Source organism: Bifidobacterium callitrichidarum, from assembly GCF_003129905.1.
Taxonomy (GTDB): Bacteria; Actinomycetota; Actinomycetes; order Actinomycetales; family Bifidobacteriaceae; genus Bifidobacterium; species Bifidobacterium callitrichidarum.
In genome coordinates this window covers 1-57,671 of the sequence record NZ_QFFM01000001.1, presented here as the reverse complement: position 1 = coordinate 57,671, position 57,671 = coordinate 1, and the positions used below count along the sequence as shown (strand labels likewise).

Annotated in this window: 36 protein-coding genes, 1 tRNA gene and 2 pseudogenes (1 of these 39 running past the window's edge); 16 read left to right on the top strand and 23 right to left on the bottom strand. The window is 63.1% G+C overall.

Translation table 11 applies throughout. The features are described from left to right. Both DF196_RS00200 and DF196_RS14140 read right to left on the bottom strand, forming a co-directional pair. On the bottom strand, window positions 1-546 hold the 5' portion of the coding sequence (locus tag DF196_RS00200; RefSeq protein ID WP_241519516.1) for a hypothetical protein. It extends 552 nt beyond the left edge of the window; only the first 546 of its 1,098 coding nucleotides appear in the window; its start codon is at window positions 544-546; the stop codon falls past the left edge of the window. A gap of 351 nt (window positions 547-897) precedes the next feature. After that, window positions 898-963, bottom strand: a pseudogene (locus DF196_RS14140) (zinc-ribbon domain-containing protein); the annotation flags it as partial. Window positions 964-1,138: 175 nt separating this feature from the next. Between DF196_RS14140 and gdhA the strand changes: the two are divergent. Then, window positions 1,139-2,485 (top strand): NADP-specific glutamate dehydrogenase, encoded by a 1,347-nt coding sequence (gene gdhA, locus DF196_RS00195; RefSeq protein WP_109055930.1) that lies wholly within the window; start codon window positions 1,139-1,141, stop codon window positions 2,483-2,485. Window positions 2,486-2,868: 383 nt separating this feature from the next. On the opposite strand, the gene DF196_RS00190 is transcribed toward gdhA, so the two are convergent. Beyond that, window positions 2,869-3,954: a VanZ family protein gene (locus DF196_RS00190; RefSeq protein WP_109055929.1), complete on the bottom strand. Its 1,086-nt coding sequence runs from the start codon at window positions 3,952-3,954 to the stop codon at window positions 2,869-2,871. 517 nt (window positions 3,955-4,471) lie between these two features. Beyond that, a complete protein-coding gene (gene lacZ, locus DF196_RS00185; RefSeq protein ID WP_241519515.1) occupies window positions 4,472-7,873 on the bottom strand; it encodes a beta-galactosidase, LacZ type in 3,402 nt (1,133 codons plus the stop codon). A gap of 212 nt (window positions 7,874-8,085) precedes the next feature. Between lacZ and DF196_RS00180 the strand changes: the two genes are divergently transcribed. Together DF196_RS00180 and DF196_RS00175 are read left to right on the top strand one after the other, a co-directional pair. Beyond that, complete coding sequence (locus tag DF196_RS00180; protein WP_236029357.1) at window positions 8,086-9,105, top strand: LacI family DNA-binding transcriptional regulator; 1,020 nt, start codon at window positions 8,086-8,088, stop codon at window positions 9,103-9,105. 115 nt (window positions 9,106-9,220) lie between these two features. Beyond that, window positions 9,221-10,267 (top strand): LacI family DNA-binding transcriptional regulator, encoded by a 1,047-nt coding sequence (locus tag DF196_RS00175; RefSeq protein ID WP_109055927.1) that lies wholly within the window; start codon window positions 9,221-9,223, stop codon window positions 10,265-10,267. Window positions 10,268-10,576: 309 nt separating this feature from the next. Here DF196_RS00175 and DF196_RS00170 read toward each other — a convergent pair whose 3' ends face one another. The 7 genes and pseudogenes from DF196_RS00170 to dnaA all read right to left on the bottom strand — a co-directional run bounded on the left by DF196_RS00170 (window position 10,577) and on the right by dnaA (window position 21,714). After that, window positions 10,577-11,101, bottom strand: a complete 525-nt coding sequence (locus tag DF196_RS00170; RefSeq protein ID WP_109055926.1) for a DUF3566 domain-containing protein — start codon at window positions 11,099-11,101, stop codon at window positions 10,577-10,579. 136 nt (window positions 11,102-11,237) lie between these two features. Continuing rightward, complete coding sequence (gene gyrA, locus DF196_RS00165) at window positions 11,238-13,925, bottom strand: DNA gyrase subunit A (RefSeq protein WP_421728433.1); 2,688 nt, start codon at window positions 13,923-13,925, stop codon at window positions 11,238-11,240. A gap of 55 nt (window positions 13,926-13,980) precedes the next feature. After that, complete coding sequence (gyrB, locus tag DF196_RS00160) at window positions 13,981-16,071, bottom strand: DNA topoisomerase (ATP-hydrolyzing) subunit B (protein ID WP_109055925.1); 2,091 nt, start codon at window positions 16,069-16,071, stop codon at window positions 13,981-13,983. A 283-nt stretch (window positions 16,072-16,354) separates the two neighbouring features. Beyond that, window positions 16,355-16,825, bottom strand: a complete 471-nt coding sequence (locus tag DF196_RS00155) for a DciA family protein (protein WP_109055924.1) — start codon at window positions 16,823-16,825, stop codon at window positions 16,355-16,357. A 290-nt stretch (window positions 16,826-17,115) separates the two neighbouring features. Beyond that, window positions 17,116-18,237: pseudogene (gene recF / locus DF196_RS00150) on the bottom strand (DNA replication/repair protein RecF); the annotation flags it as partial. Next, on the bottom strand, window positions 18,237-19,361 hold the full coding sequence (dnaN, locus tag DF196_RS00145; protein WP_109055923.1) for a DNA polymerase III subunit beta: 1,125 nt from the start codon (window positions 19,359-19,361) through the stop codon (window positions 18,237-18,239). The pseudogene recF and the gene dnaN, both read right to left, overlap by 1 nt. Window positions 19,362-20,211: 850 nt before the next feature. Continuing rightward, entirely contained in the window at window positions 20,212-21,714 is a 1,503-nt protein-coding gene (dnaA, locus tag DF196_RS00135; RefSeq protein ID WP_109055922.1) for a chromosomal replication initiator protein DnaA, read from the bottom strand. A 314-nt stretch (window positions 21,715-22,028) separates the two neighbouring features. Between dnaA and rpmH the strand changes: the two genes are divergently transcribed. The 8 genes from rpmH (at window position 22,029) to DF196_RS00095 (ending at window position 28,160) form a co-directional block, all read left to right on the top strand. Next, window positions 22,029-22,163: a 50S ribosomal protein L34 gene (rpmH, locus tag DF196_RS00130; protein ID WP_007054596.1), complete on the top strand. Its 135-nt coding sequence runs from the start codon at window positions 22,029-22,031 to the stop codon at window positions 22,161-22,163. Between the two features lie 35 nt (window positions 22,164-22,198). After that, window positions 22,199-22,552, top strand: a complete 354-nt coding sequence (gene rnpA / locus DF196_RS00125; RefSeq protein WP_109055921.1) for a ribonuclease P protein component — start codon at window positions 22,199-22,201, stop codon at window positions 22,550-22,552. A gap of 3 nt (window positions 22,553-22,555) precedes the next feature. After that, window positions 22,556-22,873, top strand: a complete 318-nt coding sequence (gene yidD, locus DF196_RS00120) for a membrane protein insertion efficiency factor YidD (protein WP_109055920.1) — start codon at window positions 22,556-22,558, stop codon at window positions 22,871-22,873. Continuing rightward, entirely contained in the window at window positions 22,870-23,883 is a 1,014-nt protein-coding gene (gene yidC / locus DF196_RS00115) for a membrane protein insertase YidC (RefSeq protein WP_109055919.1), read from the top strand. Before yidD ends, yidC begins: the two co-directional genes overlap by 4 nt. Window positions 23,884-24,020: 137 nt before the next feature. Next, complete coding sequence (locus DF196_RS00110; protein ID WP_109055918.1) at window positions 24,021-24,545, top strand: Jag family protein; 525 nt, start codon at window positions 24,021-24,023, stop codon at window positions 24,543-24,545. Window positions 24,546-24,813: 268 nt separating this feature from the next. After that, window positions 24,814-25,479, top strand: a complete 666-nt coding sequence (gene rsmG / locus DF196_RS00105; RefSeq protein ID WP_109055917.1) for a 16S rRNA (guanine(527)-N(7))-methyltransferase RsmG — start codon at window positions 24,814-24,816, stop codon at window positions 25,477-25,479. 258 nt (window positions 25,480-25,737) lie between these two features. Continuing rightward, window positions 25,738-26,715 carry a ParA family protein gene (locus DF196_RS00100; RefSeq protein ID WP_193852550.1) on the top strand — a complete coding sequence of 326 codons (978 nt, stop codon included), beginning with the start codon at window positions 25,738-25,740 and terminating at the stop codon, window positions 26,713-26,715. Continuing rightward, complete coding sequence (locus tag DF196_RS00095; protein WP_109055915.1) at window positions 26,712-28,160, top strand: ParB/RepB/Spo0J family partition protein; 1,449 nt, start codon at window positions 26,712-26,714, stop codon at window positions 28,158-28,160. Before DF196_RS00100 ends, DF196_RS00095 begins: the two co-directional genes overlap by 4 nt. Window positions 28,161-28,298: 138 nt before the next feature. On the opposite strand, the gene DF196_RS00090 is transcribed toward DF196_RS00095, so the two are convergent. From DF196_RS00090 to DF196_RS14010, 5 genes are all read right to left on the bottom strand, one after another. Further along, a complete protein-coding gene (locus tag DF196_RS00090) occupies window positions 28,299-29,468 on the bottom strand; it encodes an NAD(P)/FAD-dependent oxidoreductase (RefSeq protein ID WP_109055914.1) in 1,170 nt (389 codons plus the stop codon). 314 nt (window positions 29,469-29,782) lie between these two features. Beyond that, window positions 29,783-30,139, bottom strand: a complete 357-nt coding sequence (locus DF196_RS00085; RefSeq protein ID WP_206603757.1) for an endonuclease domain-containing protein — start codon at window positions 30,137-30,139, stop codon at window positions 29,783-29,785. Window positions 30,140-30,390: 251 nt separating this feature from the next. Further along, entirely contained in the window at window positions 30,391-34,428 is a 4,038-nt protein-coding gene (gene murJ, locus DF196_RS13725; protein WP_241519514.1) for a murein biosynthesis integral membrane protein MurJ, read from the bottom strand. Continuing rightward, window positions 34,425-36,701: a DUF6049 family protein gene (locus DF196_RS00070; protein ID WP_170114950.1), complete on the bottom strand. Its 2,277-nt coding sequence runs from the start codon at window positions 36,699-36,701 to the stop codon at window positions 34,425-34,427. The genes murJ and DF196_RS00070 overlap by 4 nt, the downstream gene beginning before the upstream one ends. A 65-nt stretch (window positions 36,702-36,766) precedes the next feature. Beyond that, window positions 36,767-37,747 carry an NUDIX hydrolase gene (locus DF196_RS14010; RefSeq protein WP_277745205.1) on the bottom strand — a complete coding sequence of 327 codons (981 nt, stop codon included), beginning with the start codon at window positions 37,745-37,747 and terminating at the stop codon, window positions 36,767-36,769. A gap of 441 nt (window positions 37,748-38,188) precedes the next feature. On the opposite strand from DF196_RS14010, the gene DF196_RS00060 reads away from it, so the two are divergent. Beyond that, window positions 38,189-39,607 carry a CCA tRNA nucleotidyltransferase gene (locus DF196_RS00060; RefSeq protein ID WP_109055912.1) on the top strand — a complete coding sequence of 473 codons (1,419 nt, stop codon included), beginning with the start codon at window positions 38,189-38,191 and terminating at the stop codon, window positions 39,605-39,607. Window positions 39,608-39,836: 229 nt separating this feature from the next. Here the strand turns inward: DF196_RS00060 and DF196_RS00055 are convergent, their stop codons facing one another. The 7 genes from DF196_RS00055 to DF196_RS00025 form a co-directional block, all read right to left on the bottom strand. Continuing rightward, window positions 39,837-40,508, bottom strand: coding sequence for a LytR C-terminal domain-containing protein (locus DF196_RS00055; RefSeq protein ID WP_109055911.1), 672 nt, complete (start codon window positions 40,506-40,508; stop codon window positions 39,837-39,839). 44 nt (window positions 40,509-40,552) lie between these two features. Beyond that, window positions 40,553-41,530 (bottom strand): 4-(cytidine 5'-diphospho)-2-C-methyl-D-erythritol kinase, encoded by a 978-nt coding sequence (locus DF196_RS00050; RefSeq protein ID WP_109055910.1) that lies wholly within the window; start codon window positions 41,528-41,530, stop codon window positions 40,553-40,555. Further along, the gene (gene rsmA / locus DF196_RS00045; protein WP_109055909.1) at window positions 41,530-42,495 is read right to left on the bottom strand and encodes a 16S rRNA (adenine(1518)-N(6)/adenine(1519)-N(6))-dimethyltransferase RsmA; all 966 of its coding nucleotides are present in this window, start codon (window positions 42,493-42,495) and stop codon (window positions 41,530-41,532) included. Before rsmA ends, DF196_RS00050 begins: the two co-directional genes overlap by 1 nt. 106 nt (window positions 42,496-42,601) lie before the next feature. Further along, window positions 42,602-44,164 (bottom strand): aggregation-promoting factor C-terminal-like domain-containing protein, encoded by a 1,563-nt coding sequence (locus DF196_RS00040; protein WP_109055908.1) that lies wholly within the window; start codon window positions 44,162-44,164, stop codon window positions 42,602-42,604. A 308-nt stretch (window positions 44,165-44,472) separates the two neighbouring features. After that, window positions 44,473-44,546 (bottom strand) — tRNA-Thr (locus DF196_RS00035). Window positions 44,547-44,806: 260 nt separating this feature from the next. Beyond that, window positions 44,807-45,772, bottom strand: a complete 966-nt coding sequence (locus DF196_RS00030) for a thioredoxin domain-containing protein (RefSeq protein ID WP_109055907.1) — start codon at window positions 45,770-45,772, stop codon at window positions 44,807-44,809. Between the two features lie 138 nt (window positions 45,773-45,910). After that, a complete protein-coding gene (locus DF196_RS00025) occupies window positions 45,911-48,418 on the bottom strand; it encodes a serine/threonine-protein kinase (RefSeq protein ID WP_109055906.1) in 2,508 nt (835 codons plus the stop codon). Between the two features lie 280 nt (window positions 48,419-48,698). On the opposite strand from DF196_RS00025, the gene DF196_RS00020 reads away from it, so the two are divergent. From DF196_RS00020 to DF196_RS00005, 4 genes are all read left to right on the top strand, one after another. Beyond that, window positions 48,699-51,614, top strand: a complete 2,916-nt coding sequence (locus tag DF196_RS00020) for a glycoside hydrolase family 3 N-terminal domain-containing protein (protein ID WP_109055905.1) — start codon at window positions 48,699-48,701, stop codon at window positions 51,612-51,614. Between the two features lie 123 nt (window positions 51,615-51,737). Then, window positions 51,738-52,454 carry a LytR/AlgR family response regulator transcription factor gene (locus tag DF196_RS00015; RefSeq protein WP_158276215.1) on the top strand — a complete coding sequence of 239 codons (717 nt, stop codon included), beginning with the start codon at window positions 51,738-51,740 and terminating at the stop codon, window positions 52,452-52,454. A 6-nt stretch (window positions 52,455-52,460) separates the two neighbouring features. After that, window positions 52,461-53,762, top strand: coding sequence for an ATP-binding protein (locus DF196_RS00010; protein WP_158276214.1), 1,302 nt, complete (start codon window positions 52,461-52,463; stop codon window positions 53,760-53,762). 181 nt (window positions 53,763-53,943) lie between these two features. Beyond that, complete coding sequence (locus tag DF196_RS00005) at window positions 53,944-56,847, top strand: glycoside hydrolase family 3 N-terminal domain-containing protein (protein ID WP_109055902.1); 2,904 nt, start codon at window positions 53,944-53,946, stop codon at window positions 56,845-56,847. Window positions 56,848-57,671: the final 824 nt, after the last annotated feature.

The window sequence follows — 57,671 nt, the reverse complement described above, 5'->3', positions numbered from 1 at the left end:
GTCGACGTTGTATTCGTCAGACAGCGAGTCGAGTTTGTCGTAGACGGTCTGCTCGGTACCTTCCACATCAATCCGGCCGTTCTTGATCAGCGCGTCCTTGACATCCATGACGAAGTTCGCGGCATCGCCGCCCATACCGTCTCGCAGGGTGCTTTCCAGCTGGTCGGCATCGTAGTAGTAATACGAATAATCCTCGTCCTGGTAGCCTCCGCCGGCAGCCACCGCACCCTTGTACCAGGCGATGGAGCCTTTGGAGTCATCAGCGTCGAAGGTGAGCATGGCAGAGGAATCGTCCGTGGTCGAACCGAGCGAGTACAGGCCGGAGAACGTGGCGCTGCTGCCGTTGGCCGAGAATTTCGCCTCGTATTTGGCGGACCGCAGCGTGGTCAGCGAATTCAGCGCGTCCATGGTGACCACCAGCGGATTGTTCGGCCGGAAGCCCAACGCGGCCTTGACCGCGGTGAAATTCGGGATGATGAAGGCCAGTGCGACGGCAATCACCGCCGCGACCACGGTCGAAATGACGGCAATCGTTTTCCGGCTCACGCGGCGGACCGCAGCCGACGCACCCCCAGAAACACCGGGACCGCCGGGGACCGCGCCCGGAGCCGTCGGCGGGGCAAAGGACGGAGGAGCAGGCACGACTCCGGCAGGGACCGGCTGGGCTGGTGCGACGGCAGGTGCAGGAACCGCCGGCGATGGTGCGGAGACAGGCGGTGCGACAGGGGCAGTCGGCGCGACCGGCAACGGCATCGTGGATGCGCCGCGGACATCGGGCCGCACGACGGCCGGCTTCGGAATGGAGACCTGCGGGACGGCAGACGACGGAGCCCCGGAGCCGACCCCGGACGGACCGGCCATCGCCGGCTGGCCGGCCGCATGCGCGGCAACATGATTGCCGCAGGACGGGCAGAATTTCGCGGTATCGTTCAATTGCCTACCGCAATGGACGCAGTATCTCATCTCGACTCCCTACCTCTTCGTTCCGGCCGAACCTCACCGATGCATCACCATGGTACCCGCCCGTCCGGCACGCGCAGGAGTCCCGTAATCCGAGCGGAACCCTTGGCAGGCACACCCTTCGGGCCTACAATGAAAGCGCCTTATTTGATAGTCCAACCCAAGGGGGAGTTTCACTATGCTTACCAATGAGTACGTCAAGCGCGTCTACGATCAGGTCCAGAAGCGCGACGGCGACCAGCCGGAATTCCTGCAGGCCGTGTACGAGGTGCTCGACACCCTGCAGCCGGTCATCGCCAAGCACCCTGAATACGAGGCGAACGGCGTGCTCGAACGTCTGGTGGAGCCGGAGCGCGTGATCAAGTTCCGCGTGGCCTGGGTGGACGATGCCGGCAAGGTGCAGGTCAACCGCGGCTACCGCATCCAGTTCAACTCCGCCATCGGCCCGTACAAGGGCGGCCTGCGCTTCCACCCGACCGTCAACGAGGGCGTCATCAAGTTCCTCGGCTTCGAGCAGATTCTCAAGAACTCCCTTACCACGCTGCCGATGGGCGGCGGCAAGGGCGGCTCCGACTTCAACCCGAAGGGCAAGTCCGACGCCGAAGTCATGCGCTTCTGCCAGGCCTTCATGACCGAACTGTGCCGTCACATCGGCCAGTTCACCGACGTTCCGGCCGGCGACATCAACGTGGGTGGCCGTGAGATCGGCTACCTGTTCGGCCAGTACAAGCGCATCCGCGACGAGTACTCCGGCGTGCTCACCGGCAAGGGCCTGGAGTTCGGCGGTTCGCTCGCCCGCACCGAGGCCACCGGTTACGGCCTGTGCTACTACACCCAGGAGGCCCTGCGCGTCCTGAAGAACGACTCCTTCGCCGGCAAGACCGTGGTGATCTCCGGCTCCGGCAACGTGGCCATCTACGCCACCGAAAAGGCCCAGCAGCTGGGCGCCAAGGTGGTCACCGCCTCTGATTCCAACGGTTACGTCTACGATCCGGACGGCATCAAGCTGGACGTGGTCAAGCAGATCAAGGAAGTCGAGCGCGGCCGCATCAAGGAGTACGCCGAGCGCGTGCCGGGTGCCGAGTACCACGAGGGTTGCGCCGGCGTGTGGACCGTGCCGTGCGACATCGCCCTGCCGTGCGCCACCCAGAACGAGATCAACGAGGAGTCCGCCAAGGCCCTGGTCGCCGGCGGCTGCAAGGTGGTGTGCGAGGGTGCCAACATGCCGTCCACCCCGGAGGCCATCGAGGTCTACAAGTCCAACGGCCTGCTGTACGGCCCGGCCAAGGCCGCGAACGCCGGTGGCGTGGCCGTCTCCGGTCTGGAGATGAGCCAGAACAGCTACCGTCTGTCCTGGACCTTCGAGGAGACCGACGCCAAGCTCAAGTCCATCATGGAATCCATCGTCGCCGCCTCCCTGGCCGCCGCCAAGGAATACGGCGAGGAGGGCGATCTGATGGCCGGCGCGAACATCGCAGGCTTCGTCAAGGTGGCCAACGCGATGGTCGCCCAGGGCGTGCTGTGATCCTCTTTTCTGGATTCCCTGAGGGGAGCACATTTAACTCGGTGTAACTCCCCTCAGTCGGCTATTGCCGACAGCTCCCCTCAAAGAGGGGAGCCAGAAACTATGACACCCTGACAACTACAAAAGACTTGCCCGCTGGCGCGAGGGGCCCACAAGGCCCGCCGCGGGCGCTTACACGTCCGGCGTGTGGGGCGAATCCTCTCTGCTCCATGCGTCGGACTTTTTTGTTTGGCTCCGTTGGACCCAGGTTGGCATACCCTTTTTCTTGGCTCCCCTTGTCAGGGGAGCTGGCGGCGAAGCCGACTGAGGGGTAGTCAGGCATAGATTCATGTCAATTTTGTTTTAACAGAGCCTTTTTGTTTCGGACCACTCGCCGCCGGCAATCACGGCAGCAGATCCCACGGAGCACGGCGGATCACCAGTTCGAAGAGAAACAGCGCCGCGAAGCCGTACAGCGCATATCGAAGCGTCAGCCCGCCGACAGCGATGCCCGCGATCAGCGCGAACGTCATCGCGCCCAACAGCGCCGTGCGCAGCACGTAGAACACCGCCCGCCGCCAACCACGTCGTTCCTTGGTCTCCACGGTCATATGCGTGTACATGCCGCCGAGCGTCTGGCCGCGGTGGAACACCGGAATCAGCAGCTGGAATATCAGGAACGCCAGCAGGCCCACCGCAGGCGCCACGAAGTTCAGCCAATCCACACCAACCGTCATCCGTCCGCCGAACAGCGTGAAATCGCCGTTCTGCAGCGGTTCAGCCACCTTGTAGAACAGCAGCACCACACCGAATGTAATCGGGAAATACACCAGCACCACGAAGATCATGTCGATCGCGAACGCCACGGCCCTGTGCAGCGCGCCCGGCTTCCGGTTCACGTCGCCGCGGCCCGGCGTCGATGCGGTCGGCACCCATCGGCCGAACACCATGGCCAGCCAGCAACCGACCAACGCACCCATCGCGTTCGTGATCAGATCATCAACATCGAACTGACGGTAGGCGCACGGGTACAAGCCCCAAAAACCGGTGAGCTGCGAGGTTTCGATGAGCAGGGAGACCACGAAGCCCGAGGCCAGCACCGCCCACCATCGCCATCGCAGCCATCGTGCGATGACGAAGCCGAGCGGTATGAACAGCACCACGTTCATCACCAGTTGCAGCACACCGGTCATGCCGGAGTACCGCACGTCCTCGATGAAACGCAGCGGGTCGAGCTGCGGAGCGTACTGGCCGGCCGTGTCCTTGCAGAAGGCCTCCGGTTCGTCCGGCATGGGGTAGAGGGTGAACGCCACGAGACCCAGCACATACAGTACGGTCAGGTAGTCGGCCGCGGCCGAGAGCAGACGCAGGCGATGATGCCGGTGGTAATGCACCGCCAGGATCGGCAGGGTCAGCACCGCCGAAACGATGGGCCACAGCACGCCAGCGATGATGAACGACGTGGAGAAGTAACTCAGATACCGCAGCATGACTCCACCCTATCGCGCTGCCATGTTGCGAGGGAACGGCAGGTCAATCCGGAACGGTGAGCAGCACGATGCTCAGGCCGATTCCGCCGGGGGACAGGATTCATAGGCTTGGAGGGGCCCGCCGAGGGCCGCAACCGGCATATACGTTGCCCCGATTTTATATTTTCGTTGGTTTCAAGGAATGAGGACAACACGGTCCGCACCGAAATCCGGTGGCCCATAGAGGCCATCGGTCAATAATGGCGGAATTCCGGGGATATGCGGCAGTGCACGTTTTGCCCCGATTGTGGTTTGCATCGATTGACGTGCGAATGGGGACAAACCAGTTGCCCCCATTCGCTCAATGCCGCCGAAAGACGATACAGGGGCAAGGATTCTTGTACCCCATTTACCCGTCAATCGATGCACATGCCAACCGTGCACAAATCCGACGCGACATCAGCCAATCGGGTTCCTAATCCGCCTCCGATTCGGATAACAGACAGGAACCCACGGCCTCGGATAAGCTCTATCAGCGTCAGATGAGCTCCAACGTCACGTCGAGCTTGAGCGGACGGTCGGCGGGCAGCTGGAACTCGGGATGCACGGGCGCGCCCCAGGTGTCGTCGCCGCCGATGCCCATCTGGGCGGCCAGCAGGCGCAGGAAGGTGTGACGTACGGGCGGCAGTTCGTCGGCGTGCGTGGCCTCCTCGATCATCAGGGAGCTGTAGGGCAGCAGGCTCATCGCGAATGGTTCGCCAGAACCCGAACCCAGATCCGAACCCGCACCAACGCCGCTCACCGCGCCGGCCGTCACGCGCATGCCGTGGCCGGTGGCGTCGGTGATCTCCGCCCAGCGCACGCCCTCGTGGTTGCCGGTCTCCTGCGGCACCAGATACGGCGCGAAGTCCTGCTTTGCGGTGCGCGAGAAAACGCCCAGCTTGGCGCCGTGCAGGCGGTCGGCGTACGTTTCCTCGGGGCCGAGGCCGTAGAAGCGCAGGCGGTCGTACTGAGCCGGCAGCATCCATTCGATGCCGAACGCGGGCAGCGTGGCCGCATCCGCCTCGCCGGGGTATTCGGCGGTCAGGTGCACGCGCAGGGCGGTATCGACCTCGTAGGTCACCGTGACGGGCGTGTGCGCGGCATCCGCCAGTTCGTAGCGGTAGACCGCGCGCAGGCCGGCGTCGCTGCGTTCGATGGACGTGCCGGCCACGCGGGCGTAACGGCCGGCGGCGAACCACTGGGCGCGCTCGAATCCGGAACCGTAGCCGCGGTCGTTGTCCACCAGCGCGCGGAACGTCGTGAGGCTCGGGCGGCGGATGACCATCTCACGGCCGTCACGCACGAACGAGACCATGCCGCCGGCGGTCTTGGAGAGCAGCACCTCGCCGTAATCGGTGTGGATGCCGGCGTTGAAGCCGTCCTCGGCGGTGATCGCCAACGGCCAGAAACCGCCGTCGGCATTGGCGGAGTCACCGTTGCCGGCCGCAAGGCCATCGTCGAACGACACGGTGGCCACGTACTGGCCGAATGCCAGCTCGTAGCCGGCGGGCGCCCAGTCGGTGGCAGCGTCGAGCCGCTGGTCGACCTCGTAGGTCACCTCGAACCGGCCGGCGAGCGGCACCAGGTCGGTCACGCGCGGGAAGGCGATGGGCAGGCGCTGCGTCTCGCCGGCGGGCACGTCGAAGCGGTAGTCGGCATGCCAGCGCTCCACACCGTTCACCAGCACGCGCGCGGTGAAGCGGAAGCCAGCAGTGGAGATGAACAGGTTGTCATTGGTGATGGTCACGCCGCTTTCGTCCGGCACGAGGCGAACGTTGGCATACAGCTGCTTGACTTCCTGCGCCTTGGGGGTGACGCTGCGGTCCGCGAAGACGATGCCGTTGCCGCTGAATTCGTAGTCGGTGGGGCGGTCGCCGAAGTCGCCGCCGTACGCGAGCCGTTCGGTGCCGTCCGGGAGACGCTGGAAGAGGGCCTGGTCCACGTAATCCCAGATGAAGCCGCCTTGGTACTTGGGGTACTGCTCCAGCGCGGTGTACAGATGCAGGCCGCCGGTGGAGTTGCCCATCGAGTGCGAATATTCGCAGGAGATGTACGGCTTCTGGTCCTCGCCAAACAGGTACAGCTGCTTGATCTCGTCCGGCTTGGCATACATGCGGCTCATGATGTCGGTGACATCACTGTACTCGGGGTCGTTGAATACGCTCTCATAATGCACCGGGCGTGCGGGGTCCGTGGCGTGCACGAAGTCGCGCATGGTGCGGAACACGTCGCCACCGAACGACTCGTTGCCCAGCGACCAGATGATCACGCTCGGATGGTTCCAGTCGCGGCGCATCATGCTGTTGAGGCGGTCCACGCAGGCGGCGCGCCATTCGTCGCGGCTGCCGGGGACGGCGGTCTCCGGGTGGAACGAGCCGTCGCCGTAGGTCCAGGTGCCGTGGGTCTCGAGGTTGGTCTCGTCGATCATGTAGATGCCGTATTCGTCGCACAGCTCGTACCAGCGGGACTGGTTGGGGTAGTGGCAGGTGCGCACGGCGTTGATGTTGAGCCGTTTGAACTCGCGGATGTCCTGCAGCATCACGTCCTCGGTGAGGGTGCGGCCAACGCGGGCGTCGAATTCATGGCGGTTGACGCCCTTGAACACGATGCGCTTGCCGTTGAGCTTCATGAGCCCGTCCTCGATGGCGAAGTGGCGGAAGCCCACGCGCTGCGGCACGGCTTCGATAATGCGGCCGTCCGCGTCCAGCGCGGTGACGGTGAGCGTGTAAAGGGTCGGCTCCTCGGCGCTCCACGGGTCGACATGGCCAACGTTCGCATGCCAGGTCAGGTCAGTGGAGGAGAGGACGTCTACGCCAACGTTGGCAGCCGGTTCGCCGGTTTCAGGGGCGATGGTTCCGTCCGTTTCGGCATCGCCCGCCGGAACGTCGCCGGACAGGGCATCACCGGCCGTATGCGACTCACGCCAGACCTCGGCACCGGACGCATCCGTCAGCACCGCCTCGAACGACGCCGCACCGGCGGCATTGCGCACGAAGGCGTCCACGGACAGCTCGCCCTCACCGCTGGTGTAATCGTAATCGGCGGTGACGCGCAGGTCCTCGACGTGCACGGCGGGCTGGGCCGTGAGTTCCACCGAGCGGAACAGGCCGTGCATGCGCCAGAAGTCCTGGTCCTCCAGCCAGCTTGCGGAGGCGAACTCGAAGACGGCCACCGCGAGCAGGTTCTCGCCGGTCGTGAGCAACGGGGTCACGTCGAATTCGCTGGGCGTGTAGGAATCCTCGGAGTAGCCCACGAACGTGCCGTTGAGCCACACGGCGATGGCCGTGGAGGCGCCGTGGAAGGTGAGCGTGACCGTCCGGCCGGCCTCGATCGCCTCGGCCACCTTCGGGCTCGGCGTGAAGGCGCGGCGGTAGAGCGCCACATGGTTGTGTTCGGGCACGTCCGGGGCTTCCGGCGACTCATGGCCGGACCACGGGTACTGCTGGTTCACGTACTGATGTTTGAGCAGCCCCTTGACCTCCAGGCAGGAGGGCACGTCGATCTGGTCGAAGTCGTCGTCCGGGAAGCCGGGGCGCGCGAAATCGGCGTCCGCGACCTCCTCGACGCCATCCTCCACGTCGGCCAGATCGGCCCAGTCGGCCAGGTCCGTGACGGTCACGCGCCAGGTGCCGTCGAGGCTTTGCTTGAGATCCATCGATTCGCCCGCGGCCGGCACGTGGTCGTAGAACCGGTGGCTGGAGTGCGCGGCGAGCCGGTTGACGGCGAACACGCGCGGGTCGGCGATCCAGGCCGGATCGAAGCGTTCGGCGGTCGGCACCGCGGGGGCCGCGGCGGCACGGGTCTCGCCACCCGCGGCACCACCGGCGTCGCCCGCGCCGGCCGAACCGGCGGCATCGGGCATCTCAGGAACGTTGCCCAGGCCAGTCACATCAGTCATCAAAACCTCACCTTTCCTTGTCCGCCCGCGGCACGGCACCGTGCCGGAGCATACGATTCGCCTGCCCTACGATAACCGATGACCAGGGCGGGCGGCATCCACGTCATCTCCCAGTGTATCCGCTGTGTAACCGGTCACACAAACGAAGGTGAGCGTGTGTCGCAAACGCCAGTTCCCCGCAAAACGCCAGAATCGCGAATACGATGAGGAGCATGACCAAGGCAGGTAAGAAAGCGACCATCCGCGACGTTGCGCGACTGGCGGGCGTGTCCTACGGCACCGTCTCCCGATACCTCAACGGCAGCGCGCACGTATCCCCGGCGGCCGCCGAGCGCATCGCCCAGGCCATCCAGGACGCCCGGTACACGCCGAACCAGGCGGCCCGTTCACTGGCCCAGCAGCGCACGCAAACCATCGCCCTGGTGATTCAGGTCGAATCGAACGAGACGCTCATCCAGTCCAGTGTGGCCCGCGCGATGATCGGCGCGAACCAGACCATCGGCGACGCGGGCTATCAGATGGTCACGCTCATCGCCAACACGGACGCCTCCACCAGCCGCATCGCGCAACTGGTCAACAGCGACTTCGCGGACGGCTACATGCTGTTCTCCCTGAGCGAGGACGACGTGCTGGCCGACGCTTTCCTCACCACGGACCGTCCGGTGGTGATTTCGGAGGTCAGCAACCGCAGCGATCTGCCGTTCCCCGCCGTCGACTTCGCCAACGAGGACGGGCAGCGCGACATCACGCGACATCTCATCGAGGCCGGACGCACGCGGCTCGCGTACGTGTGCGGCCCCGGCTATTCACCGACCGCCACGAACCGTTTCAAGGGCTTCCGCGAGGCGATGGGGGAGCGGTTCGACGAGCGTCTCGTGTACTTCTCAGACGATTGGGAGATGACCAACGGCGAGATGGCCACGGCCGATTTCCAGCCGATGCTGGACGATTTGGATGGCATCGTGTGCGCCAACGACGACATCGCCTTCGGTGTCATCAACCAGCTGAACCGGTTCGGCTACCGGGTGCCGGAGGACATCGCCGTGACCGGTTTCGACGATTCGCCGATCGCCGTGCTCTCGCGGCCGAAGATCACCACGGTGAGGCAGGATTCGCAGCTGCACGGCCGCGCGATGGCCGAACTGGTCCTTTCGATGATGCACGGCGCGCAGGTCGAGCCCGATTACGTGCGACTGCTGCCCACGACCATCGTGGACCGTCAGTCGGCGTGATGGGGCGTAAGAAACCAAGCCGCACGCATACGAAAAACTCCCCTCGCTGAGAGGAGCCGGGACATCCGCAATCGAAGCTTGTTTTGTATAGTTGGTGCTCAGTAAAGGGGTTTCTATGGTCACCATGAAGGATGTCGGGCGCGAGGCCGGAGTCTCGGCCATGACCGTCTCGAACGTGCTGCGCGGCAACGACAACGTCGCCCCGGAGACGGCGAAGCGCGTGCGCGAGGCCGCCGACCGGCTGCACTACCGTCTCAACACCACCAGCCTGTCCGCACGCAGCCTGCGCGTCTCCACCAGCCGCCGGGGCCGCACGTTCGGCACCATCGGACTGGCCATCTTCGAGCTCGACCGGCCGTACCCCTCCCAGCTCGCCTCGCTGATCTCGCAGGCGGCGGAGAAGCGCGGCTACCAGACCGTGGTGCAGGAGACCCGCATCAACGCGGAGAACGAACGCTCCATCATCGAGCGGGTGTCCAACCAGTTCTGCGACGGGCTGATCTTCAGCTCCAGCCGACTGTCCGCCGCGGAGATCGAGCAGCTGTCCAACCACCGGCCGACCGTGCTGCTGGACGACGACCGCCCGCAGCATGACATCGATACGATCCTGACGCCAAGCGAGATCGGCGCGCAGCAGGCCATCGAATACCTGTGGGCCAGCGGCAAGCGACATATCGGCATCGTGGGCGGTCTCGGCGAGGGTTCGGACGAGCATGAGACCGCCGATTCGTACGACACCCGTCACCGCCGTCTGATGGGCTGCAGGAAGGCCTTCGAGGAGCTGGGCGTGGACTGGTGGGAGGTGCCGATCATCCCCACGCTCTGGAACGACGTGGAGGCCCGCGAGGCCGTCAACCGGTATGCCGATGTGGTCCGTTCCTGCGATGCGCTGTTCTGCATGACCGATACCACCGCGTTCGGCGTGATCCGCGGACTGAAGGACCTGGGGCTGAGCGTGCCCGAGGATATTGCGGTCATGGGCTTCGACGGCATCGAGATGAGCGCCACGATGGTGCCTTCGCTGACCACGGTGGCGGTGGATATCCCGATGGTCGCGCAGAAGGCGGTGGACATGCTCATCGAGCGCATCGACGACGAATCGGACCGCGAACGTCAGCGCATCGTGGCCGACTTCCACATCGAGCGGCGCGAATCCGCGTGAGGTGGAATCGGCCTGATGGGCCGATGCTGTGTTTTCCGCAGGCTTCGCGCCTGCTCGGCTTCTCTCCTTCCGTCATCGGCTTCGCCGATGCCACCTCCCTCGTCAGAGGGAGGCAAGGCCTTATACGTGTAAGTCTTGGCTCCCTCTGACGAGGGGGCTCCCGCGAAGCGGGTGGGGGAGAGAAGAGGAGCAGGCGAAAGCCTGCGGGAAAACAGCATCGGCCGCAGGCCGATTCCGCTACAACCCGCTTAAACAACGAAAAAGCGGCCCATATCGGGCCGCTTGCTTGTGCTTGACGGAAAGTCCGTATCAGTCGTCGCCGAGCGTGAGGTGCACGCCGCCGACCAGGGTGCTGACCACGTTGTAGATCAGCGCCACGATGGTGGTGAGCAGCGTGATGATCACCACTTCAACGATCGAGAAAATGGTCACGGCGGACACCACGGTGGGCAGGGACAACACGTTGCCCAGGTTGAAGGAATCGGCATCCAGGCCGGTGGAGGAGACGATCTGCGTGATCTGGCCGAACACACCGACGGCGTCCAGCAGCAGCCAGACGATGGTGGCGGCGACCACCTGGATGATGGCGCCGGCGATCGACAGCAGGAACGAGACCTTGGCCACGGACCAGGCGTCCACGCGGGTCAGGGACAGGCTCATGCGGCGTGCGCGCGGCGCGGCGCGGCGCACGGCCGGACGGACCGGGGTGGTGCCGGACGGCGGCAGCGTGGATTCCTCCGGGTCGCTGGAAACGGAGCGGGCCACACGCGGTGCAGCATGCTCGTTGGTGGGCTGGATCGCTGCGGGCTCGTCGTTTTCGAGATTCTCGCTCATCGTTTCTCCTTCAAGGGCTTAATCGGTAGCCTCGTTGTTAGCGAGGCTACCAGTGTTTCAGGACTCCGCTCGCGCCTCGTCCGCGTTGTTTTTTCGTCTTATCTCGGCTCCCCTCTGTGAGGGGAACCGAAAACGGTCACTCCTCGGTAGGAGCCTCGGTGGCAGCGGACTCCGTGGCGTCGGCAGCGGCGGGCTCAGCAGCCTCCGCAGTCTCCTCGGCGTCCTCCTCGTCCTTCTCCTCGTTGCGGGCGATGGACAGGATCTCGTCGCCCTTGTCCGGCTTGGCGAAGGTCACGCCCTGCGTGGCGCGTCCGGTGCGCTTGACCTCGTCCACGTTAGAGCGGATCACCTTGCCGGACTTCATGATGGCCATGACCTGGTCGTCCTCGGAGACCACGAGCGCGCCCACCAGCGAGCCGCGGCCCTCGACCAGCTGCACGGCCTTGACGCCGTAGCCGTTACGGCCCTGCAGGCGGTATTCCGAGATCGCGGTGCGCTTGGCGAAGCCCTCGTTGGTCACGACGAACAGGTCCTTGTCGGAGTCGGCCGGGACCACGTCCATGGCCAGCAGCTCGTCGCCGTCGCGGAACTTCATGCCCTGCACGCCGGCGGTCTGGCGGCCCATCGGGCGCAGCTGATCGTCGTCCGCCTCGAACTTCAGGCTCATGCCGAGCTTGGAGACCAGGATGATGTCGTCCTCGGCGTTGCACAGCGCGGCGCCGATGAGCTCGTCGGCGTTCTCGCCGTTCTCGTCCGCCATGAGTCGCACGGCGATCAGGCCGCCCTGACGCGGCGAATCGTATTCGGCCAGCGGCGTCTTCTTGACCTTGCCGGAGCGGGTGGCGAGCACCAGGTACTTGGCCACCTCGTAGTTCGGGATGGACAGCACGGTCTGGATGGCCTCGTCCGGCGCGAACTGCAGCAGGTTGGCCACATGCTGGCCCTTGGAGTCGCGCGAGCCCTCGGGCAGCTCGTACGCCTTGATGCGGTACACGCGGCCCTTGTTGGTGAAGAACAGCAGCCAGTTGTGCGTGGAGGTCAGGAAGAAGTGGTCCACCACGTCGTCCTCGCGCAGCTTGGTGCCCTTGATGCCCTTGCCTCCGCGGTGCTGGGCGCGGTATTCGTCCGCCTTGGTGCGCTTGATGAAGCCGGAGTGCGTGACGGTGACCACCACGTTCTCCTCGGCGATCAGGTCCTCGACGTTCATCTCGCCGGAGAACGGCAGGATCTTGGTGCGACGGTCGTCGCCGTACTTGGCCACGATCTCGTCAAGCTCGTCGCCGATGATCTTGCGCTGGCGTTCCGGCTTGGCGAGGATGTCGATGTAGTCGGCGATCTTGCGCTGCAGTTCCTCGTGCTCGGCCACGATCTTGTCACGGTTCATGCGGGTCAGCGTGCGCAGCTGCATGGCCAGGATGGCGTCCGCCTGCACCTGGTCGATGTCGAGCAGCTGCATCAGGCCCGTGCGGGCCGCGTCCGTGTCCTCGGAGGCGCGGATGAGGGCGATGACCTCGTCCAGCATGTCGAGGGCCTTGAGGTAGCCCTGCAGGATGTGGTCGCGCTCCTCCGCCTCGCGCTTCAGGTAGGCGGTGCGGCGGGCGATCACGTCGAGCTGGTGGCCCACCCAGTGGCGGATGAAGGCGTCCAGCGAGAGCGTGCGCGGCACGCCGTCCACGAGGGCCAGCATGTTGGCGCCGAACGTCTGCTGCAACTGGGAGTGCTTGTACAGGTTGTTGAGGACCACCTTCGGCACGGCGTCGCGCTTGAGCACGAGCACGAGGCGCTGGCCGGTGCGGCCGGAGGTCTCGTCGCGCATGTCCGCGATGCCCTGGATCTTGCCGTCGCGCACGGCCTCGCGGATGGAGACGACCAGTCGGTCCGGGTTGACCTGGTAGGGCAGTTCGGTGACGACCAGGCACATGCGGCCGTTGATCTCCTCGGTGTTCACCACGGCACGCATGGTGATCAGGCCTCGGCCGGTGCGGTAGGCCTGCTCGATGCCCTTGTGGCCCAGGATGGTGGCGCCGGTGGGAAAGTCGGGGCCCTTGATGCGCTGGATCAGGGCCTCCAGCAGCTCCTCGCGGCTCGCGTCCGGGTGGTCGAGCGCCCAGTGGACGCCGTCCGCCACCTCGCGCATGTTGTGCGGCGGGATGTTGGTGGCCATGCCCACGGCGATGCCGGACGAGCCGTTGACCAGCAGGTTCGGGAAGCGCGCGGGCAGCACGGTGGGCTCCTGGGTCTTGCCGTCGTAGTTCGGCAGGAAGTCGACCGTCTCCTTGTCGATGTCGCGCACCATCTCCATCGACAGCGGCGCCATACGGCATTCGGTGTAACGCATGGCGGCGGCCGGGTCGTCGCCAGGGGAGCCGAAGTTGCCCTGGCCGTCCACGAGCATGTATCGCATCGACCACGACTGGGCCATGCGCACGAGGGTGTCGTAGATGGCGGAGTCGCCGTGCGGGTGGTACTTACCCATGACGTCGCCCACCACGCGCGAGCACTTGTTGTAGCCGCGGTCGGGACGGTAGCCGCCGTCGTACATCGCGTAGATCACGCGGCGGTGCACGGGCTTCAGGCCGTCACGCACGTCCGGCAGGGCGCGGTCCACGATCACGCTCATCGCGTAGGCCAGGTAGGACTCGCGCATCTCCTGCTGCAGGTCCTTGCGCTGGATGCGTTCGCCGGCCAGCAGGCCGTAGTCGGTGGTGTCCGCCTCCTGCGGGCTCAACGGCTCCATCGAACCGTCCGGCGTGAACTGCTCATCGCCGTTGTCGCCACCGGCGGGATTGGCGCCGCCCGGCATGGTGTTGTTTTCGTCTGCCACTTAAGTTCCTTTTTCCGTCCTGCGGCTCCCCTCTCTGAGGGGAGCCAATCATCAATCACGCATCGATCCAGCTGACGTTCTTGGCGTTGCGCTGGATGAAGAGTCGGCGGGGCTCCACCTCGTCGCCCATGAGCATCGAGAAGGTCTCGTCCGCGGCCGCGGCGTCCTCGATGTGCACCTGCTTCAGGATGCGGTGCTCGGGGTCCATGGTGGTCTCCCACAGCTCCTGGTAGCTCATCTCGCCCAGACCCTTGTAGCGCTGGATGCCTTCGCCCTTGGGCAGCTGGCGGCCCTTGGCCTTGCCCTCGGCGAGCACGCGGTCGCGCTCGGCGTCGGTGTACACGAAGTCGTGCGGGCCCTTGGTCCACTTGAGGCGGTACAGCGGCGGCATGGCCACGTACACGTAGCCCGCGGTGATCATCGGTCGCATGTAGCGGAAGAACAGCGTGAGGTTCAGCGTGGCGATGTGCGCGCCGTCCACATCGGCATCGGCCATGATGATGACCTTGTGGTAGCGCACCTTGGAGATGTCGAAGTCCTCGCCGTAGCCGCCGCCCACGGCGGTGATCAGCGATTCGATGGTGTCCGACTTCATCATGCGGTCCAAGCTGGCGCGCTCGGTGTTGAGGATCTTGCCTCGAAGCGGCAGGATGGCCTGCGTGATCGGGTTGCGGCCCTGGATGGCGGAGCCGCCTGCGGAGTCGCCCTCCACGATGAACAGCTCGCACTCCTCCGGATTCGAGGACTGGCAGTCCTTGAGCTTGTCCGGCATGCCGGCGGACTCGAAGATGGACTTGCGGCGCGTGTTCTCGCGGGCCTTCTTGGCGGCCAGACGGGCGCGGGAGGCCTCGATGGCCTTCTGGATGATGTTCTTGGCCTCGGCCGGGTGGGCGTCGAACCAGTCGCCGAGCTTGTCGGTCATCACGCGCTGCACGAAGGTCTTGGCCTCGGAGTTGCCGAGCTTGGTCTTGGTCTGGCCCTCGAACTGCGGGTTGGTGAGCTTCACGGAGATGACGGCGGTCAGGCCCTCGCGCACGTCGTCGCCGGAGAGGTTCTCGTCCTTGTCCTTGAGGATGCCCTTCTCGCGTGCGTAACGGTTGACCAGGCTGGTCAGCGCGGCGCGGAAGCCCTCCTCGTGGGTGCCGCCCTCGGTGGTGGAGATGGTGTTGGCGAAGGTGTGCACGGACTCGGAGTAGGCGGTGGTCCACTGCATGGCCAGTTCGGCGGAGATGCCGAGCTTGAGGTCCTCGGCCTCGAAGCTGATGACCTCGTCCTCCACCGGGGTGGTCTTGCGCACCTTGACCAGGTAGTCCACGTAGTCCTTGATGCCGTTGGCGTACTGGTAGGTGACGGTCTGGTTGGTCTCGCCGGCGTCCGGAACGCCGTCGCCGGTGACCTCGTCGCCGGCCTGGTCGGGCTCGCGCAGGTCGGTCAGGCTGATCTTGAGGCCCTTGTTGAGGAAGGCCATCTGCTGGAAGCGGGAGCGCAGCGTCTCGAAGTCGTAGACGGTGGTCTCGAAGATCTTCGGGTCCGGCCAGAACGTCACGGACGTGCCGGTGGACTCGCCCTCGGCCATCGGTTCGCCCTGCTTGAGGCGGGCGGTGGGGTGCTGGTCGATGTACGTCTGGGTCCAGTGGAAGCCTTGGCGGCGCACCTCGATGTCCACGCGGGTGGACAGGGCGTTGACCACGGAGATGCCCACGCCGTGCAGGCCGCCGGAGACGGCGTATCCGCCGCCGCCGAACTTGCCGCCGGCGTGCAGCTTGGTCATCACGGTCTCCACGCCGGAGACGCCTTCGCCGGGCACCTCGTCCACGGGGATGCCGCGGCCGTCGTCCACCACGCGGATGCCGTTGTCCGGCAGGATGGTGACTTCGATGTGGCTGGCGTATCCGGCCAGGGCCTCGTCCACGGAGTTGTCCACGATCTCGTAGACCAGGTGGTGCAGGCCGCGCGGGCCGGTGGAGCCGATGTACATGCCCGGACGGATGCGCACCGCCTCAAGGCCTTCCAGCACGCGCAGATCGGATGCTTCGTAGTGCTCGGGAGCCATGGATTCGTCGAGCTCGCCTTCGGTCAGCTCCGCATTGTTGATATGCTCGTCAGCCGCCTTCAGCTGTTCCTCTTTGCTGGTTTCGTCTGCCAACAGGCTTCCTTCCGTAACTTCAAGGTCAGCTCGCAAACGAAGGTCATTTGCAAGGGTGATATGGCTTAGGAGGCTCGTAAAGGGCTCTTCCAGCCGTTTGACCATACTGCATGTGATTTTACTCGTCTAACACGACGAGCGCCATAGCGAGGCCTTTGAAGCATTTTTCAAGGATTCACGGCTCCATCGGGCCGGGAAGCCGCCCTCCCATCGCCGAATGGTCGCCGTTCAACCCCGCCCCACGATCCGCTCCCGTTGACGGGGAAGTCAAAGGAAGGATCGGCTATTTGCGACGGGCCCATTTGCGGGTGTATCCGGCGGCGGGGCCGGTCACGCGGATCTCGTTGATGGTCAGTCCCTTGAGGTTGCGGCGGATGGTTTCGGTCAGCTGGGGGATGAGGTAGGTCAGCTGCGTGGCCCAGACGGTGGATTCGGCGCGGATGGTCAGGATGCCGTCGCGGAAGTCGGCCACGGCGGAATGCTGGGCGATCGCCGGGCCCACCACCTGGTCCCAATGGTTGCGCAGCTGGGCGAGCTTCAGGTTCGAGGCCCAGACGCCGCTGCCGGCGATGGTGGTCATGACCGACCCCAGTTCGGCCGGGTCGCGGCCGGGCTTGCCGAAGTTCTCCAGCGACTCCTCCTCGCGCCGGCGTCGGTCCTTGAGCAGCGCCCCACGCCGGGAGAGCCGCTCGAACACCTCTGCGGGCAGTTTTGCGGCATCCAGATGCAGCGCCTCGGCGATCGGCGGTCTCATGCCGCATCCTTCCCGACGGGCTTCTCATCGGCCGCCGATGAGTCCGCCGATGAGTTCACAACGTCACCGGCTCGCCCCGGTTCCGCATCGACATCCCGACCGGCCTTCGGAGAGTCATCCACCGCGGGCTCGGCCACCGCGGGAATTAGCGCCGGGGATGCATCGGCTTCGGAGGCAGACCTGTCGCTCTCACCCACGACGCGCCCCTCTTCTCCCCACTCGGAGCTCGCATTTCGCTTTTCTCGCAAACCGGACAATAATTCCGAAACCAACCGTTCGTTGGGATCCGGTGCGACCAGGGCCGCAACGTCGATGAGATGCGCGTCCCGGTGTGCGGGAACATCGCCTTCGGCGGCCACGGTGACGAGCACCTGGTCCTGCTTGCCGGCGAAATCGAGGATCTGTCGACGACGGTTGTCGTCCAACTGGGCGAACACATCATCGAGGATCACGATGGGCTTGACGCCCAACCGTTCGCGCACCACCTGGAACAACGCCATCTTGAGCGCCAACGCCATGGTCCACATCTCGCCGTTCGACGCGAACTCGCGCGCGGCCATGCCGTCGAGCTCCAATTCCATGTCATCGCGCTGGGGCCCGATGAGGTTCACGCCGCGCGCCACCTCGCCGGGGTAGATGCGTTGGAAATGCTCGCTGATCGCCGGATGCGGATCGTCATACAGCAGCACCTCCTCGAACGAGGGCGCATAGGTGAGCCGTACCGCGCCGGCCTGCGAGGCCAATTGCTCGTAAATCGCGGCGAACGGTTCGGCGAGCAGGTCGATCACCCGCCGCCTCATGCGGGTCAGGGCCATGCCGGCCTCGATGAACTGGCCGGTCCAGATCTCCAATCCGCTCAACGCCGCATCGACCGGAACCCCGGTGTTCGCATTGGCGCCGATCTGCTTCAGCAGCGTCGCCCGCTGCTTGCCGATGCGGGTGAATTGCTGCAAAGCCGCGGAATATCCGGGTTCCAGCAACGCCCCGGCCTGGTTCAGCATGGCCCGGCGAGCCCCGGGATCGCCGGCGACCAACCGCTGGTCCTCGGGAGTGAACGAAACGCTGGGAATCTGGCCGATGATGTCGCGCAGATACAGCGATTTTCCTGAATTGATGCGGGCCCGGTTCGCGCCGCGCGCGTGAATCGCCGCCTCATACGTGGTCTCGTCGGACGGATCGTCGTCGAACACGACGTTCGCGCGGATCGTGGCGGTCGGCTGCCCGCGTTCGATGAGCGGCAACGTGCCGGAAGTGCGATGGCTCGCCCCGGTCGACAGCACTTCGACGGCCTCGACCAGATTGGTTTTGCCCAATCCGTTGCGGCCCACCAGAATGTTGACGCCCGGAACGAAATCGACCACTACCTGACTCCAGGAGCGGTAGTGGTCTAGTGCGAGACGGGAGATGTACATCAGTTGTTGAAGCGCATGGGCACCAGCAGGTAGCGGTAGTCCATGGATTCGTCGGAGTCGGCCTCCTGCTGACCGTTGAATTCGACCGGCTTGACCGGGGTGGTCATCTTGATGCGCACGAACGGTTCGGCGATGGCGGACAGGCCTTCCTTCAGGTAGCTCGGGTTGAACGCCACGGTGATGTCGTCGCCGTCCATATCCACTTCGAGCGTTTCGTTGGCCTGGGCCTCATCGGCGGAACCGGCGGAAAGCTGCACTTCCTGGCCGGAGAAGACCATGCGGATCGGGGCGTTGCGCTCGGCCACCAGGGCCACGCGGCTGATCGCGTCGAGCAGATCCTGCTTGCTGACCACGGCCTGGATCGGGTATTCGTCGGCGAACAGGCGATCCACCGCGGGGAACTCGCCGTCGATGAGCTGCGACGTGGAGACGCGGCCGGCGTTCTCGAAGCCCAGCAGCGTGGGGGAGTCGGCGTCGAAATCGAGGCGAATGTTCTGGTGTTCGTCGAGGGAACGGGCCACATCCTTGAGCAGCGAACCGCGCACGAGGGTGGTGGTCTCCACGTTCGGATCCTGCGGGGTCCAGGTGAAGGTGGCGCGGGCCAGACGGAAACGATCGGTAGAGGTCATGACCACCTTGTTGCCCTGGAACTGCATGCGAACGCCGGTCAGTACCGGACGGTTCTCCTCGCGGGAGACCGCGACGCATGCCTGGCCCACCGCCTGCACGAACGTGGGGGTGTCGACCTGGCCGAGCGCCGGCGGCACGGTGGGCAGATCCGGGTATTCGGCATCGGGCATGAGCTGCAGGGTGAAGGTCGACTTGCCGGAGGTGATGGTCAGAGTCGATTCGTTGGTGACGAGGTAGGTCTTCTCGCTGCGCAGCGATTTGGTGATGTCGGCGAGCAGTTTGCCAAGCACCAGGGCTGAACCGGATTCGTCGACGCCGGCCTCGATGTGGTGACGGGCGGAGATTTCGTAGTTGAAGGCCGAGAACTGCAGCGTTCCATCGATGGCTTCAAGGCGGACGCCCGCCAGAATCGGGTTGGAGGGGCGTGCATCGATGACGCGAGAGGTCCAGGCGACGGCATCGGCCAGTGCGGCGGTATCGATTTCGACTTTCATGTGTGATTGTTCCCTTCGTCGGATGATCTGAGCAACATTCTAGCGGCTGGCGACTTGGTCCAGTACGTTCGGTTGGTCCGGCGTTATTGTGGCGATGGTGAATTCGTAAGCAATGTAGGTAATAGCCATAATAAGCGCTGTGGATAGTGTGGATAAGTGGGGTCGAGACCTACTGCCATAACGGTTGATAACTTTTGCAGAACTGTGGATAACTTCTGCATAGATGGTGGATAACTAGCCGACTTATCCACAGGCGCTTCGGCCGGTTTCGGTTTTCCACTTTCGAAGCCGATTTATGCACGAGTTTTCCACTGAAAAACAGTGGGTAATCCACGACTTATCCGCAGAGTTTACCCACATTTGTGAATAAGTATGTGGATAACTTTTCCCCACTTTCGTCTCCCGCACGGCGTGTTGCGGACCCGATCCGGCTGGGAGAATCGTTTTCAGCGACCGTTTTCGAGGGTTTTTCGGAGCCGGGCGCGCAAAGTGCCGAAATCGGTCTCCAGGATCGATTCTGCTGGTTTGGGGTCGTTGGATTGGTGGGGTCGAGAGAATTTGGCGCCCCTCTCTGAGGGGAGCTGGCACGCGGAGCGTGACTGAGGGGAGTCCCGCGTGAGCATCTTCTCCGCTCCCCTCAGTCGTCTTCGACGACAGCTCCCCTCGAAGAGGGGCGCCGGAAACAATGAGCGAGTCCTCAATCAGGTGCTGAAAATCATCCGACCGGTGAGAATCGGCGTCCGGGAGAATCGTTTCTGACGAACGAAAAAGGCCCTTTTCCATCGCGCGGGCGGAAAAGGGCCGAAAACGGTCTGTCAGACGGATTGTACGAGACGGGCGAACGGGTGGCTCAGTCGTTGCTGTTCTGCTTGAGACGCACGGTGAGTTCCATGACGTAGTTGTAGATTTCCTGCTTCTGCTGCATTTCGTCGCTCACGCGCGTGTAGGCGTGCATCACCGTGGTGTGGTCGCGGCCGCCGAAGACCTCGCCGATGTCGAGCAGGCTCATGCTGGTCATCTCGCGGGCGAGGTACATGGCGATCTGGCGCGCGAGGGCCACGTTCTTGGTGCGCGAACGGCCCACGAGATCGTCGAAGGTCAGGTGGAAGTACTTGGCGACCTGTCCGATGATGTCGGTGGGCTTGATCTCCACGTCGGTGGTGAAGAAGTCCTGGAGGGTCTGTTCGGCCAGGGCCCGGGTGACGGGCTGGTTGCTCAGGGAGGCGACGGCGGTCACGCGGGTCAGGGCGCCTTCGAGTTCGCGGATGTTCTCCGTGAAGCGTTCGGCGATCAGGTCGAGCACGTCGTTGGGGATCTTGGATCCGTTCATCGACGCGATCATGCGCAAAATGGCGATGCGGGTCTCGAGGTCCGGCGGCTTGACGTCCACGGTGAGTCCCGATTCGAAGCGGGAGATGAGCCTGGCTTCGAAGCCCTTGAGGTTCTTGGGGGCGACGTCGGAGGCGATGACGATGCGCTTGTTGGCCTGGTGCAGGGAGTTGAACGTGTGGAAGAACTGGTCGAGGGTCGCTTCCTTGCCGCCGAGGAACTGGATGTCGTCGATGAGCAGCACGTCGACCTGGCGGTAGCGTCGGTTGAATTCGGCGATCTGGCCCTGGCTTTGGTTGGGGTTCTGCAGGGCGTCGATGAATTCGTTGGTGAATTCCTCGCTGGTGACGTACCGGACCTTCAGGCTGGGGTCCTTGACGAGCGCGTAGTTGCCGATGGCGTTGAGCAGGTGGGTCTTGCCCAGACCGGAGCCGCCGTAGATACACAACGGATTGAAGTCCTGGCCCGAGCCCTCGGCCACGGCCAAGGCCACGGTGCGGGCGAACCGGTTGGAATCGCCCGGCACGAACGAATCGAACGTGAAGTTCTTATTGAGATGGGTCTCCGGATCCCGGTTCATCTTCTGCTGGCCCACCGGGAAGCGCGGCTCCGACTGGGGCACCATCGGCTTCGGCTCGGGGGCGGAGGATGCGGACGGACCGCCGAACGGCTCCTTGCCGAAATCGGCGACGGTCGGATTGGCCTCCATCGTGAACGGCGCGTTCGGCTTCCTGCGTTCGGGCTCGGTATGCGGCACCACCTTGAACGCAGGGAACATGTCCTGGCCGGTGGCCGTATGGAGTGCCTGGACCAGCGGGCCGTTGAGGTCGCCCTGGACCGCACGCAGCGTGACGTTGTTGTCGACGCACAGCACGATGGTCGAACCGTAGACGCCTTCGGGCACCACGCCCTCCAGCCAACCCTTCTCGCGGGCGCTCAGCGATGAGTTATGCTTGAGCACCGTCAGGGTGTTGGCCCAGATGTGAGCGGCCTCGACGGCAGGGTCGCCGGAAGTATGCACCATGGTCGGCCCTTTCTTCGCTCTGGCGTGGATAATACAACTAACTATGTTTACTCCGATATGGGGAAGTTATCCACCGCGTTGCGTGTTGAAAACACTGGAATGTGAATAACATACATGTAATTTGTGGATAACTTTCGGCCCTGAATGCCTGATTTTCCGCCGTTTCGCGGGTTGCTCCGGCGTGTCGCGGGCCGTGTCGAAATGTGAAAACTCCCCTCTCGTTTTGACTTCGGACTAGGGGTGAGGGTAGCTTGGTATAGCTTGACTCACGTGAGGGCAGCGCGAAGCGTTGCCGAATAGACCTAGGAGCAATTATGAAGAGGACGTTCCAGCCGAACAACCGCCGTCGTCACATGAAGCACGGCTTCCGTCTGCGCATGCGCACCCGTTCCGGCCGCGCGGTGATCAACCGCCGTCGCGCCAAGGGCCGCAAGTCCCTGTCCGCCTGATTCGGTCGGACCATTACCACAGCGGCATAGTCGAGGTGGAGCGGCTACAAAGCCATCGTGATTTTGTCACCGTGCTCAAGCGCCGGCGCAAGGTGGGTGGCAAGGATATCGTCGTGCACTATCTGGTGCCCGGCGCGGTTCGCGATGAGGAACAGACGTCGAATCACCGACGTCTGGGATTGGCCGTATCCAAATCGGTCGGCAAAGCGGTCACGCGCAATACGGTGAAGCGTAGGTTCCGGGTATCGGCCCGGGCCCACGAGCATCTGCTTCCGGAGCAATGCGATATCGTGCTGCGCGCCAAGCCGAGCGCCGCGACCGCGGATTTCTCGTCATTGGACGAGCAGATCGCCAAGGCTTTCGCTGCGGTGGCACGGAAGACGGCTTGAATCATGGCTTTTTCCTTCAGGGCGGTGTTGATTGCGGGAGTGCGCTGGTACCAGCGCAACATTTCCGCAAACACACCGCCCTGTTGCAAGTATTACCCAAGTTGCTCGAACTATGCCATTCAGGCGCTTGAACGATATGGCGCATTCAAGGGCGGGTTGCTTGCCGTGTTGCGTCTGCTGCGTTGCAGGCCGTGGAGCCGCGGGGGCATCGACGATGTTCCCCAGCGCTATTCCGTGTTCTATCGATTTTCGTGGTCGAAGGCCCATGAGGAGCCTCGACTGACCCCATTGGCCACAACTCAAGGAGAGGCCCATCGATGACTAACCCAAACCAATTCCTTCTGGACAGCGGTTTCTGGGGATTCTTCTATAAGATTCTGACCCCGGTCGAATGGCTGCAGACCTGGATCCTGAAGCTGGTTCATGATTTCTTCGTGCTGCTCGGCATGAACGAGATCGGCGTTTCGTGGGTCCTTGCCATCATCTTCCTGGTGCTGGTGGTGCAGGCGTGCATCTTCCCGCTGTTCTACAAGCAGATCAAGTCGATGCGCAAGATGCAGGCCCTCGCGCCGAAGATGCAGCGCATCCAGAACAAGTACAAGGGCAAGACGGATCAGGCTTCGAAGGAAGCCCTGAGCCGTGAGATGATGAAGCTCTACCAGGACAACGACGCCAACCCCGCCGGATCCTGCCTGCCGATGCTCATCCAAGGCCCGGTGTTCATGGCGATGTTCTACACGCTGTCCGCCATCCCGTACATCGCGAATGGCGTACGCGAGGAACCGCTCGGTGCCTTCGACGTGGCCACGGCCAAGCAGTTCACGCAGACCGACGTGTTCGGCATCGTGAGCGTCACCGACAACTTCACGTCCGCCGCGTTCGGTGGCAAGATCGTCATCGGCATCTTCGTGGCGCTGATGTGCTTCTGCCTGTGGTTCGTGCAGTACTTCAGCATGAAGCGCAACATGGCAGCCGCCTCGATGAACAAGCAGGCCGAGTCCATGCAGAAGATGATGCTGTGGATCTTCCCGGTCATGTACATCTTCTCCGGCGTGACCATGCCGTTCGCCGTGCTGGTCTACTGGCTGACGAACAACGTGTGCAACCTGGTGCGTACGCTCTGGCAGGTCTACTACTTCCCGACCCCCGGCTCCCCGGCAGCCGAGGACAAGGAGAAGCGCGACCACCGCATCGAGAATGCACGCCGCGCCAAGGAAGGCCGCCCCTCTCTGGAGGAGGAGGCCCTGGTCAAGGCCAAGGAGGAAGCCGAGCGCAAGGACGCGCGTGGCTACCAGCGCCAGCAGCCGGTGCGCAAGAGGAAGAAGAAGTAGCGCGATAGGGGAGCGCGACTGGGGGATGGGTGTCCGGTGTTTCACGTGAAACATCGGACACCCGCAACACCGGTCCACCGGTTTCGGATGGACTGGGCTTAGACTTGGAATTCATACCTGACATAAAGGAGAGGCATATGGCACAGGATGATGTGAAGACGATCGATCAGCTCAACGAGGAAGCTGACATCGCTGCCGATTACCTCGAAGGACTACTGGACATCGCCGACTACGAAGGCGACATCGAAATGGGCGTGCGCAACGATCGCCCCACCGTGCAGATCGTCGCCGACGATGACACCGACATCAAGCACCTCATCGGACGCAACGGTGAAGTGGTGGATGCCCTGCAGCAGCTCACCCGACTGGCCGTGCAGCAGAAGACCGGCGAACGCTCCCACCTCATCGTGGACGTCGATGGCTTCCTCAAGCGCAAGCGCCAGCGTCTGCGTGACATCGCACTGGACGCCATCGATGCGGTCAAGGACACCGGCGAACCGGTGGACCTCAAGCCGATGAACTCCTTCGAGCGTAAGGTCGTGCACGATGTGGTGCGCGAGGAAGGCCTCAAGTCTCGCTCCCATGGCGAAGAGCCGCACCGTTATGTGACGGTGTACATGCGGAGCAAGGCCGAGGATGATGAACTCGAAGACGAGGAGTGATAGAGTCAAGACTTGATTGACCGATTCCCCACATACGGTGGTGGATGGCGCGTTGCGCCGGTGGATGGTTTACTAGGGAGGATCATCCACCGGCGTTACGCCGACCGATCCGCCGGTCGTGTGGGATCGGGTCAATCAGCGTGTGAAGTATTCGGATGATGGAGATGGCGTCGTAAGGCACGGCGCCTTTTCCATGCCGAATACCTGGATACGTAGTACGGATAAGCCGGATGTTTCACGTGAAACAAGGACGACAAGGGGAATGGCTATGACGGATCAGCTGACCGGTTCGCCGGTACTGGCCGAAGTGCTGGGTGACGCACTGCCTCAGCTCGAACGTTTTCATGCCAAGCTCGCCGAAGAGGGGGAGCCGCGTGGCCTGATCGGACCTCGTGACGTGGACATCATCTGGGAGCGGCATATCCTGAACTCGGTCGCCATCGTGCCGTACGTGCGCGAGGTGACCGATGGCATGCGCTTCAAGACCGTGGCCGATGTGGGCAGCGGCGGTGGATTCCCCGGTGTGGTGGCTGCGGCCTGCCTGCCTGATCATGAGTTCACTTTGATTGAACCGATGGAGCGTCGTATCGAATGGCTGCATGAATGCGTCGATCTGCTGGAGCTGAAGAACGTGATGATCGTGCGTGGCCGCTCCGATGAGGTCATCGCCGCCGTGCGCAAGCGTAAGGCGCATCCGTTCGCGGTGGTCACCTGCCGTGCCGTTGCCCCGATGACGAAATTGTCCGGCTGGACGTTGCCATTGCTGAAGTCGCAGGGACGTCTGGTCGCATTGAAGGGCCGTTCGGCCCAGGCCGAAATCGACAAGGCGGCCAAGGAGATCACCCGTTTCGGTGGTCTGCGTCCGCGTGTGGTGGAGGCTGCGGTCGGTCCTGGCTTGGAATCCACGCACGTGGTGCTGGTGGACAAGCGGTAGGGGAGTATCGGTCATGGCATGGCAGTTATCCACAATCGTGAGTCCGCTGAAAAGTTATCCACATTTTCAGCCGGAGAAGTGCACAACTCGCAAAACGCTGCAAAATCAACGGTTATAGAGACCTTTTGTGGATGTGGTGACGAGGATATCGCCTACGTTATCCACAGTTATCCACAATGCAGGCCGAAATAGTGGATAACCCAAACCATGTCCACACGAATGAGAACACTGGAACATACGTCTGTGCAAGGAGGAACGATGGCCTCGAAGGATCATCAATCGGAACCGATGGAAACAGCTTCCGAAACCCTTCATCGTATTTTTGATGGGCAAGGTTCCGTGCTGGGCAACCAGATTGCCGACGAATCCTCCCGATACGAGGCGCTCAAGCAGGCGGTTTTCCCGAAGCCGGCGAAGACCCGTCGTATCGCCGTCGCCAACCAGAAGGGCGGCGTGGGCAAGACCACGTCTACGGTGAACGTCGCCGCCGCGCTGGCCAACAAGGGTGCGCAGGTGCTGGTCATCGACATGGATCCGCAGGGCAACGCCTCCACGGCTCTCGGCGTGCCGCACGCCTCGGGGGACAAGTCCGTGTATGACGTCATCGAAGGACGTGCCGGACTGGGGGATGTGCTGACGGTCTGCCCGGACTTCGCCACGCTGGACGTGGTGCCGGCCTCCATCGACCTGAGTGGTGCCGAACTTGAGGTGGCTGATCTGCCCAACCGCAACACCCTGCTCAAGGAGGCGCTGGATCTGTACCTGCGCCAGTCTGAGAAGCACTACGATTACGTGTTCATCGACTGCCCGCCAAGCCTGGGCCTGCTCGTGATCAACGCCATGTGTGCGGTCACGGAAATGCTCATCCCGATTCAGGCCGAGTACTACGCACTGGAGGGTCTGGGCCAGCTCATCAACACCATCGGTCTGGTGCAGACGCACTTCAACCCGGTGCTGTTGGTCTCCACCATGCTGGTCACCATGTTCGACCGCCGTACCCTGCTGAGCCGCGAGGTGTATGGCGAGGTCAAGGGCCACTACCCGAGCATCGTGCTCAACACCACCATTCCACGTTCCGTGAAGATCTCCGAGGCACCCAGCTTCTCGCAGTCGGTGATCGCCTATGACCCACGCGGCATCGGCGCGATCGCCTACGGCGAGGCCGCTCTGGAGATTGCCAAGCATTCCCAGCAGGTGCTCGACGCCATTGACGCGAGGAGGAAGAACAACTCATGACATCGAAATCTCGACTCGGCAAGGGCCTCGGTGCATTGTTCCCTACGCTGCCGGGGGAGCAGGATGCCAACGCGCAACTGGAGCTGCTGCCGGATACTGATAAGCATGATAAGTCTGAGGCGAAGGACGGGGCCGATGTTGCCGTGAAGGGCTCGGCCACGAAGGACTTGGCGAAGTCCGGTAACGCTGGTGCTTCGGCGGGGGAGTCCGGTGCGGCTGTGAAGCCGTCGGCTGGCAAGCATCAGAAGAAGGCTTCGGGCAAGCGTGCTTCGATGCCGAGCATCGGTGCTATCGCACACCCGAGCGACCTGTTCTTCGGTGGCGAGGACGTGCCTGCCGCCACCACGCCGATCGATACCTTCATGCCGATTCCGGGTGCCGCCCAGCATGCTGTACGTGCGAATGAAGGCAAGGATGTTTCACGTGAAACATCGCAGTCGGCGGCCAAGGGCAAGGATGTGAAGGATTCCGCTGAAACGTCCGAGCAGCAGGCTGAGGACAAGCCCGTTGAGCTGAAGCCGGTGGAAGGCGGTTACCTCGCCGAGCTGAAGCTGTCCGACATTGGGCCGAACGCGCATCAGCCACGCACCATCTTCGATGAGGATGAACTCAACGAGCTGTCCGCTTCCATCAAGGAAGTCGGCGTGCTGCAGCCCATCGTGGTGCGTCGTCGACCGGTGGATCAGATCGCCGCGGCCAAGGCAGAGCAGCAGTCCGCCGATGCGGAGTCGAATGCTAATCCGTTCGCTGGACGTATGGACAGCCCATACGAGCTCATCATGGGCGAACGTCGTTGGCGCGCGTCCCAGCTCGCCAGACTGGAGACCATCCCGGCTATCGTCAAGACCACGGCCGACGACGACATGCTCCGTGATGCCTTGCTGGAGAACCTGCATCGCGTCGCCCTGAACCCGCTGGAAGAGGCTGCGGCCTATCAGCAGATGATTGATGAATTCGGTCTGACCCAGGCACAGCTGTCCAAGTCGGTGTCCAAGTCCCGCCCGCAGATCGCCAACACGCTGCGACTGCTCAACCTGCCTGCCGCGGTGCAGAAGAAGGTCGCCGCTGGTGTGCTGTCGTCCGGCCACGCGCGTGCGCTGCTGGGCCTGACCGATCCCGAGGAGATGGACAAGTTGGCCTCCCGCATCATCGCGGAGGGATTGTCCGTGCGCAGCACCGAGGAGATTGTCTCGATGAAGATCGCCTCGGGGGAGCAGCCCAAGAAGCCGAAGACCTCCAAGACCAATCCGTGGGTCGGCTCCGCCATCCAGCAGAGCCTGGAGAATCACTTCGACACCAAGGTGTCCATCAAGGGTACGCAGAAGCACGGTCGCATTGAGATTGTGTTCTCGTCGCCGGAGGATATGGATCGCATCCTGCAGCTGCTGGTTCCCGGACAGGGCGATGCCGCTGCTGCCGATTCGTCCGAGTCCAAGTGGGTGTGAGTCTTAAAGGGTATCGGATAACGTGTAGCGTATCTGGACGCTGATTGAATAAAGGTATGTCTCCCGACACACTCAAGGCCGTTCGGCCAAGCCTACGGTCGGGAGACATACCTTTATTCCATCAGCTGTGGATATTGTTTATTCCAAGTAGGACTGGGCGTCGAGGGCGGCGCGGCAGCCCATGCCGGCGGCACTGATGGCCTGACGGTAGGTGCGGTCCACGCAGTCGCCTGCGGCGAAGATGCCAGGAGCGCTGGTGACGGTGCTGCCGCCTTTCACGGTGATGTATCCGTCGGCATCACGTTCGACCACATCGGCCACGAAATCGGTGGCGGGAGTGTGGCCGATGGCCACGAACACGGCGTTGCAGTCCAGCGTGCTTTCCTCACCGGTCACGGTGTTGCGCAGCGTGACGCCGGTGACGTGCTTCTGCGGCTGCTTGGATAGACCGGACAGTAGTCCGCCGCCCAGGGCATTGCCGCCGAGACCAGGGAGCTTGATGGCCGGTTTGTCGGCGGTTTCCGTGCCGGGCTTGGTGAGGCCGATGCCCGAACCGATGTTCAGAGAGACGCCGGCGGTCTTGATGGCTGGGGCTTTGCCGGACTGGGCGTCGCTGTTGACTGAGCTGGTTGCATCAGCCACAGTGGGGGAGGGTTCATCGCTCGTGATGGCGGTGACGACGGTGTTGGTGACGAGCGTCAACTTCGGATCGGCTTTGGCGCGTTCGACCATGATCTGCGAAGCACGGAAGCTGTCGCGGCGATGAATCAGGGTGACGGATGAACCGAAGCGGGTGAGGAACAGCGCCTCCTCGAAGGCGGAGTCGCCGCCGCCGACCACGACGATGGGCTTGTCCTTGAAGAAGAAGCCGTCGCAGGTGGCGCAGTAGGAGACGCCGTGGCCGGACAGTTCCTCTTCGCCGGGGACGCCGAGCTTGCGTACGTTGGAGCCGGTGGCCACGATGACGGCCGAGGTTTCGAGTGTTTCATCGTCCGAGGTGGTCAGGCGGTATTGCGGGTGGCCGTCATGCTGGGGGAGCGCCTCCACCGATTCGACGTCGGCAGGAAGGAATTCGGCACCGAATCGTTCGGCCTGCTCGCGCATGCGGTCCATCAGCTCAGGGCCGAGAATACCCTCCGGGAAGCCGGGGAAGTTCTCCACCTCCGTGGTGTTGACGAGCTGGCCACCGGGTGCCAGCGCACCCGTAATGACAAGGGGATTGAAGCCGGCGCGGCCCAGGTAGATGGCCGCGGTGTATCCGGCAGGGCCGGAACCGATAATGATGACGCGATGTTTCACGTGAAACATTCTCACATTGTCATAAGACCTTCCGCCCTCCGCTATATCAGAGTCCTTGGCCCCCTCTGTCGAGGGGGCTGTCAGCGAAGCTGACTGGGGGAGAGTAGCAGCAGGCAAAGCCTGCGGGAAAATATAGGCTCTGTTAAACCAAGATTGACATGAATCCATGTCAGACTACCCCTCAGTCGGCTTCGCCGACAGCTCCCCTGACAAGGGGAGCCAAGAATAAGGGGCATGTCAATCTTGGTTTAACAGAGCCAAAATATGTCGGCCGCAGATCGATGCCGATTGACCGAAGTGCGATCGAATAAGTTGAATCCGGTCTATCTCATTTTCTCCCGAACCGCACTATCAATCCGCTGGCATACTTCATGGAACATGAAATCCACTTCATTGTTCGCAAACCGTAGCACTGTCAATCCCGCAGCCTCAAGCTCCTTTGTACGTGCCGCATCGGCCTGCTGCTGTTTCGTCGTGTAGTGGCCGCCACCATCAAGCTCCACGGCCAAGCTGGCCTTAGCGCAATAGAAATCCACTATACGGTTGCCTATAGGTTTCTGACGTTGCCATCGAATCGGATAGGAACTAAGAAATCCATACCAGAGTTTCCGTTCCCACGGTGTCATACCTCGCCGAAGCTTCCTTGCCATATTGACGTTATCGGGGTTGTAATCCTTCATTGGTACAGCATAGCTGTCAAGCTGTGGTAGCGGCATCGACCTGCGGTCGATATGAGTTTCCCGCAGGCTTTGCCTGCTCCGCTACTCTCCCCCAGTCAGCTTTGCTGACAGCCCCCTCGACAGAGGGGGCCAAGGATACACTCTGTCGAAGGGGCTAGGGATGTACTCCGCAGGGGGTCAGGGGACTGTATGAAAAAGGCCTGTGGAATTGGTTCCACAGGCCTGGTGAAAAGGGTAGAGGCTAGGAAGGGTTAGAAGACCTCGACCTTTTCGATGTAGAGCTGGTTTTGGGGCATGCTGTCGATCGGGACCCAGAGGATGAGATCCTGGGTGTTGACCGTCTTGGTGAACTTGATTTCGGTGGTGCCGCCATCGGCGAAGGTGAACTCGGCCACCTGCTCGCCCTGGGTCGGGTCGCCGGTGGTGTTCGCGCGGATGTATCCCTTGCCGCCGGAGGTGCGGATGGTCACCGTCATGCGGTACACATCATGTGCCTGATCAAGATGCATGTAGTAGGCATAGCCGGACTGGCCACCCGGGTTGGACAGGAAGTTCGCGCTGGAGATGGTGTACGCCGTGTTGTTCACGTGCTTCGGCGCGGGAACGGCCTTCGACTCCTTGTCCTCGTTCGTGGTCTTCTTGGTCGTCGAGCTCTTCTTCTTGGTGCTTTCCGAGTTGGACGACGACGAAGACGAAGAGGAGGAATCGGACGAGGAGCTGCTATCGGTGCTGTCGCCCTTCGTGGCACTTGCACCGGTACCGTTGCCGAACGGCACCTGGCTTTCGTCGAACTCGGGCCACTCGCCCTCGCTCACGGACTTGCCGGTGGTGTCGGACGGGTTGCCGGAGCTGTTGCGGAAGGCGGCCACGGCCCAGACCGTAGCGGCAATCACCACGAGCACGGCAGCCACGATGGCCACGACCTTGGTGCTGAACTTGCCGAACAGATGCGCGTTCGGCAGCTCGTCGCCCTCTGTGCGCTTCGGCGGATCCTTGGGTGCGAAGCTCGGCGGAATCGCGGCGATCTCCGCGATGCGGGCCTGCTCCTCCTCCAACGCGCGCAAGGATTCCTCACCGGGGGCCACCTCGCGGCCGGCGGCGTCATACACCGGGATGCGGCTCGTGGTCTCACCGGGAGCCTGCTCGGGGGCGAGCGAACCGGTGGGAATCGGCACGGTCAGTCGGGAGTTGCCCACGGCCGTGGTGGGGGCCGGGTTGAAGCTGTTGTACCAGTCACCGGTATCCTCGCCAGACAGGTTCTCGTTCTGCCAGGCGTCGGAGAAGTTGAAGTCAAACAGACGGCGACCGTCGTTCGAATCCGTCTCGCCGGCTGCATCGCCGTTCTTCTGTGCCGGGTTCGGCGGCAGGGCGATGGCGGGGGTGCTGGTGGCGATGGACAGGGTCGGCAGCTGCTGGTTGCTCACCAGACCGTCCGGGATGGGGTTGATATCCGGTTCGGCCACCGGGCACAGCGGTGCGGTGGCGATGGAGCATTCACCGCTCACGTTCGGCAGGGCGATGTCTTCCGCCCCCAGCTCGGTCAACGGCTTCCAGTCGCCCAACAGCGCCTCGAGCTCCACCAGGGAGGCCATCGGCAGGGTCGGGTCGTCGGCCTCGATGAGGTTCAGGCCGCGCTTGAGAATCACGCGGAATTCACCCGGAGCATCCTGTGGCAGTTGGTTCAGGTCGAAGTGGGGGTTAGTTTCGCTCGGCGTGTGCGTAAGCAATGAGTACAGCAGTGCGGAAAGCTGACGGATGGCCAGCTGCTCGGCGCTTTCCAGCGGTGCGGTGAGGCCCAGCGTATCGGCCAGCATCGGGGTGAACGGGCCATCCGCGATCTCCACGCCGGTGGTGGTCACGCGCACGGTATCGGTGGTGATCGCCACGTTGATGGGTGTGCCGGACAGCATCGGACGGATGCCCTGCATCGTCTCACCGACGATGGAACGCATGGCGTCATGGCTGAGCACATTGCCCGCGCCGGTCAGGTAATCGGTGACGGACAGGCCGTTGTCCAGCGGCATCACGGCCAGCAGCACGCCGGACTGCAGTCGGTACTTGAGCACCGGCGTATGACGTTCCGGCTTGGTGGCCACGATACGGCCGGCAATGGTGTCGATGGCGGTGAGCACCTGGCTGTTGGAGACGAGGAACAGCTGGCAATCCTTGGCCAGCACACGGTCGTTCGCCTTCCACGCCTCGATGCCGGGTTCCTCTCGCAACGAGGACACCAGCGTGTATCGATTGAGAATGGTATCTCCCAGATGCGGTTTCATAAGCTCGTCCGGCTCCGTATGGTTGTTGGTGATGTTCTTCGAAAGTGTCTTTGACATTCTATCCGTCGGGATGGCCCGGCGAATGGTTCCCGAGGATGATGTGGACGGGATGAGCGCGGGGATTGCGGCGCTGTTTTTCGGGATGCTGGAAGCCGTGCCGTTGTCGCCCGCATTGGCTGCGGAGGCCGTCGTCGTGGGGACCGCGGTCCGGCCTGTGTCATCGGCGGAACCGCCGGTCATGGAACCGCCGGTCGTGGAACCGCCGTCGCCCGGTTTGTCGCCCGACTGGCCCATTCGATTCGGCTGACCCGGCTGTTCAGACTGATTGCCCTGTCCGGCGGCGACGCTCCTGCGCCCCAGCCCGAGTCTCGCCCCGACCATCCGAGCCGCGCCGGTCAGTTCCGGCGTGCGCAATACCCACAGCACGCCCACGTACACCATCGCAAGCACCACGGTGAGCACCACGCAGATGCCGAGTGCGGCGAACCATCCCATATGGCCGCCGGTCGGCTGGATGCTCACAGCGAACAGTGCGGTGATCGGCTTCTTGATGAGCCACGTGACCAGTCCGCCGGCCACTGCGGCGAGCGTGGCCTTGCCGTACGTGAGCATGATGGCCCGGCCTCCGAGACTGCCATCGAACCGCTTGCGCAACATGATGATCGTGGGCGGCATCGCAAGGAACGCCGCGAGGGTGACGGAACAGGCGATGCCGGTGACCCAATGCTCAGGCGGCAGGATCAGCGTGCCGATGACGATGAACACCGTGACCATGCCGTACTGGATCAGGGCGGTCAGGAACGGATGCCAACCGTCCTCGAAGGCGTAGAACGTGCGCTGGATGAGCAGGAACGCCGAGCCCAACGGAATGCCGACGGACAGCGCCATCAGCGCATAGGAGATGAGCATGGTCTCGTCCATCGAGACCGAAGGCAGCAGTGCGCGGATGATCGGCTCCGGGAAGACGATCATCGCGGCCGCGAAGAACATGATGAGCAGTCCCACGTTGTTCAGCGCGCTGCCCAGATCATGCCGGGCCTCGTCCAGATCATGCGCGGCCACGGACCGGGAGATCTTCGGGAACATCGCCGTGGATACGGATACGGCGATGAGCGAATACGGCAGCACGAACAGTGTGTAGGCGTTCTGGTAGGTGGCGTTGCCAGCGATGTCGAACAGGCTCGCGCCGGTCAGCTCATGCGCGCGCTGCGGTGCCAGCGTGGCCACACGGGTCAGCACGATGCCGGTGATCTCGCTGGTGATTACCACGCCGAGCGAGCCCAACGCCACCGGGCCCATGGCCTTCAGGCCGAAACCGGTCAAGCCGAAACTCGGCCGGTATTTGAAGCCGATGCGTGCCAGAGGCAGGAACAGTATCAATGCCTGGAACGCCACGCCCAGTGTCCAGGTGCCGGCGGTCAACGCGATCTTGTCCGCCGTCCAGAAGTCGAGCGGCTGCTCGTTCGCCTTGCCGAACAACAGGATGAACGCGGTGAAGCCCGCGCAGCTGATCACGTTCGCGCCCGTGGAGCTCCACGCATAGGTGACGAAATGATCGCGCGCGGCCAGGATCTGCCCCAACACCGTATAGAGGCCGTAGAAGAACACCTGGGGCATGCACCACAGCGTGAACGCGGTGGTCAGCGCCATCATCTGATGGTCGTTGCTGCCCACGTACAGTCGGGCGAGCAGGGGAGCGGCGGCGGCCATGATCAGGGTCATCGCCAGCAGCAGGCCGATGGCCAGCGTGATGAGTCGGTTCAGACGCTCCTGGGCGTCCTTCTCCTTCATCGTGCGCACGATCTGCGGCACCAGCACGGCGTTGAAGATGCCGCCCGAAACCAACGTGAACACGGATTGCGGAATCATCGATCCCGCCTGATAGGCATTGGCCGCAAGTCCGGTGGTGCCGATCGCGGCGGCCAGGAGAATCGTACGGAGCTGACCGGTTACGCGGGAGGCCGCGGTTCCGGACGCCATGATCAGGGAATTACGGCCAACGGTCGAACTCATTCGTCGGGATCCTTCTTACGGTTGAACTGACGCCACAGGCCCACAATGCCCAGCAGCACCGCGAAGCCGATGATAATGAAGCCACTCATGTCACTGATGCGCATCACGCTGGTGATGGCGGTGTTCTGCACGTTGCCGAACGCCTGACCGTTACGGTCCGCCAGCGAGACATGGGCGACGGTGGAGCCTGAAGTGGAGACTCGGATGGTGAACGAGACCTGGGCCTCGCCGTTCGCGGGAATCTCGATGTCCGTGGTGCGCGAGGTCACGATCTGCATGGAATCGGTGATCGAATTGACTTTGACGCTCACCGCATACGGCAGTTTGTTGCTCACGGTCACCGGCATCTTCGCGGATTCGCTGAACACCGACACGGATTCCGAAGGCGTGATGGAGACCTTGCCGAGCAGGGTGTCCGCCAGCGCGCGGGTGGCGACGGTCATCCGCTGGCTGGTATCCGTCTGCTGTGAGCCGGACAGCGCGCGCAGGGCCATGCTGTCATGCGCGGCGAGCAGCGAGGCCACCCACGAGGTCGGGTCGCCGTTGCTGGCGGCCGTGGCCGCGGCGTCCTGCCGGGCCAGCGCCTGCGGGTCGAGCGTGCTGATGTCCATTGAGGAGACGTCGTCCGAATCCACGCTGTGCTTCAAGACGGCACCGGCCAGACGCATGATGTCGCCGCGGCTGCCGGCCAGCTGCTTCAACGCCGTGCGGGCGGCGGAAACCTGGGATTTGCTCGAATCGTCCAGATTCACCGTGTCGCTCACGCTGTACGGCTCGGCCTTGGCCATGGTCTCCAGATCGGTGAGATTGAGCCAGGAGGCCTGTTCGAGGGCGCCCATCACCTGGTCGATCCAAACCGCAGAGCTATCACGGGAGAAGGTCATGAGCAGGTTGCGGGACGTGTAGGGCTGTTCCATCTGGTAGAACGCGCTCTGGGCGAGCAACCGGGCGAGACGGCCCGCATCGCTGGCCTCGCCGTTCGCGTTCTTGCTGGTGGGCTGTCCCTGAGCCAGCTCGCCGAGTTCCGCCTGCTCCTTCAGCACGGTCACGTCGCCGGCATCCGTGTTCACCACATAGGTGCCGGTGTGCACGGTGTCCGACTGTTCGCTGTCGAACGAGGCATCCGCGATCACCGTGGAATACCCCTGTTCGCTGGCCTTGGTCAGGGCGTCCATCGACCAGCCGGCGTTGCCCTGCCATGCGTACGTGCTGGTCTTGGCGGCGGACTGCTCGTTTTCGCCCTCGTCGCTGGCGTACAACGTCTGCGACTGGTCCGCGCTCCACTGTTCGTCCGTGACGCCGGCCTTGGCATACGACTTGCCGCTGTCCAACGCGGAGTACGTGGTGATGTCGAAGTCGGCGGGCTGCATCACGCCGGCCACGTCCGGATTGATGTTCGAGGCTTTGAGATACACCGGATCGGCCACCACCTGCAGCTTGCGATGGCGGTTCAGCGCCTGGTTCAGCGCCTGGGCAGCGGTCTCGTCCTGCTCGGACAGGGTGATGAGCTGGCCACTGGTGTTGCCGGCACTGTCGGTCGTGCCTTTCTCGTCCTTGCCATTGGTGATGGCGCCGGCCTTGCCACTGCTGGTGGCCGTGCCCTGCTTGGAATCGCTATTGCCGGTGTTGTCCGTGACGAGATTGTTGACGGCCGTGGCATTGACCTGCCAGTTGTCCGAGGTCAGCGGCATGGCCACGGTGAGATCCATGGCCGGCGTCTGGGCGGTGTTGAGCCCGTCCGGCGAACGGGTCAGGAAACTAGTCAGATTGACCAATATTTGGCCGTCGACGATGTACGACATGAGGAGCGGCTTCGGCCCCCATGTCTCGATGACCTGCAAGGCGGGGCGATCCGATGCCACGTCCAGATTCACCGTCACCGTGCCTCCGGCCGGGATGGCCGGTACCGTGACGTGGCCGATTTCGTTCGGCGTGGGAATCGGTGCGGTGCCCTCCGCCCAGGATTGGATGTCCGCGCGGGAGATGAAGGTGAGCAGCGCGTTGGTGCTGACCTCCAGCGTGCCGGACGCCATGGGCTTGTCGCTGTTGTTGGCCACCATCACCTTCAGATGGAAGCCGGATGTATCGGTGACCACGGCGGTGCTCTGCTCGATGGTTAGGGATTGCTTGGGCCGATCGCCGCTGTTGGCATCGGCGTCGCTGCCGTCATCATTGGTGTTACCGGTGTCGGAAGTCGCGCTGGATTCGGTCTGATCGTCCGAGCCGTCCGCCCAGGCAGATACGGGGGAAAGCGGGGCCACCACCAGCGCCACCAGGGTCAGCATCGTGATCAGCACGCGCGCGAGAAGCCCGTGACGGCGGAATACTGCGGGTAGATTCACTCGTTTGCCTGCCTGTTCTTCTTTCTGGCGTACAACCATGCGATTTTCCGTTCGTTCGGGTAACTCAGCACGTCGTCCAAATCGTCGAACCGCACCCAGATGGCGTCCTCCGCCTCATGATCCGGATCGCCCTCCACGGTCAGTTCGCCGCCGGTCTGCCGCAGGGCGAAATGATGCACCAGTTTGTGCACGCGCTGGGTGGTGCCGGTGAACCAGTAGTCGATGGTGGCGATGGAGTCGATGACCTCGCCCAGGATGCCGGTCTCCTCATGCACTTCGCGCACGGCGGTCTGCTGTGGGGTCTCGCCCTTCTCGATATGGCCCTTGGGCAGGCACCATTCGAGATGGCCGGACCGGGAGTGGCGGGCGATGATGGCCACGCGGTTCTGGTCGTCGAAGATCAGGCCGCCGGCCGAATACTCGCGCACCACCGGCAGTTCCTGGGCATCCAGGGACGCGAACGTGGTGGGACCGTCGGAGGTGCGGCGCTGCGGCATCATGGCCGGTGTGGGGCCGCTGGGTGCCGCAGGCTGTGCCGGAGCGGGGGCCGCGGGCATCGCTCCTTGCGGGGCACCCGCCAATCGTGCGGCCGCTGCCGCCGCGGCGATGCGTGCCGCTGGATTGGCGCCCTTGCGGTTGCTCTTTCGGCTGCCGTGCTGCCCGTTATGGCCGTTCTGTCCGGGACGAGGGCCGCGCGCGTTCTGCCCGCGCCGACCGAACACGGTGGCCGGGGTGGGGCCGCTGGGTTCGGGCTGTTCCGCGGCCGCAGGGGCCGGTGATTCAGGCAATTCCGGCGATTCGGGCGGCACTGGCAGTCCTGCCGCGGCAATCGGGTTCTCGACGGAATCGGACACGACAGTGGCGGCGTCAGCAGCATGCGACGACACGATGGCCTCAGCGCCGGCCTCCGCCACGATGCCGTCGGATTGGCCTGCGATGGTGCCGTTGGCGGTAGCGATGGTCACCATCGCGCGCATGCCGAACACGGTCGCCGGAGTGGGCGTCACCGGGGCATGCGGACGGTGCGTGGACCCATCGGTGGAACTGTCCACGGATGCAACGGACGATGACCGCGATGCGGACGTTCCTCCGTCGGCAGCGTACGGATGGGCTGCGGAAACGGATGGAACAGCTGCGGAGGAATCGGAATCATCCGATTCGGCGCTGGACGATCGCGAGGCGGAAGCCGGGGTGCCATCGTGGGCATCGGCGGCGGAATCGGCGGAATGACGCGGAGTTTCGGACGTATACAGCAGCTGGTCTTGGGTACGGTTGTCCGCCGAATCTGGTGTTTGCCGCAGCATGCGGGCAAGGTCGGCGGGCGTAATCATATTCTCCACCATACTCAACCCCGTGTGCAGGTGGGGTAACGGTATGCTGGTAGGGCAGAAAAAACGTGATATGCGGGAGAGTGCCCATTGGATTTCGAAGTGTGGCCCGAGGCCATCGAACTTGGTCGAATGTTCGCCGAGCAAGGCTATGAGCTGGCGCTGGTCGGCGGCCCGGTCAGGGATCTGCTGCTGCACCGGCCCAGCCACGACCTCGACTTCTGCTCGTCCGCCCGACCCGAACAGTTCGAGCCGATCCTGCGCCGCTGGGGCCACGACGGCTTCTGGGACATGGGCCGCAAGTTCGGCACGCTGGGCGCCATGCGACGCCGTCCGGACGGCACCGAAGTCAAGGTGGAGGTGACCACCTACCGTTCGGACACCTATGATCCCGACTCCCGCAAGCCTGAGGTCAATTACGGTGACACGCTTGAGGGCGACCTCTCCCGCCGTGATTTCACAGTGAATGCGATGGCGCTGCGCGTGCCGGAACTGGACTTTGTGGACCCGTTCGGCGGCGCGAGCGACCTGGCCAAGGGCGTGCTGCGTACGCCGGTGGACCCGCGTCAGTCCTTCGATGACGATCCGCTGCGCATGATGCGCGCCGTGCGGTTCGTGGCCCAGCTCGGCTTCCACATCGCGCCGGACGCCGCCGAAGCCATCACCTCCATGCGTGACCGCATCGAGATCGTCTCCGCCGAGCGCGTGCGTGACGAACTGACCAAGCTGCTGCTGTCCGATCGCCCGCGCGCCGGTCTCGAGGCACTTGTGGAGTCCGGACTGGCGGACATCGTTTTCCCCGAGATTCCGGCCTTGCAGCTGCAGATCGACGAACATCACCGCCATAAGGACGTGTTCGAGCACACGATGATTGTGCTGGAACGTGCGATTGCGCTGGAAACCGGCCCGGACGGCCCGGTGCCGGCCCCCGATCTGACGCTGCGTCTGGCGGCCGTGATGCATGACATCGGCAAGCCGAAGACCCGCAGGTTCGAGCCGGGCGGCAAGGTGAGCTTCCACCATCACGACGCGGTGGGCGCCAAGATGACCCGCAAGCGTCTGAAGGCGCTGCGCTTCGACCACCACATCGTGGAGGATGTCTCCGAACTGGTGAACATGCACCTGCGCTTCCATGGCTATGTGGACGAGCCGTGGACCGACTCGGCCGTGCGCCGGTATGTCAAGGACTCCGGCCACCTGTACGAGCGCCTCAACCGTCTCACCCGCGCGGACGCCACCACGCAGAACAAGCGCAAGGCGCAGATCTTCTCCGATGCGATGGATGAGATGGAGGAGCGTGTGCGCGCGTTGAAGGAGAAGGAGGACTTCGACGCAATCCGCCCTGATGTGGACGGCAACGAGATCATGGAGCTGCTGGGGCTGGAGCCCGGTCCCATGGTGGGCAAGGCCTATAAGCACATGCTTGACTACCGTCTCGATAACGGCCCGGTGGAGCATGACGTGGCCGTGGCCGAACTGAAGCGCTGGTATGCCGAGGTGACGGAATAAAAAAGGCATCGGCCTTTGGCCGATGCTGTGTTTCCCGCAGGCTTTCGCCTGCTCTTCTTCTCTCCCCCACCCGGCTGCGCCGGGAGCCCCCTCGTCAGAGGGGGCCAAGATCCTATATGTGTAGAGCCTTGCCTCCCTCTGACGAGGGAGGTGGCATCGCGAAGCGATGACGGAGGGAGAGAAGCAGCCAAAGGCTGCGAAAAAATCTATCGGCCAAAGGCCGATTCCATCACTGCTGCTGGGTCTGCTGAGCCGTGTAGGCGGTGTGGTCGGTGTCGGCCGGCAGGTTGGCCATCTTGTCGGCGGCCTTGCAGCCCTCGATGCTGGTGATCTCCTTGCCTTCCTGCGGCGAGGCGTTCGTATCCTGCAGGTCGGTGAAGGTGGCGCCAAGCACCACATCGATAAGCTGGTCCTCGCGGGCCGTCATGATCATCGTGGCGTCGGTGAAGTTGCCGGCCAGCGTGTACGCTTCGTTCACGGCGTTCTTGCCGAAGTAAATGGTGGTGCGCTCTACGTCCGTCTTGGCCACCATCACCTTGCCCTTCTTGACCTGGTAGTTGCCGATGAACTGCACGCTGAAGCCGCGCTTGGTCAGCGCATTGCCCACTGCGGAGGCGAATCCGAGATGATCGGTGCCGTTGAGCACCTGGATGCCCACGGAGCCGTTGGCCACATACTTGGCCTTGCCGTCCTTGCCCTTGACCGCGCAGGGAGCCGCGTTGCCGTAGTTCGGCTCGGTGGTGGGCGTCACGTATGCGCCCAGTCCGAATACGTGGAAGTTGAACAGCAGCGAGACGACCATGATGACCGCCAGCGCCGCGCCGGTGATGGAGAATACGACGGTCTGACGGTGGCGTACATACGCCTTGCGAGCCTCACGTTCGTCTACCTGTTGCGTCATCGTTCGACTTCCTTCTGGTCCTATGGCTTGTTGCTACCTTAGCGTCACTGGCTGACGCGCACGAGCGGTTTGGCGGGTGCCTTGGCGCGGATGATACGGTCCACCAAGCCGTCCGCACGCCAGGCGTCGATCACGCGCTGTGCGGCCGCGTCACCATCCACGAACGCCACCACCGACGGGCCCGATCCGGACACGAACGCATGCCGTGCGCCCGCCAGCGCCGCGGCGTCGACCGCGCGCCCGCTGCGTGGGTGCAGATTGATCGCGGCGGCCTGGAGATGATTCCGGTCACCCTCGCCGGCACCCACCGCGTCGAACGTGCGATACACCTCGGGCGTGCTCAGCTGCGACTGGTAGGCACCCACCAGCACGTCCCCGGCAAAGCCTTGGGCCGCAAGCTCACGCCACTGCGGGCTGTCCGGCACGATGCCCTCGATGCGTTCGCCGTATCCGGTGCCATGTGCGAACCCACCGGCCACGCAGAATGGCATATCCGCGCCCAATGTGGCGGCGATCGTACGCAGCCGGTCGACGGACCAGTTGAGATCCCACAGTCGATTGACGGCCAGCAGCGTGGCCGCGGCATCCGCCGAACCGCCGCCGAGCCCGGCCCCCACGGGAATGCGCTTGGTGATGGTCAACGCCACATCCGGATCCCGTCCGGCGGCCTCGGCCATGGCGAACAGGGCCAGCACCGCGTGATTGCGGCGCATATCACTGCTGGAGGCGGCCAGATCGCCCAGATGCGTGCCCTCGATATCCAGCGAGAATCCAGCACCCGGATACTTGGCGGTGGCGGTCACCGTGTCATACACGCCCACCGCGCAATACACGGTGTCCAAGGCGTGCCTGCCACCCCACTCGTCATGCGTGGGCCCCACTTCAAGCGTGAGATTCGTTTTGGCCGGGCAGTCGACGCTCACCGTCATCGCGCCGGCCGGCGTCTGCGCCAGTTCGTCCTTGGTGAGATGCTGCGCCTCGCGATGTTGCGTCGCACGCGGACGGGTCAGTACCGGGCTCATCATGCCGCCTCGCCCTGTGCCGTCTGAGAAAGGCCGCTGTTGTACTGGTCCAGTGCCTTGGCCAATGCGGCGAACTCGTCGATGGTCAGGGTCTCGCCGCGTCGCGTGGCATCGATGCCGGCGGCCTCGAACACCTCGGCGGGCACCATATGCTTCAATGCGGCGTGCAGGGTCTTGCGGCGCTGGCCGAACGCGGCGTCGATGAGCTGGAACGTCAGCTCGCGCGGGGCCGCATCCGGGCCGGAACCGGGGGCCGAAGCGTCATCGGCGGCATAGCGGGTGAACTTCACCAGCGCGGAATCCACGTTCGGAGCCGGCCAGAACACATTGCGGCCGATGGTACCCACACGCTCCGCGGTGCCGTACCAGGCGAGCTTCACGCTCGGCGTGCCATAGATCTTGGAGCCGGGCTTGGCGGACAGACGGTCGGCCACCTCCTTCTGCACCATCACCAGGAACGAGCCGAGATTATCGAACCGCTCCAGCAGGGTGAGCAGGATCGGCGTGGCCACGTTGTACGGCAGGTTGGCTACCAGCGTGAACGTGTCGTCATCGTTGAAATCCGGCACATTCTCGGGCGTCACGGTCAGGGCGTCACGATTGACCACGGCGAGCCGCGAGGAAGCCTCGGGCATGAATTCGGCCACGGTGGCCGGCAGGCGCTCGGCCAGCGGTGGGTCGATCTCCACCGCGGTCATCGAGGCGCCGGTTTCCAGGATCGCCAGGGTCAGCGAACCGAGGCCCGGACCCACCTCCATCACATGGTCGTTGGCGGTCACGCCCGCCTCGCGGACGATGCGGCGGACGGTGCCCGGATCGATCACGAAGTTCTGTCCGAACTTCTTGGTGGGGCTTACGCCGGCCTCGGCCGCGATGCGACGGATGTCGGCCGCGCCCAACAGGTGCCCTGCGGGCTGGTTGCCGGCGTCCTGTCCGGTCTGCGCGGTGGTGGTTTCGTTGTTCATGCGTTGTCCCTTGTGCCTTGGTGGTTGCCGTGGTGTCCGGCAATGCTTGGTGTTGGCGTCGTATCCGATGCGATTGGCCGCCGCCGGTTGGTTATTGGCTGGCCGGTCAGTACCAGCCGACGTCTTCGGAATGCTGCCAGGCCACCGACGGACTGCCGTACCGTTCGGCGATGTATGCCAGTCCCCAGTCGATCTGCACGGCGGCATCGTCACGGTAGTTGGCGCCGAACGTGGCCATTTTGTCGGCCGGCAGAGCCTGCGGGATGCCGTACGCGCCGGATGAGGGATTCTCGGCGTACCACAACCAACTCGACTCGCGCGTCCACAGCTTGACCAGGCAATCCCACTCGTTGCCGGTCCAGCCGCGTTGGGCCGCCGCTCCGGACGCATAGGCCTGGGCCTGCGCCGGGGTCGGATGCCAGAGTCGGCCGGAGGAGGAGCCGTTGTCCGGGGACGGCGTGGGCGTCGGATCGGGGGTCGTGTTGTTGCCTCCGCCGTTGCCTGAATCGTCGTCGGCGCTGCCGTTATTGTCGGAGCCGGAATCGTTGCTGGTACCGCCATTGTTGGCATTGCCGTTGTTATCGGTGCCGTTGTTGTCCGTATTACCGCCGGAGTTGTCGCCGGTGCCGTCGCCTCCGCCGGTGTTGCTGTCTCCGTTACCGGAATCGCCGCCGTTGCTGGAGTTGCCGCCGTTGCCGGTGGAACCGCTGCCCTCGCTGCCGGAGCCGGAATCGCCGGACGTCGAGTCATTCGCGGAACCGTTCGCGGACGAACTGCCGCTGCCGTTGGTCGTGTTGGAATTGTTCTTGTTGACGGTGGTGGATGGTCCCACGGCGATGATCTGGTCGACGGCCATCTTGGTGACGGTTTCGGACTTCAGCGTCTCCGATTCGGCCTCGCCGTCCACGTACGTGACGTCATACACCTGCGTCTTCTCGCCGTTGACGCCCTGCTGTCGGACTTCCGTTTGACCGGCGGCCAGCGAGTTGTCCACGATCGTGCGGGTGGAGAACGGAATCGAGACGGTGCGCGTCTCCTCGCCATGGGTCACGCGGCGCACGCGCAGGATGGTCGTGTCACCGTCCTTTTCGACGCTGACGCGATCTTCCTTGCCAAGCACGATGCCCTTGGAATCGAGGATGGAGGCGGCCGGAAGCTTGCCGTTTGGGGCCACTGAGGTTTTGCCGTCCGCGATGACGGTGACCGGGCCCTTCCTGTTGATCACCAGCCCGCCGGTGAGCTGGTTGTAGACGTTGTCGATATCCACCGTGATCTTGGTGGCGTTGGTTTCGTTCTCCTCGAAGAACCCGAGCAATTGTTCGGCGCTGGTGGCCACGGTCCAGAACGGTACGGAGACGCCGTCGATGTTGATGGTGGTCTGGTAGGCGGAACGCACGGTGACCACGGCATGGTCGGCGAGCGTATCGCCCGAGGAGGTCTGCACGATGTCGTGGGTCTTGACGTCGATGCCCTGCTCCTGCAACAGACGGGTGGCGGTCATGGCGTAGGTGGTGACCTGCGTGGTCTCGCCGTTGACGTTCAAGGCCACGGATTTGCGGGCGGTGAAGGCGAACGTGCCGCCCATGGCCAGACTGAGCGATAGAACGCTGGCGATTACGCGGATGCGACGCAGTGCAACAAACCGCTGCGGGGTCCAACGCCGTGCCATGGTTCCCTTTCCGTTGTACGAAGACTTACGCCCACCATCGTAATGGTTGCCCCGGCCGCGCCGCCCGTTGCGCTCCTCACCGTCACCATTCCTGCTCGGTTCCGGAGGAAGAAAAAGAAGAAAGGGGGCGGGAGAGAAGGGGATGTTCCCGCCCCCTTGAAGGCGCGGAGCTGGTTGGGGGACGCTCCGCCCTTAAGTCCAGGAAGCCCATAGTTGGGGGAAGGCTCCTGGATTACTTACCCAAGGCAAGAATTCAGTGCGCCGGAAAATCCGCGCATATCCATGATACGCTTTTTTCCCACGCGACGAGCCTCTTGTCGGGATCGAACCGACGACCTGCCGCTTACAAGGCGGCCGCTCTGGCCATCTGAGCTAAAGAGGCGTGCTACCGAACATCAATCGTTCGGAACAAATGAATAGCATACCAGCAGTCCCCGAATGCGTGGCCGCTGTGTCGCCTATCGCCTTGGCTCCCCTTGTCAGGGGAGCTGGCGGCGAAGCCGACTGAGGGGTAGTCCAATGGGATTCATATCAATCTTGGTTGAACAGAGAACAAAAAAGGGAGCCGCGGACGAACCGCGACTTCCCTTACATGCCCCCGTTGCCCCGCACGGGGGATCGGGCCAATTGCTAAGCCGATTATCAGGCCGTGATGTCGATGGGCTTCTTGCTGGAACCGATCGACGGCATCTTGCCTTCCACGCCCACCTGATTGGAATCCAGGCCGATGGCCTTGAGGAAACCGTCCTTCAGTTCGAGGCCGGCCAAGGAGACGTTCTTGAGGGCCCAGTACTCGCCGTTGATGGTGAGCGTGGGGGAGGAGAAGCTGCCGGACGAGGAAAAGAGCTCCGGACGCTGGATCGTGTAGTTGTTCGAGGCGGTGAGCCAGTCCACGTACTCGTTCTTGCCGCTGAACGCCGCGGCCGCCACGTCCTTGCTGACCCCGGCCTTGACGGCCTGCTCCTCAAGCTTGCTGTTGTCCACCGGCACATAGTTCGTCAGCTCGCCGGGCTGGAAGTCCTCGGCGTAGATGTTGGACAGGTAGTTCATGAGGTGGTTCGGATCGCTGTCGTGCTCGGCGATGTAGATGGCACCGTTGAAGGCGCGGTTGGAGTAGTTGTCCGAGCTCTTGTTGTCCTGGAAGTTCAGGAAGTGCAGTTCCAGATTGAGCTGGCCCGCGTCCATGAGCTTGACGAGCGTGGGGTCGAGCTGCTGGTTCACGGCCGCGCAGCCCGGGCACAGCGGCTCCATATAAATGCCCACGGTGGGAGCGCCGTCCACGGATTTGCCGTAGCCCTTGCTGGAGATGGTGAAGCCGGCCTTGTCGTCGGCGTTCTCGGGCTTGGTCTTCACGGATTGCAGCGTCTTATAGGCTTCGTTCACATCCGAGGCGGTGGCCTGGCTGCTGCTGGAATGCGTGGCCTTGTACACCGCGAATCCGCCGATGGCCACCAGCACCACGATGATGGCCACCACGATGCATCCGATGATGGTCTGCTGCTTGCGCTCCTTGGCTGCGCGCTCAGCCTGGGCCTTCTGGGCCGCCTCCTCTGCCGCACGGCGTTCGGCGCGAGTGACGCGCTTGGCCTGACGCTTTGGATCTGCCATGAATCTCCCCCTGAAAACAGTTCAATGGATGGGCCCCATCATAATGGCCAGGCCTGAGGAAGCGGCCGCGGAGGTCGGCTCTGAGGTGAATTCTGCGTAAAAGTGACGCCTGATCTGTGTCATCCAGATGGCACAGTGCTACAGCAGTGGCGTCCAGTCGATCGGCTGGCTGGATAGCGACAGCGCTCCCATCGCGACGACCGCGATCAGCCAGACGACAATCAAAGCGGCATCCCGTCGCCCGCCCCTGGGAGCGGCGGCGGTATCCGGCAAACCGTTCGATCCTGGCGTGGGGGAGGCGGAAGCCAGCAGCGCTTCACCTGCCGGCGTAATGCCAGCGGCCGCCGCCGATGATGGTCTGCGGATGCCGCGCAGCACGCCGGCTCCGAGCCGGACCATCACGGCCCGCGGCCCGAACGCCGTGACCAGCCAGCCAGCCGCCGTGAACCCGCCCAACACCAGGCCGGTCGGGGACACCGACATGCTGGTGAGTACCGGCAGCGGCAGGGTCCACGGGCCCGCGACCCAATCCACCATCTCCACGGGCAGGTTGAGCAGCACCGCGGCCAGTGTTGTGCCGAGTGCGGCGATGACCGTCATCAGCGCTAGTCGGGGCAGCATAAGCAACAGTCCCTTGAGCAGGTGCCAGGGGAGCGTGGCCGCGCGGATCAGCGAATCGGAGCCCTTGCGCGTACCGCCGCGCCGCCCCTCACGCTCCAATTGCGATTCGGCGTTGTACGCCAACGTGAGCAGCAGCCACAGCACCGCGGCAGCGGTGAACAGGGCAATAACCGGCAGCGCGGAAGCCAGCAACGCCAGCGGAACCGCGATCAGCCACAACGGCAGTGTGCCGCGCGAAAGGTATTCGCCGCGCCGCACGTTCGCAGGATTCGGCTCCGATTGCGCTTGCGTAATGGTCTGCGCGATTGCCTCGGTGGGGGAAGCCTGCGCGGTCTGGTCGATGATGCGCTGCAACGCCGGACGGATGGTGGGGTCGGCGACCGTGGGCTGGGTGTCACTCATCGTGCCGTAAACGGGTTGCGGCTGGCCATAAGTGCCGTACGGCGAACCGTTCGGGCCATATGTCTGCATTTGAACGTCTTGACCGGGCTGTCCAACCTGCCCAACCTGTCCGGTCTGCTCGGCCAGTATGCCTCCGGCCTGCACGGGCGGGAACACGGACGGCATCGGTTGCATCGGCGCAGGGACCGGCGTCACGCCTGCGGGCATCACCGCGGTGCGTTCGGCCAACGGAACCGTCGCCCCCGCTAATGACGTGGTCGCCACGGTCTCCTGCGATTGCAGGAACGCCGGCACATTGCCGGTCGCTCGTGCGGGCTCCCGCGAGAGCGCGGCCATGCCGGCCGTACGCGGTGCGTTCCCGCGGATGTCGGGGGTACCGGAGGCGTCTGCCAGCGGAACCGTCGCGTTGGGAATGGTCCCGCCTCCCGTGGCTGCAGGGAAGACAGTGGTTGCGGGAGCCCCCGCAGACAGCACGGCGGTCGCGGCGTGTGCGTGCGGGGTTGGAGGGGCCGGCGGACCTCCCGCCACGGCTTCGGTACGGATGATGTCGGCGTCGTCCGCGGTCCGCCAGACCGTGCGGGGATTGTCGGGGTCAGCGCCAGCGGTTGCGCCGGAGTCCGAACCAAAAGGGGGCATCGCCTCGGTCCTATCGGCCGTTCCGGCTCCGGCCAGCGCTGCCACCCCGCCCGCAATCGCGCCGGCACCGAACGGTCCGGCCTGCGTGCCCTGCCAGGCGGCGGGATTGAGCGCGTCCAAGGCGATGGCATGCAACAGCTGATCGGGCGTACAACGTTTGCTGCGATCCGGGCTGAGCGCCGCACGGAAGGCCGCCAGCGTGCCGGCCGGCAGCCCGGTAAGGTTCGCATTGCCCGAAGCCGCGCGCTCCAGCACCGCCATCATCGGCTTGACGCCGAACACGGGTGCGCCGGTGGCCGCGAAAGCCAGCACGGACGCCACCGACCACCAGTCGGTCGCCTCGTCCGATTCGGCACCCTCGATGATTTCCGGGGCGATGAATCCGGGCGTGCCCATCACCAGGCCCGTGCGGGTCACGTGGCTTTCGCCCTCGCCCATCGCGATGCCGAAATCGACCAGCACCGGGCCGGAGGCGGAGACCATCACATTGGTGGGCTTGATGTCGCGGTGGACGATGCCGGCCGCATGCACGGCCTTCACAGCCTCGATGAGTTTGCGGGCCAGCCGTTCGAGATCGTCGCCGATGTACCGGCCGTTGACTGCCACGTCATCCTTGAGATTGCGGCCCTCGATGAGCTCGGTGACGATGAACGCCAGCGAATCGTCCAGCTCCATGTCCACGATGCCGCACACACCCGGATGGTTGACCTTCTTCAGGGCCATGGCCTCGCGGCGCAGGCGCTCGCGCGGGGTCACGTCCGGCTTGAGATTGGGGTCCTGCTCGCCGGCCGGACTCGCGCCGGCCACCATCGCGTCGTCCGACTCTTCGGCCAGGGAATCGCGCAGGATCTTCATCGCGTACGTCTGGCCACCGTCGTCCCGCACGCGCCAGACCGAACCCATGGCCCCCGAACCGAGGCGGGATATCAGCGTGTAGCCGCCCACCACTTCGCCCGGTTCAAGATTCAATGCGTTCAGATCGCTCATGGAACTCCATCCTAGCCAGCCGGGCTGTCCGGCGCCGATGCGCAGATTATGCGCCCGAAATGACAGGATGGGGGTATCGCCTTACCCGGCAAGCGCGAATCTGCGAACCTAGGGTCATCGGCATCAAGGATGTGCCGTCGGCCCCAAAGGAGAGCCGAACGGACGCATCCGGCGGCCAGCGTGGCTAGGGCAGTGCCACCGGGCCGCCGTTCGGATTCGATAACGATATCGGATTCGGGCAGGCATGCCGCGCAAAGGTAAGAATCAAGGAGGAGACCCCATGCTGCAGATCAACATGGCCGACGTATTGAACGTCATCGGTTCGCTGACGCCGTATCTCATCGCCATCGGCGTGCTGCTGGTGCTGGCCATCATCATCACGTTCGCCGTCAACAGGAAGACGGTGAAGGCCGTGGCCAACCGCAAGCTCATTCATTCCGAGTCCTGGCTGGTGGCGCTCGTCGGCATCGTCGTGGCCGTGTCCATGATGCTGTCCGGCCCGCTGTCCACGCTGCTCAACAACGCGACCATCACCAAGTACCAGCTGTCCGATTCGACCGTGGCCGCCGCGAACAAGCTAGCCAAGGAAGTGCAGACCGAAGCCGTCACCATGCTGAAGAACGACGACTCCAACCTGCCGCTGTCCTCCAAGAAGGTCAACGTGTTCGGCTGGGGCTCCACCAACCCCGTCTACGGCGGCACTGGCTCCGGCTCCATGTCCGACCAGTACGAGACCGTCTCCCTGCTCGACGGCATGAAGGAAGCCGGCATCGAGACCAACAGTGAACTGACCAAGCTGTACACCGACTACCGCAAGGATCGTCCGGAAGTGGGCATGTGGGCCCAGGATTGGACGCTGCCCGAAGTGCCGGCCGACCAGTATTCCGACTCCCTGATTTCCGACGCCAAGTCCTTCTCCGACGAGGCCGTCGTGGTGCTCACCCGCGTCGGCGGCGAGGGCGCCGACCTGCCGATGGACATGACCGCCGACGGCATCACCTACACCGACAATTCCAAGGACTACAAGGACTTCCAGAAGGGCCAGAGCTTCCTGCAGCTCTCCCAGACCGAGCGCAACATGCTCGACCTGGTCACCAAGAACTTCAGCAAGGTCACGCTGATCTACAACGGCGCCAACACCTTCCAGTTCGACTTCCTGGCCAACTACCCGCAGATCAAGTCCGTGCTGTGGTGCCCGCCCGCCGGCCAGACCGGCTTCTCCGCCCTCGGCGAGGTGCTCGCCGGCGACGTGAACCCGTCCGGCAAGACCTCCGACACCTTCCTCAAGGACCTCACCAAGTCCGTCTCCTACAACAACTTCGGTAACTTCAATTACGACAACGCCGACGAGTTCGAAGTCTCCTTCAACTCCTTCGCCGGTGCCGTGACCGCCACCCCGAGCTTCGTGAACTACGTGGAGGGCATCTACGTGGGCTACAAGTTCTACGAGACCGCCGACGACGAGGGCCTGATCAAGTACGACGATGTGGTGCAGTACCCGTTCGGCTACGGCCTGTCGTACACGACGTTCGACCAGAAAATGGGCGACGTGACCTACGCCGATGGCAAGATCTCGTTCGACGTGACCGTCACCAACACGGGCGACGTGGCCGGCAAGGACGTGGTCGAGGCCTACTACAACCCGCCGTACACCGACGGCGGCATCGAGAAGGCCTCCGTGAACCTGGTCGCCTTCGAGAAGACCAAGGAACTGAAGCCGGGCGAGTCCGAGACCGTCAAGATCTCCTTCGACGATGACGACATGGCCTCCTACGACTCCAAGAGCGCGAAGGCATACGTGCTGGAGAAGGGCGACTACGAGGTGTCCATCCAGTCCGACTCCCACACCGTGATCGACGAGCAGACCGTGAACGTGCCGGAGACCATCACCTACAACACGGACAGCAACACGCACAACGGCGACAAGACCGCGGCCACCAACCAGTTCGACGACGCGGAAGGCGACGTGACCTACCTGTCCCGTGCGAACCATTTCGCCAACTACAAGGAGGCCACCGCCGCCCCGACCAACTTCTCGATGAGCGACGAGGCCAAGTCCACCTTCTACAACAACGGCAACTACGATCCCACCAAGTTCGACAACGCGGACGACCAGATGCCGACCACCGGCGCCAAGAACGGCGTGCGCCTGGCCGATCTGACCGGCAAGGATTACGACGATCCGCAGTGGGACAAGCTGCTCGACGAGCTCACCTTCGACGACATGGACAACCTGATCGCCAACGCCGGCTACGGCACCCAGGCCGTGACCTCCATCGGCAAGATCCAGGTGACCGACGCCGACGGCCCGGCCTCCCTGAACAACAACTTCACCGGCGTGGGCTCCATCGGCTTCCCGGCCTCCACTTCCTTCGCCTGCACGTGGAACAAGGACCTGGCCAAGCAGTTCGGTGAAATGATTGGCCAGATGGCCCGCGACATGCACGTGGCCGGCTGGTACGCGCCCGCAATGAACATCCACCGCAACGCCTTCTCCGGACGTACCTTCGAGTACTTCTCCGAGGACGGCCTGCTCTCCGGCGTGATGGCCTCCAACCAGATCGCCGGCGCCAAGGAAAAGGGCGTGTACTCCTTCATGAAGCACTTCGCCCTGAACGACCAGGAGACCAACCGAGACCTGATGCTGTGCACCTGGGCCAACGAGCAGGCGATCCGTGAGATCTACCTCAAGCCCTTCGAGATGAGCGTGAAGGAAGGCGGCGCACAGGCTGTGATGAGCGCCTTCAACTACATCGGCAACACCTACGCCGGCGCCTACGCTCCGCTCCAGCAGAACGTGCTGCGCAACGAATGGGGCTTCCACGGCTTCGTCCTGACCGATTACTTCTCCGGCAACGGCTACCAGAACGCCGACCAGCTCGTGCGAGCCGGCAACGACGCGATGCTGGCCACCACCTCCATCACCAACCACATCACGGACAAGTCCGCCACCTCCGTGAAGGCCATGCGCACGGCCGCCCACAACATCCTGTACACCGTGGCCAACGGCTGGCAGTACGAGAACGGTGAGCCCGAGGTCGACACCCCGATGTGGAAGACCGCCATGTACGTGGCCTGGGGCGTGACCGCCGTCCTGGTGATCGCCCTTGAGGTCCTTACCATCATGAAGTTCCTCAAGCGCCGTAAGCAGGCCATTACCGCAGTCGAGGTTCCGACCCCGGCCGTCCAGGCCTGAACCCAGTGCGATACCCGAATAATTGAATGACAAACGGCTCGTCCAATCCAGGGCGAGCCGTTTCGCATATGCGAGACTGGAGAGAGGCCTGAACTTGGGTAGATGGGAAAGGAAGAATCACCGATGATTCGCATTGCCATCGTCGATGACGACGATACCGATGCCGCACGTACCACCGAGATGATCGAACGGTACTATGCCGAGCGGGAAGACGGAACGCGCGGGAAGGCCTACACCATCACCCGATTCACGGACGGCGAGTCCTTCCTGGACGACTACAAGGCCGAATTCGACGCGATGTTCCTCGACGTCGAAATGCCCGGCATCGACGGCCTCGAAACCGCGCACCGACTGCGCGAGATCGACAGCCACGTGGTGCTCGTCTTCACCACCAAAATGGCCCAATACGCGGCCGTCGGCTACGACGTGGACGCCATCGGCTACCTCGTCAAGCCCATTGATTACTTCGGATTCGCGCTGAAGATGCGCAAAGTGGAGGATCTGGTGGCCAAACGCCAAGGCGTCACCATCCCGCTCACCGTGGGCACGGGCACGCAGTTCCTCTCCTCGCACGACGTGCGATATGTGGAGGTGCTCGGCCACGAGGTCATCTATCACACCGAGAAGGTCGCATACAAGGTCTGGTCCAGTCTCAAGGAGGCCGCCGCGCTCTTGGAACCCGTGCACTTCGCCGCTTCCAACCGCTACTGTCTGGTCAACCTCGAATGGGTGCAGGCCGTCAACGGCGACACCGTGGTGGTGGACGGCCAAACCCTGCCTGTCTCCCGCTCCAAACGCAAACCCCTCATGCAGGCCCTCGCCGCGTATTACGGAAGGTGAATGATCATGCTTGCAGACTGGTTCGGATACGGATTGTTCCCACTGCTGCTGATGTGCGGCGCGGCGGTGTTCTCCAAGCAATTGATGTGGCGAAAAACCATCTGGCTGCTGACCTTGCCGGCATACGTGATCGTCGGCGATGCTTTGTATCAGCTGCTTATGGCGGTGTTGTCCCATTTCAATGCCGGTCACATTATCGAAGTGCTGTCGTTGACCGGCTATTACGCGGTATGCGCGGCGTCGCTCATCGCGCTGTTGCGAGAATGCACCAAATCGGCATGGCTGGAATCACTGGTCGTCGTTGCGGCGGGATACACCCTACAGCATATCGCGGTAGGGCTTCTTGCGTCATTGACCCACTCTCCGCTGGGGTCTCATCTGACGTTCCTGGATTCCCAAGCGGCCAGTCTTGCGTTTTTCGCTGGCGTATATCTGGTGGTCTACTTGATTCTGGGCCGCTCGTTCGTCATCGAGTATGCGAAGGTTCGCAGCCGTGTCACCTGGGTTTTGATCAGCGTCGTCGCGCTCGCGTTCGTCATCGTGTTCAACATGGTGATGCTGGACGGACAGTCCGAGCAGGTCATGTTCGTCGGATTCAGCTATGACTCGATAGCTTCCATTCTTCTGCTGGTAATCCTGGTGCTGATCTCCTCAAGCGACCATCTTTACGGCGATCTGGAAGTGATGCGCCAGCAGGCGAGACTGGCCGAACATCATCACGAGCTGGCCAAGGAGAACATCGAACTAATCAATATCCGCTGCCACGATATCCGCAAGTCCATCGCTTCCCTGAGCGGTAGCGGACTCACGGCGGACATGGCCAAAAAGATCGAGAACAATATCCGTATCTACGATTCCATGTTCCGCACCGGTAATGAGTGCCTGGATGTTCTGCTGACGGAAAAGGGACTGTACTGCACCGGCAAGGGCATCACCTTCACCTGCATCGCAGACGGCAGCCGTCTTGGATTCATGGACGACGCGGATGTGTATGCGTTGTTCGGCAACATGCTGGACAACGCCATCGAGAGTGTGGACGCGGTCCTGCAGCCCGAACGGAAGATCATCAACTTCACCCTCACGGCGAAAGGCGGTCTTCTGGTGGCGGAAGAGGAGAACAGCTATGCCCCTGAACGGCAACCTGTCTTCCGCGACGGCCTGCCACGTACAACGAAAGACGATGCTTCCGAACATGGATTCGGCACGCGGTCCATGGCCTGGCAAGTGCGCAAATACCAGGGCGAGATGACCATGAAGGCCGAGGACGGTATCTTCTCCGTCAGCGTGGTGCTTCCCATTCCCGCGTGACAAGGCGCGTGATTTCTCCCATTCATGCGTTCGACTTGACCTCTCGTGCGAGGTGCGCTGTGGCGGCTGGGGCATGCTCATATGCTCAAAATCGTTAACCGGCACAGTGGCCGAACGGCAGGCAACGGAACCTGCGGCGGCTGTTGCGCCCCACGCATAATGAGAGTTAAGGAGACCCGTCATGTTGGATATCAACATGGCCGATGTTGCCGCAGTCATGGGATCGTTGGTTCCGTACCTGGTGGCGGCCGGTGTGATTCTGGTGCTGGCTGTGATCGTCACGTTTGCGGTCAACAAGAAGACCGTCAAGTCCGTGTCCGCGCGCAAGCTCATTCATTCCGAATCCTGGCTGGTGGTGTTGGTGGCCGTGGTGGTCGCCGTCTCGATGATGGTGAGCGGCCCGCTGTCCACCATTCTGAACAATGCTTCGGCCAAGAAGTACACGTTGTCCAGCAGCACCGTCGCCGCTGCGAACAAGCTTGCCAAGGATGTGCAGTCGGAAGCAATCACCCTGCTGCAGAACGATGACGCAAACCTGCCGCTCAAGACCGCGAAGGCGAACGTCTTCGGCTGGGGCTCCACCAATCCCGTGTACGGCGGTACCGGTTCCGGATCGATGTCGGACCAGTACCCGACCGTTTCCCTGCTCGACGGTCTGCATGAGGCGGGCATCAAGACCAACACCGAACTCAGCAAGCTGTACACGGACTATCGCGCCGATCGTCCGGAAGTCGGCATGTTCAACGTCGATTGGACCCTGCCTGAAGTACCCGCCTCCAACTACTCGGACGATCTGATCAAGGACGCAAAGGACTTCTCCGACAACGCCATTGTGGTGATCACCCGAGTCGGCGGCGAGGGAACCGACCTGCCGAAGGATATGAAGGCCGACGGTGTCACCTACCACAACAATTCCAAGGATTATGAGGATTTCCAGAAAGGCGACCACTTCCTGCAGCTGAGCCAGACCGAGAAGAACATGCTCGATCTGGTCACCAAGAACTTCGATAAGGTCACGCTGGTGTACAACGGCGCGAACGCCTTCCAGTTCGACTTCCTCGACTCCTATCCGCAGATCAAGTCCGTCGTCTGGTGTCCGCCCGCCGGCCAGACCGGCTTCTCCGCGCTCGGCGAGGTGCTCAGCGGCAAGCTGAACCCTTCCGGAAAGACGTCGGACACTTTCGTCAAGGACCTGACCGCTACGCCGACCTTCAACAACGTCGGCAACTTCACGTACGACAACGTCGATGAGTTCGCGATGACCAGCTCCTTCTCCGGCGCGGATGTGACGCCGACGTTCGTCAACTACGTCGAAGGCATCTACGTTGGCTACAAGTTCTACGAGACCGCCGCCGAGGAAGGCCTCATCGACTACGCCGCGACCGTGCAATACCCGTTCGGCTATGGCCTGAGCTATACGAAGTTCACGCAGAAGATGGGCGACGTCTCCTACAAGAACGGCAAGATCAGCTTCGACGTGACCGTCACCAATACCGGAGACCAGGCCGGTCGCGATGTGGTGGAGGCATATGTGAATCCGCCGTACACCAATGGCGGCATCGAGAAGGCCTCGGCCAACCTCATGGCGTTCGATAAGACCGATGAACTCAAGCCCGGCGAATCGCAGACCCTGTCCATCGAGTTCGATGACGACGATATGGCATCCTACGATTACCAGAACGCCAAGTCCTGGGTGCTCGAACAGGGCGATTACGAGGTGTCCATCCGCTCCGACTCGCATACCGTGCTTGAGGAACGAACGGTGAACGTACCGAAGACCATCACCTACGATTCCGACTCCAACACCCACGATGGCGACCAGACCGCGGCCACCAACCAGTTCGATGACGCGGCCGGCGACGTGACCTACCTGTCCCGTGCCGATCACTTTGCGAACTACAGCAAGGCGACCGCCGCTCCGGCCAGCCTGTCAATGTCCGACGAAGCGAAGTCCAGGTTCGTCAACAACGGCAATTACAAGGCGACGGATCACAACGACGATTCCGATGAGATGCCGACCACCGGCGCCAAGAACGGTGTGCGCTTGGCTGATCTGACCGGTAAGGATTACGACGACCCCCAGTGGAACAAGTTGTTGGACGAGCTGACCGTCGACGATATGGACAACCTGATCGCCAACGGTGGCTTCGGTAACGCGGCCATCAACTCCATCGGCAAGATCCAGCTGGTCGACGCGGACGGTCCCGCAGCATTGAACAACAACTTCACCGGCATCGGCTCGATTGGCTTCCCTGCCGCCACCGCGTTCGCCTGCACTTGGAACGTCGATCTGGCCCAACGCTTCGGCGAGATGATCGCCCAGATGGCACATGACATGCACATCACCGGCTGGTATGCGCCGGCCGTGAACATTCACCGCAATGCGTTCGCCGGACGTACCTTCGAGTACTTCTCGGAAGACAGCGTGCTCTCCGCCGCTATGGTGTCGTCGGAAGTCGGTGCCGTTCAGAAGCAGGGCGTGTATGCCTTCGTGAAGCACTTCGCCCTGAACGACCAGGAAACCAACCGCACCAACATGCTGTGCACGTGGTCGAATGAACAGGCGATTCGCGAGATCTATCTCAAGCCGTTCGAGGCAGCGGTGAAGGACGGTCACGCCACCGCCATGATGAGCTCGTTCAACTACATCGGCACCACGTATTCGGGCGCGAACGCGCATCTGCTGCAGAACGTGCTGCGCGATGAGTGGGGCTTCCACGGCATGGTGGTTACTGATTACTTCGGCAACTACGACCTGTTCCAGAACGCCGACCAGGAGATCCGCAACGGCAACGACCTCATGCTGGCCACGCTGGATGTGACGAACCACGTGTCCGATCGCTCCGCCACTTCCGTCAAGGCCATGCGCAATGCGGCGCACAATATCCTGTACGCCACGGCCAATAGCTGGATGTATGCGAACGGCGAGCCGGACGTTGATACGCCTCTGTGGCGCGTGGCCATGTATGTGGTCTGGGGTGTGACGGCGGTGCTGTTCGTCGGACTCGAAATCGTCGCCATCCGTCGTTTCCTGGTTCGTCGTAAGCCGGTCGTGACTGTGGAAGCCGGTGAGCTCGATAGGTAGCCGTCCGGCATCCTTGACGCCCGACTCGCCTATTCCTGCCCGCTCTCGCCCCGCCGCTTCCGCTTTCGCTGGCGGTTTGGTGAGAGTGGGGCGGGAAATCGGAGAGGCGGGCATCGCCCAACAATCGTGTGCCGGGTTTTCTTCTCCTAGCCCGGCCACCTGAATAACTGAAAATACCAGCCGAATTCGAACTGGCCATCACTGCCCAACCGATGGCCTGCCCGGATTCGGCTGGTTTTATTGCTCTGTTAAACCAAGATTGACATGCCCCTTATTCTTGGCTCCCCTTGTCAGGACATTGCCGTGAAGCAAACAGCGGAGCTGTTTGTAGGCGATGTGCGAGACGACAGTCGAGCCAACAGAACGCGAATGAAGTTCGTCCTCAATTGCAGGACGAGCTGGCGGCGAAGCCGACTGAGGGGTAGTCCAAGGGAATTCATGTCAATCTTGGTTTAACAGAGCCGTTTTTATCGGTGGGTCGTGAGGTAGAAGGCGCGCGACACGCCGGTACGGATGGATATTCGTTGTTCCCGGCCTCTCGTTTGGTTGTTGTTTTGGTGTTGGTGGTTTGTTTTTGGGTGTTTTCGACACGCCGGTGGAGCCCAGTGTTTGCAATGGTTTTGGTGGTGTTTGTTGGTGGTGGGGTTGCGTTGGTGGCGGGGGTGGTGTAAGTTATTCATTCGCTGCCGCTGAGCGGTTCGGATTCCTTCCATTCCAATGGTTTTCATGGTGTCTGGGCTGGTTTGTGTGTGGTGGTGGTTTGAGAACTCAAGAGCGTGTTTGTACTACTTCTTTATAGTCAATGATTGCCAGTGCGTCCCAAG

Bases quoted from the DNA above. Each gene is read 5' to 3' on its own strand.
- gdhA (WP_109055930.1), top strand. From the start codon at position 1,139: ATGCTTACCAATGAGTACGTCAAGCGCGTCTACGATCAGGTCCAGAAG.
- DF196_RS00190 (WP_109055929.1), bottom strand. From the start codon at position 3,954: ATGCTGCGGTATCTGAGTTACTTCTCCACGTCGTTCATCATCGCTGGC.
- lacZ (WP_241519515.1), bottom strand. From the start codon at position 7,873: ATGACTGATGTGACTGGCCTGGGCAACGTTCCTGAGATGCCCGATGCC.
- DF196_RS00180 (WP_236029357.1), top strand. From the start codon at position 8,086: ATGACCAAGGCAGGTAAGAAAGCGACCATCCGCGACGTTGCGCGACTG.
- DF196_RS00175 (WP_109055927.1), top strand. From the start codon at position 9,221: ATGGTCACCATGAAGGATGTCGGGCGCGAGGCCGGAGTCTCGGCCATG.
- DF196_RS00170 (WP_109055926.1), bottom strand. From the start codon at position 11,101: ATGAGCGAGAATCTCGAAAACGACGAGCCCGCAGCGATCCAGCCCACC.
- DF196_RS00155 (WP_109055924.1), bottom strand. From the start codon at position 16,825: ATGAGACCGCCGATCGCCGAGGCGCTGCATCTGGATGCCGCAAAACTG.
- dnaN (WP_109055923.1), bottom strand. From the start codon at position 19,361: ATGAAAGTCGAAATCGATACCGCCGCACTGGCCGATGCCGTCGCCTGG.
- dnaA (WP_109055922.1), bottom strand. From the start codon at position 21,714: ATGGTGCATACTTCCGGCGACCCTGCCGTCGAGGCCGCTCACATCTGG.
- rpmH (WP_007054596.1), top strand. From the start codon at position 22,029: ATGAAGAGGACGTTCCAGCCGAACAACCGCCGTCGTCACATGAAGCAC.
- yidD (WP_109055920.1), top strand. From the start codon at position 22,556: ATGGCTTTTTCCTTCAGGGCGGTGTTGATTGCGGGAGTGCGCTGGTAC.
- yidC (WP_109055919.1), top strand. From the start codon at position 22,870: ATGACTAACCCAAACCAATTCCTTCTGGACAGCGGTTTCTGGGGATTC.
- DF196_RS00110 (WP_109055918.1), top strand. From the start codon at position 24,021: ATGGCACAGGATGATGTGAAGACGATCGATCAGCTCAACGAGGAAGCT.
- rsmG (WP_109055917.1), top strand. From the start codon at position 24,814: ATGACGGATCAGCTGACCGGTTCGCCGGTACTGGCCGAAGTGCTGGGT.
- DF196_RS00100 (WP_193852550.1), top strand. From the start codon at position 25,738: ATGGCCTCGAAGGATCATCAATCGGAACCGATGGAAACAGCTTCCGAA.
- DF196_RS00095 (WP_109055915.1), top strand. From the start codon at position 26,712: ATGACATCGAAATCTCGACTCGGCAAGGGCCTCGGTGCATTGTTCCCT.
- DF196_RS00090 (WP_109055914.1), bottom strand. From the start codon at position 29,468: ATGTTTCACGTGAAACATCGCGTCATCATTATCGGTTCCGGCCCTGCC.
- DF196_RS00085 (WP_206603757.1), bottom strand. From the start codon at position 30,139: ATGAAGGATTACAACCCCGATAACGTCAATATGGCAAGGAAGCTTCGG.
- murJ (WP_241519514.1), bottom strand. From the start codon at position 34,428: ATGAGTTCGACCGTTGGCCGTAATTCCCTGATCATGGCGTCCGGAACC.
- DF196_RS14010 (WP_277745205.1), bottom strand. From the start codon at position 37,747: ATGCGCGCGATGGTGACCATCGCTACCGCCAACGGCACCATCGCAGGC.
- DF196_RS00055 (WP_109055911.1), bottom strand. From the start codon at position 40,508: ATGACGCAACAGGTAGACGAACGTGAGGCTCGCAAGGCGTATGTACGC.
- DF196_RS00050 (WP_109055910.1), bottom strand. From the start codon at position 41,530: ATGAGCCCGGTACTGACCCGTCCGCGTGCGACGCAACATCGCGAGGCG.
- rsmA (WP_109055909.1), bottom strand. From the start codon at position 42,495: ATGAACAACGAAACCACCACCGCGCAGACCGGACAGGACGCCGGCAAC.
- DF196_RS00040 (WP_109055908.1), bottom strand. From the start codon at position 44,164: ATGGCACGGCGTTGGACCCCGCAGCGGTTTGTTGCACTGCGTCGCATC.
- DF196_RS00030 (WP_109055907.1), bottom strand. From the start codon at position 45,772: ATGGCAGATCCAAAGCGTCAGGCCAAGCGCGTCACTCGCGCCGAACGC.
- DF196_RS00025 (WP_109055906.1), bottom strand. From the start codon at position 48,418: ATGAGCGATCTGAACGCATTGAATCTTGAACCGGGCGAAGTGGTGGGC.
- DF196_RS00020 (WP_109055905.1), top strand. From the start codon at position 48,699: ATGCTGCAGATCAACATGGCCGACGTATTGAACGTCATCGGTTCGCTG.
- DF196_RS00015 (WP_158276215.1), top strand. From the start codon at position 51,738: ATGATTCGCATTGCCATCGTCGATGACGACGATACCGATGCCGCACGT.
- DF196_RS00010 (WP_158276214.1), top strand. From the start codon at position 52,461: ATGCTTGCAGACTGGTTCGGATACGGATTGTTCCCACTGCTGCTGATG.
- DF196_RS00005 (WP_109055902.1), top strand. From the start codon at position 53,944: ATGTTGGATATCAACATGGCCGATGTTGCCGCAGTCATGGGATCGTTG.